Genomic DNA, 57671 nt, shown 5'->3' on the forward strand with positions numbered 1-57671 from the left:
ACCGCGGTGATCGTGCACGACGTCGGGGCCTCCACCCGCGACGCCGCGACCGAGGGCAACTCGGGTCGCAAGATGTGCATGGTCATGGCCGGCAAGGCCACGATGATCCGCCTCGCCTGGAAGCCGGTGCCGGCCCGGGCGGGCATCGCGCTGCTCCAGGCGGGAGCGCTCGTGCGCTCCGTGCTCGAGGCCGCCACCCGGCGCGAGCGCCGCGCGTGGACCGAGGTCTGGCAGCGTCGCCGCGACTGGCGGGTGGGCTACCCGGAGGCGGAGCGGACGCTCTTCGGCCGGGTCCCCGGCACCGGTGCGGCGACGGAGTCGACCCGATGATCCCGGGCGGCACCCGGACCCTCCGGGGTCGGATCCGCACGCGCCTGCGGGGGCTGCTCTCCCGCGAGAGCGCCGCGAGCAGGAGTCTCGTCGTCGAGGCGGAGCCCGCGTTCCGCACCCGCTACGCGAACCCCTACAACGCGCGCCTCTACACCGCGATGACCGCCGAGGGCGTGCTCGTGCGCGACCTGTCCTGGTTCCGGCTGCTGACCTCGAGGGTCGACATCGTGCACCTGCACTGGCCGGATCTCACGTTCCTCAGCGGGATCCGCCGCTACCGCGTCGTCGCACGGCTGGTCTTCTTCTTCGGGTTCCTCCGCGTCGCGCGGCTCCGCGGCACCCGGCTGATCTGGACGGCGCACAACGTCGTCTCGCACGAGGAGCGGGCGACTCCGTTCCTCCGCAACTGGTACCGGCGCCTGCTGACCGAGAACCTCGACGCGATCATCTGCCTCTCCCAGGAGGGCGTCGCGGCGATGCGGGTGTCGTACCCGGAGCTCGCGGAGGTGCCCGCCTTCGTCACTCCGCACGGCCACTACCGCGCCGACTACGACTTCTCGGCCGATCGCGCCGAGGCGCGCGCCGAGCTCGGCCTGGATCCCGATGCCCGCCTGGTGGTCTCGGTCGGGCAGATCCGGCCCTACAAGAACATCCCGACGCTGATCGAGCGGTTCCGCGAGCGCGAGGACGACGGCACGCTGCTGGCGGTCGCCGGCAACCCGGCGCGCGGACCGCTGCGCGGCGTGATCGAGGAGGCGGCCGGCGGCGACCCGCGCGTCCGCCTCGAGCTGGCGTTCCTGAGCGACGAGCGGATCGCGCTCTGGCTGCGCGCGAGCGACCTGGTCGTGCTGCCCTACTCGGCGATCCAGAACTCCGGATCCGCGATCCTGGCGGTCTCGGCCGACCGGCCGGTGCTCGTGCCCGACCTCGGATCGATGCACGAGCTGGCGGCGCTCGTGGGGCCCCAGTGGGTGCGCCTGTACAGCGGAGGATTCGACCGCTCGGTGCTCGACGAGGCGCTCGCCTGGCTCGACCAGCGCGAGGCCGAGGAGCGGGCCGACCTGTCGGCGCTCGAGTGGGACGCCATCGCGCGCTCGACGATCGAGGCGTACAGACTCGTTCTGGGGGTACCGCACCGGCGTGTCGATGCCCGGGAAGTGCAGATTCGTCACGCGGCGGAAACCTCGCGCCGCTAACTTAGGCAGCGAAGCCCCCTTCTCCTCCGCCCGATGCAGCAGCACCGGACGGCCGTCGGTCACCCCTGACCGGCGAGACGCTCCCGGCCGCCCGGCCGCCCCCGCCGCACAGAAACACAGGTCTCCGTGATCCGCAGTTCCACCCCGCTCCGACGCACCCCCTCCCGGCTGCGCCGGCTCCTGACCGCGACCGCGGTCACCGCCGTCCTGACCGCGGGCACGGTCGCGCTGACCGCGCCCGCCGCGCAGGCGGCGGACGCCGGCCGGTACGTCGTGACGGTCGACTCCGACGCCGTCTCGACGAGTCTGGTGCGCGCCCTGGGGATCCCGCTCGAGCACTCCTTCGAGGGAGGCGTCGCCGGATTCACCGCGACGCTCACGGCCCGTCAGCACGCGGTCCTCGCGGCCGACAGCCGCGTCCTCGCGCTCTCCCCCGCCGACCAGGTCGTCGAGGGGGCCGCCCAGGTGATGCCCTCCCACGTCCTGGCCAGCCAGGCCGACCTCGCGCCCGTGTCGGCCGGTGACGGTGTCACCGACTGGACCGGTCCCGCGGTGGCGGTCATCGACTCCGGGGTCAGCAACCACTCCGACTACAACCTGCAGAAGCAGGTCAATTGCTTCAGCACGGGGACCGGTGACGACGCGAACGGTCACGGCACCGGCGTCTCGGGCTACATGGCCGCTCTCGACAACGGCTACGGGACCGTGGGCATCGCGCCCGGCGCCCCGATCTACTCGGTCCGCGCTCTCGACGGCGACAACCGCGGCACCATCGCCACCCTGACCTGCGCGCTCGACTGGGTGTCGCAGAACGCGGCGACCTACGGCATCAAGGTCCTCAACATGTCCCTCGCGACCGCGGGCGCGGACGACGGCAACTGCGGCTACACCAACGGCGACGCCGTGCACCAGATCGTCTGCGACATCGTCGCGAAGGGCGTCACCGTCGTCGGCTCCGCCGGCAACGGCAGCACCGACCTCGCCACCTACATCCCCGCGTCCTACGACGAGGTCCTCGCCGTCACCAACATGTCCAACTACGACGGCAAGCCCGGCGGGCTCGCCGCGGTCCCCTGCCAGGGCGTGACCCTCAAGGACGACGCCTACGCCGACAAGAGCAACTGGGCCGTGTCGGACGCGGACCGCGCTCACACCATCGCCGCGCCGGGAGTGTGCCCCTACACGACCAAGAAGGGCAACGGCTACGCCTACATCCAGAGCGGCACGAGCATGGCGGCGGCCGCGACCTCGGGCGCAGTGCTCGACTGCCTCGTCCCCGGCGGCGCCTGCGTCGGCAAGACTCCGGCGCAGATCATCGCCCAGATCCGCGCGCAGGCCAAGGCCGCCGCTGACCGCGGTCGCACCTTCACGGGTGACCCGACCTCGCCGGTGACGGGCCGCTACTACGGCTACGAGCTGTCGACCGTGGCGACCGGAGCGACGACGCCGACGAGCACGCCCACCGCCACGGCGACGCCCACCGCGACCCCGACGGCGACGGCGACCCCGACGGCGACGGCGACCCCGAAGCCGACCGCGACGGCGACCGCGACCGCGACTCCGAAGCCGACCGCGACCGCCACCGCGACGCCGACCGTCGCTCCCACCACCGGAGCCGACACGACCAAGCCGCAGGCGAAGATCGTCTCGCCCGCCAGCCAGAGCATCATCAGCGGCACCACGACGCTCGTCGCCAACGCGAGCGACAACGTCGGCGTGACCGCGCTCGCCTTCTGGTCCGGCTCCTCGAAGCTCGGTGACGCGGTCAAGCAGGCCGACGGCTCCTGGTCGCTCACCGCGAACAGCAAGAACTGGCCGAACGCGACCTACACGGTCGTCGCGAAGGCCGTGGACGCCGCCGGCAACATCGGCAGCAGCGCCTCGATCACCCTGACCATCCGCAACTGACCGACGACACGACCGCGACACCGCACTGACAGCACAGCGCACAGCACCCCCACGCACGACAGCCACTCGCACCAGACGCACCGCCCGCCCGGAATGCAGTGACGCGTACGCCGGGGCCGCACCCTCACCGGTGCGGCCCCGGGCCGCCGATCGACTCGAGGTCCGCCTCGACGCCCTCCTGGCGCATCCCTCGCCCCCACGAGTTGATCGGAAGCCACAGCCATGTCCTCCACGCCCCCCTCCAGAACGACCCCGCACAGATCCCTCGGTGCGCTCCTCCTCGCCCTCGCGGTCCTCGTCGCGACGCTCGTCGCCGCTCCCGCCGCGACCGCTGCCGACGCCGACCGCTGGACCTCCCCCTCCGGCTCCGGCACCGCCTGCACACAGTCCGCGCCGTGCGCCCTGACGGTCGGCGTGCAGAACGCCCCCGCCGGCAGCACCGTCTACCTCACGAGCGGCACCTACCCGGAGCTGACGCTGCGCGGCGGGAAGGCCACCGCCGCCGACCCCCTGCTGGTCGTCCCCGCCCCCGGCACCTCGCCGATCCTGAGCCGCACCAAGAGCTACGCGCCCAACGTCGTGTGGTCCGAGATCACCGTGTCGCTCACGTTCTACCTCTACGGCGCGAACCAGACCGTCGAGTCCTCGCACTTCGACGGAGGCGGACTCTTCGTCCGCAGCGCCGGTGCGGTCGTCCGCGACTCGCTCTTCGAGAACGGCTCGTCCATCGACGGCATCCAGGTCGGCGGAGCCTCCGACGCGCTGATCGAGGGCAACACGGTCCGCAACTACGACCAGGACCGCAACAACGGCCTCCACGCCGACTGCATCCAGGTCTTCGAGAGCACCGGCATCACGATCCGGGGCAACAGGCTGGCCAACTGCTACAACGCGGGCATCATCTTCTCGCCCGGCGCGGGCGACGGCATGAGCGACATCACCGTCGAGTCCAACTTCGTGCAGAGCTGCGTCATCAAGACCGCGCAGTGCCGCGGAGGATCGGCCGCCGACTTCCGCGAGGTGACGGCCAGCGACCTGCTGATCCGCAACAACACCTTCGTCGACGGCTCGCTGCGCGTCGGCGGTGCGACCGACACGACCTTCGACCGCAACATCGTCGCCTACCTCGCCGCGTGCGACAGCCCGATGTCGAACACGATCGTCGCGGCGTGGAACACCAAGCTGTGCGCCGCTCCGATCCTGCTGAACACCCAGGGCAACGTGCAGGGCTCGCCGCGCTTCGTGGACGAGGACGGCGGAGACCTCCGCCTCGTCGACGGGAACGAGGCCGTCGTCGCCGGCTGGGGCTCGATGTCCCCCGCCGCGACCGACATCGACGGGCAGGCCTTCGCGACCAACATCGCGGGCGCCGACTCGGCCAAGGCGTCGGCGAACCCGACTCCTGCTCCGACGAGCACCGCCACGGCCACGCCGACCGCCACCCCGACGGCCGAGCCGACCGACGAGCCGAGCGCGACTCCCACGCCGACGCCGACCTCGACGACTCCCGTCCCGACGCCGACCGCCACCGGCCCGGCGAAGCCCGAGGCGCCGGAGGCCGACACGGTCGCTCCGACCGTCGCGATCACCTCACCGCTCGACGGCGCCGTGATCAAGGGCGTCACCACGGCGAGCGTCGACGCCACCGATGACACCGGTGTGACGGCCGTGGCGTTCTACGTGGGCACGCTGAAGGTCGGCAACGCCCTGAAGACCGGCGAGACGACCTGGTCGCTCACCGCGGGGACCGCCGGCATCGTCGGCACCTTCCCGCTGACCGCCCGCGCGACCGACGCGGCCGGCAACGTCACGAACAGCGCGCCCGTGACGGTCACGCTGATCAAGTAGTCCCCTCCGGCGACGGCCCGGCTCCTCCCCTCCGGAGGCGCCGGGCCGTCGTCGTTCCACGTCGGGGCCCCGAGGTCAAGGTCCGGCGCTCGGCGGTCGCGGTCCGTAGCGTCGGAGTCGTGCGGCCGAGGTCCGGGCGCACGGAGAGGCGACGATGAGCCAGAGCGAGAAGAACCAGCCCGAGCAGAACCAGCCCGTCATGGACGGCGCCGACGACGCGAGCAACGACGAGAAGCTGAGCGGCCTCATCGAGCAGGTCGACGAGGACCACGGCGCCGAGGGCGCGGGCGCCATGGCCGACGCCCTGCGCGACCGCGCCGACGAGACCGGCACCGAGATCACCGACGACGAGGCCTGACCCCGAGGCGGTCCGGCAGGGCCGCACGGGCGCGGTGGAGGAAGACGGCGGTCATCACCACGCGGGCGCGAGCGGGGGACGAGTCGAGCGGGCCGATGAGCGCCTCGATCCGATCGAGGCGGTCGTAGAGCGTCTGGCGTCCGATGCCGAGCGCTCGGGCCGTCGCCGTCTTGCTCCCCCAGTGCGACGCGTACGCCTCCAGGGTCGCGAGCTGGTCGTCGCGCAGGGTGCCGAGCACCTCCTCGATCAGGTCCTCGGCCTCGGCGTCGTCGCGCAGGGCGCTCGCGAACCGCGCCAGGCGGTGCTGCCGCGAGTCGACCACTCCGCCGCCGGAGGGCGCCCAGTCGCGCACTCCCCGCACCTCGGCCAGCTCCCGCTGGACCCGGCGCTGGTCGCCGAGCCCTCCGCCCACGCAGACCAGGGCCCCGGAGTCGCCGAGCGGCGCCGCGCGGTCCAGGAGCGCCGCGCGCCCCTCCTCCATCGCCCGCGCGTCCGTGAACGGGAGCAGTGCGAGCACCTCGGCGCCCACCACGCCGAGCACGGGGCCCGCGTCCGCGCCGACGCTGCCGAGCAGCTCGCGGAGGGAACGGAGCACGCGGTCGTCGTGCCCGGTGTCGGCCCAGACCCCGAGGTAGCGCTCCCGCGAGGAGGCGCCGAGCCGGCCGAGGAACGCGTCGATCTGCAGGTCGGCCGCCGCCTCCGCTCGCGAGTGCTCGGCCGTGGCCACCGCGAACAGCTGGGCCGTGAGGCGCTCGGCGACCGACGGCGGGCGGTGCCGGAGCAGCGCGACGGCCAGCACGTCCGGCGCGCGGTCGAGCGCGACGGCGACGGAGTGGAGATCGGCCGCGACGTGGGCGCGCAGGTGCAGCGTCCCGAGCAGCGAGTCGCCCGCCCGCAGCACGTTCGAGAAGGTGCCGGACGTCGGTCCGGTGTCCACTCCGCGCCCGGGAGCGGCCCGGGCGATCTCCTCGCCCGTCAGCGACACCAGCGAGGCGGAGGCGCCGGTCGCCGTCGAGACGACGCGGAGGAGCTCGTCGATCCCGGCGTCCGCGGCGGCCGCCTCGCTCAGGAGACCGGACACTCTGTCCGCCAGGCGGAGGCTCCGGAACTTCTGCTCGGTGAGATGGGTGTTGATGCTCTCGCACACCTGCACGAAGGGCACGCGCCGGGGCAGGGCGAGCACGGGCAGGCCGAGCTCGTCGGCGGCGGCGACGATCGGCACCGGCACCGCGGGCAGCCGCAGCGACAGCTCGACGGCGAGCGCACCGACCCCCGCCTCGACCAGGGACGCCACATAGCGGCGGCACTCCGCGGCGTCGTGGTCGGCCGAGAGGAGCGCGCCCTCCATCAGCAGCAGCTCGCCGCCCAGCAGGAGCGGGGCGATGTCGAGCTGCTCGCTCGCGTGGGCCCAGCGGATGAGCGCGCGGTCGGCCCGCGCGCCGCCCGCGACGACCACCGGCAGAGCGCTCGAGAAGACGGGATCGCTGAGCGCATCGGCGAGCAGGTAGGCCATACAGAACGTCCTCTCGCGTCACGGCGAATTTACACGGCCGGGTGCCCGGCGAAACGGCGCGGAACGAGAGTGGACCCGCACCCCGCCCTGCCCCACCTCACGTCCCTCCGAGAGGAACCGCCATGAGCACCGACGCCCTGCACGGCACCACCCACGACACCGAGGACGCGCTCACCCCGCTCCCCGACTCCCGCCGCACCGCCCGCCTCGACGGCCAGTTCTGGATCTGGGCGGGCGCCAACATCGCCCCCATCAACTGGGTGCTCGGCGCCCTCGGAGTGAACATGGGCCTCGGCCTGTGGGACACGATCACCGTCCTGGTCCTCGGCAACGTCGTCGGCATGGCCGTCTTCGGCTTCTTCGTGCTGCTCGGGCAGCGCACCGGCGCGACCGGCATGCTGATCGGCCGCTCCGTCTTCGGGCGCCGCGGCAACTACGCGCCCGCCGCCATCCAGGCGGTCGTCGTCATCGGCTGGTGCGCGATCAACACCTGGATCGTGCTCGACCTCGTGATCGCCCTGCTCGGCTCCGTCGGGATCGTCGATCCGGAGGAGGCGAACATCGGCTGGAAGATCGCCGTCGCCGCCGTGATCATGGCGATCCAGGTCGCGATCTCGTTCCTCGGCTACCGCGCGATCGCGGCCTTCGAGCGCTGGACCGTGCCGCCCACCCTCGTGGTGCTCGCGATCATGTCGATCGTCGCCTGGTTCTTCCTCGACATCGACTGGTCCTACGCCGGCCCCGCCGAGGGCGCCCTCACCGGAGGCGACCGCCTCGCCGCCATGTCGATCGTGATGACCGCCATCGGCATCGGCTGGGGCCTCACCTGGCTCGCCTACGCCGGCGACTACTCCCGCTTCGTCAGCCCGCGCTCCTCGAAGCGGAAGCTCTACCTCGCGAGCGTCCTCGGCCAGTTCATCCCCGTCGTCTGGCTGGGCGTGCTCGGCGCGACCCTCGCGACGAAGAACGGCTCGGTCGATCCCGGGCAGCTGATCGTCGAGAACTTCGGCGCGCTCGCGATCCCGGTGCTGCTGCTCGTGGTGCACGGCCCGATCGCCACGAACGTGCTCAACATCTACTCGTTCGGCATGGCCACGCAGGCCCTCGACATCCGGCTCGGCCGGCGTGCGCTCAGCCTGATCGTCGGCGTGCTCGCGTTCATCGCCGCGGTGTTCTTCGTCTTCCAGGACGACCTCGCGACCACCCTCGACGCCTGGCTCGTCGGGCTCGTCGGCTGGGTCGCTCCGTGGGGCGCGATCGTGCTGGTGCACTACACGGTCTTCGAGCCGCGGGTCCGCTCGTTCGGGCACCTCTTCGCCCCGGTCGGCTCGCCGCTGCTGCCCGACGTGCGCTGGCGCGCCCTGCTGTCGTTCGCGATCGGCGCGACGCTCACGTGGCTGTTCATGAACGGCTCCGTCCCCGCCCTGCAGGGCCCGGCCGCGACGGCCCTCGGCGGCATCGACGTGTCGTGGCTGGCGGGCGGCGTCTCGGCCGGACTCGCCTACCTCCTGCTCGGGCGCGGCGACGCCGCCGCCTGGGTCGCCCGCCGGGAGTCGGCCGCGCCTGCCGCGCAGCCCGAGCCCGTCCGCAGCTGACCGCGGCCCCGAGTCCGCCTCCGCCCCCAGCACCCCGCACCTCGCACCACGAACGGAACCGCCATGCCCCTCCTCATCACCGACGCCTCCGTCATCACCATGGACCCGGTCTCGGGCGCCGTGCCGATCACGGCGAGCATCCGCATCGTCGACGACGTCATCACCGCGATCGGCCCGGGGCTCTCGCCCGAGCCCGGCGACCAGGTCGTCGACGGCCGCGACCGCCTCGTCACCCCGGGGTTCGTCAACGCGCACACCCACTCGTGGGAGTACCTCTACAAGGGGCGCTACGACAACCTGCCCCTGGAGCTGTGGATGCTGCTCTCGTACCCGATCCTCGGGAACAGCCGCGTCGCTCCGGATCTGGTGAGGCTCCGCTCGTCGCTGTTCGCGCTGGAGTCGCTGAAGGCGGGGGTCACGACGCTCGTCGACGACGTGCTCGAGAACCCCGACCAGGATGCGCAGCAGCTCGCCGCGGTCTTCGACGCGTACGACGAGATCGGGATCCGCGCGAACATCTCGGGTCACGTGATCAGCAAGCCGTTCTACGAGACGATGCCGTTCGTCGAGGAGTACCTGCCCGCCGAGATCCTCGACTCGGTGCGGTCCGCGGCGCGGCCGACGACGGAGGGGTACCTCGCGTTCAGCCGCGAGGCGTTCGCCACCCAGCACGGGCGCGGAGGCGGGCGGCTGCGCTACATGGTCGCCCCGTCGGCCCCGCAGCGGTGCGGTCCGGAGCTGCTGACGGGGGCGACCGAGCTCGCGCTCGAGCACGACGCCGAGTGCCACATCCACGTCCTCGAGACGAAGACGCAGCTGGTGACGGGCGAGGAGTTCTACGGGTCGACCCTGGTGGAGTACATGGAGCGGATCGGCGCGCTCTCGACGAACACGACCTTCGCGCACGGGATCTGGCTGACCGACTCCGACATGGCGCGGGTGGCGGCCGCGGGCACCTCGATCTCGCACAACCCGATCTCGAACCTCAAGCTCGGCTCGGGCATCGCGCCGTGGCGGGCCCTGCACGACGCGGGGGTGAACCTGGGGCTCGGCACCGACGGCTGCTCGAGCAGCGACTCCCCGCGGATGCTCGACGTGGTGAAGGCGGCGGCGCTGCTGCACAAGGTGACCGACCCCGAGATCGCGACGTGGCCGACGGTCGCCGAGGTGCTCACCGCGGGGACGATCGGAGGCGCGCGCAGCGCGGTCCTCGACGGCGTCACCGGCAGCATCGAGGTGGGCAAGCAGGCCGACCTCGTGCTCTTCGACCTCGAGACCCTGAACTTCACCCCGCGCCAGCGCCTCGAGAACCAGCTGGTCTACTCCGAGAACGGCTCGTCGATCGACACGGTGATCGTGGCCGGCCGGATCGTCGTCGCCGGCGGGCGGTCGACGACGGTCGACGAGGCGGCGCTGCGGGCGGATCTGGCGGCGCAGCTCGGCGAGATCGTGGCGTGGCAGGACTCGCTCGACCGCACCAACGGGGTGCTGACGGAGCCGCTGCACAGGATGTACGCCGAGGCGATGCGGCGCGACGCGTCGATCGACCGCTTCAGCGGCCGCCGGCTGGTCTGAGCGGGGCTCCGGAGGCGAGACGGGCGGTCGGCGGCGGGATCGGGAGGGCCTGCGGCGCGGCGCGCCGGGCCGCAGCCCCGGCACAGGGGTCACCCGGGCGGAGGAACACTCATCGCGGAGGGCGGCCGGAGGCCCGCCCCTAGTGTCACTGCATGAGCGCCGGGGTCCCCTCCGGCCGCTGCCCAGGCGACCGCACACTCCCGCGACGTGCGGTCGTGAGAGGGTCGCGCCTCTGACCTCGACGCCCCGAAGGACGCCCCGTGCCGGTGACCGCCGCGAAGCCCCGCCAGCGCCCCCGCGCGCGGGCGGCCGCGGGTCCGGTCGGCACCGGGAGCGCTCACGTGCGAGCGCTCCCCGCGGGCAGAGCCCCCTCCAGCCCCCTCTCCCAGCCCTGAGTCCCCGCTCACCCTTCCCCGATTGGACCGCACGCCCATGACTCGAACTCTCAGCGCGACTCTCGCCGCCCTGCTGGTGGTGATCGCCGCCTTCTTCACGGCGGTCCCCAGCACGGCGGCCGCGAACCGCTACGCCGCCCCCACCGGCACCGGAACGGTCTGCACCTCGACCGCCCCCTGCTCCCTCGCCGTCGCCGTGCAGAACGCCGCGGCCGGCGACACCGTTCTGCTCACCTCGGGCACCTACCCGACGACCGACCTCAAGGGCGGCAAGGCGACCGTCGCCGCCCCCGTCACCGTCCAGCCCGCGCCCGGCGCTTCGCCCGTGCTCGGGACCACGAAGGTCTACACCCCCAACACCGTGTGGAACGACATCTTCTCGAGGACGCCCTTCTACACCTACGGCTCGGGCATCACGGTCAACCGGATGCACATCGACGGCTCCGGCATCTTCGTGCGCAGCGCGAACGTGGTGGTGCGCGACTCCCTCTTCGAGAACGGCTCGTCGATCGACGGCATCCAGGTCGGCGGCACCGACAACGGCCTGATCGAGAACAACGTCGTGCGCGACTTCGACCAGAACAAGAACAACGGCCTGCACGCCGACTGCATCCAGGTGTTCGAGAGCAACGACGTCACGCTCCGCGGCAACACGCTGAGCAACTGCTACAACGCGGGCATCATCTTCTCGCCGGGCGGCGGCGACGGGATGAGCCGGATCACCGTCGAGTCGAACTTCGTCTCGGGCTGCATCGTGGTCACGAACGACTGCCGCGGAGGCTCGTCCGCCGACTTCCGCGAGGCGTCGGCCGACGGCGTCTACATCCGCAACAACACGTTCGAGAGCGGAGCGCTCCGCGTCGGAGGCGCGAAGAACACGGTCTTCGACCGCAACATCGTCAGCTACCTCTCCTCGTGCACCAGCCCGATGACGAACACGATCGTCGAGGGCTGGAACTCGAAGCTCTGCGCACTCCCGGCGCTGATGAACCAGCAGGGCAACGTGCAGGGCGCGCCCGCCCTTCGCTCGCCCTCGACCGGCGACCTGCACGCTCTGAACGCCGCGCAGACGCAGATCGCGGGCTGGGGATCGACCACCGGCGCCCTGACCGACATCGACGGCCAGACCATGGGCGCTCTCACCGCCGGAGCCGACCAGGTCGGCGCCCTGAGCGCGCCGCCCGCGACGCCCACGGCGACCCCCACGCCCACGGCCACCGCCACCGCGACCCCGACGGCCACGCCGACCGCGACGCCCACGGCGACTCCGACCGCCACGCCCACCGCCACGGCCACGCCGACCGCGACACCGACTCCGACCGCCACCGCGGCTCCGGCCGACACGACGCGACCGACCGTCGCGGTCGTCTCGCCGGTCTCCGGAGCCTCCGTCTCGGGCACCATCACCCTGGTGGCCAGCGCCTCGGACGACGTCGCCGTGACCGGAGTCAGCTACTGGGTCGGCACGACGAAGCTCGGTGACGCGACCCGCGCGGCCGACGGGACCTGGCAGCTCACGGTGAACACCGCGGTCTTCGCCAAGGGCACGTACCCGGTGACCGCCAAGGCGGTCGACGCCGCCGGCAACGCGACCACGAGCGCGACCATCTCGCTGAAGCGCGTCTGATCCCGCGCGCACGACGGGCCCGCCATCCTCAGGGGTGGCGGGCCCGCGTCGTCTCAGTCGTCGAAGATCGCGCCGACCGGCTCGCGCTTCTCGGCCTGGAACCGGTCCTCGGCCCGGCCCAGCGCCCAGTACGCCGACAGCGAGAGCGCCGAGCGCTCGATCCCCCAGTCGCCCTGGAGGATGCCGCGCAGCTCCTTCATCGCGGTGCGCTCCCCGTGCGCGAAGACCTCGACGGCACCCTCCGGACGCGCCTCGGCGCGCACCGCCGCGACCAGGGCTCGACCCGCCTCCAGGGCCGCGCGGTGCAGCCAGCGGATCTCGACCCCGGCGGGGGCGGACAGCTCCACCTCGTCGGCCGCGCCGCCCACCTCGATCAGTGCCAGCCCGCGGGCCGCAGGGCCCATCGCCTCCAGTGCCGACGCGATCGCCGGGAGGGCGGAGTCGTCGCCGAGGAGGAGGTGCGCGACCGCCGGGTCCTCGCGCGGCGCCCACGCGCCACCGGGGGCCGACATCGCGAGCCGGTCGCCGGGCCGGGCGGCGGCGGCCCAGGGGCCGGCGACGCCCTCGTCGCCGTGGACGACGAAGTCGACGGCGATGCTCCGCTCGCCGACGGAGCGCACCGTGTAGGTGCGCCGCACCGGCAGGTCCTCGGGCGCGACGCTCGCGCGGAGGGCGTCGAGGTCGAACGGCGGCTCGAGCGGCGAGCCGGCCGGCGGGAGCAGGAGCTTGACGTAGCGATCGGTCACGGCGAGTCGCGCGGGATCCGCCTCCGCGAGGAAGCCGTCGACGCCCTCGCCCCCGAGGTGCACACGGACGAGGTGCTCGGCGAGCCGCTCCGTCCGCAGGACGGTGAGCACGTGCTGGCTGCGGGTCCGCCGCTCCCGGAGAGGCGGGCGCGGGGCGTCTGAGGCATCGGTCATCCCCTCAGCATGCCCGCCCTAGGCGGGAGCGAGCCGGATCAGCCGCGCCCCTCGAGGACGACGGACTCCAGCGTCCTCCGGAGCGCCTCGGAGCTGACCGGCTTGGTGAGGTGCGCCCTGACGCCCCTGACCGTCTCCGGAGGCAGCGAGGAGTACTCGAGGATCCCCGTCACGAGCACGAACGGGGGCGGGTCGGACGCCCCGGCGAGGGCCTCGAGGATCTGGACCCCCGTCCCCGACGGCAGGCGGTAGTCGGCGACCACGAGATCGAAGCGGTGCTCGGCGAGCGCGGCGAGCGCCTCCGGCACGTCCTCGGTCTCGTCGACGACCCAGTCGCTCCGGCGCAGCATGCGGCTCAGCACGAGCCGCGAGACGACGTCGTCGTCGACGACGAGCGCGCGCCCCGGCGTCACGACTCCTCCCCCCGGTCGACCATCGTGAAGATCTCGTCGAAGCGGGTGAGCCGGAAGACGCGCATCGCATCGTCGGAGGCGGGTCGCACCAGCACGAGCGACCTGCCGCTGAGCACTCGGTCGCGTCGCGCTCGCGCGAGCACGGCGAGTCCCGCGCTGTCGAGGAACGAGACGCCGGAGAGGTCGATCACCATCCGGGGGATCCCGGCCACCGGGGCGGCCAGCACCGTCTCGCGCACCCGCGGCGCCTCGCCGACGTCGAACCGCCCGGCCAGGGTCACTCTCACCGTGTCGTCGTCGCCGATCACCACGGCCATGTCGAGCTCCTCAGCCACGGGGTCCTCCGAGATCGAACGCCAGCTCGAGTTCGTTGCCGCTGCCCGTCCTGCGGTACGAGAGCTCGTCGACGAGGGAGCGGATGATCTTCACTCCGAACCCCCGCTCCTGCACCGCACCGGCCTCCGGGACCGGCACCGCGCCGAGGTCGAAGGCCGCGCCCCGATCGCTCACGCGCACCGTCAGCCGGTCCTCCTCGAGCACCAGATCGAGGTCGATGGTCGTCCCGGGGGGCGCGCCGGCGTGGTCGATGACATTGATGCACGCCTCGTGCACGGCGAGCTCGGCGCGGGCGAGGAGGGCCGCGGCCGCGGCCGGATCGAGCACCAGGGCCGCCTCGCGCAGCCACCCGCCCAGCGCACGGACCGCGAGCACGTCCGGCTCGAGCCGCAGCCGGGATTCGACGAGCACCGTCATCCCCGATCCTCCCTCCCGGCCAGGACGACCAGGGTCGTGTCGTCCGACGAGGGGCTGCCCTCGGCGAAGGCGGCGACCGTCGCGAAGACCTCCGCTCCCAGACTGGCAGGCCGCGAGCCGCGGCCGGACCGGCAGAGGTCGAGGAACCGGTCGTAGCCGAAGAGCCGGCCCGACGGGTCCTCCTGCTCGGCCAGCCCGTCGGAGCCCAGCACGAGCACCTCCCCGCGCGAGAGCTCGACGCACGCCACCTCGGGCACGAGACCCCGGACGACGCCCAGCGGCGGCACGGAGGGCGGCACGAACGACGCGTCGTCCCCGCCGATGCGCACGACGGGCGAGTGCCCGGCGTTGACGAGCCGGACGGTGCCGGTCGCCTCGTCGATCACGCCGACGACCAGGGTGATGAAGATCCCGATCTCGTCCAGGTGCTCGTAGAGCTCGTCCTCGATGCGGGAGAAGACGCCGATCACCGAGGAGTCGCGGCGCGCGAGGAAGGCGATGCGGCAGGCGGCGACGGCCCGCGTCATGAGCATGGCCGCGGGCAGCCCCTTGCCGGCGACGTCGCCGACGGCGAACCAGATCGCCCCCTCCGCCTCGCCGAACACGTAGAAGTCGCCTCCGGTCAGCGAGGCCGGCACGGTCCTCGCGAAGACCTCCACCGCACTCGAGCGCGGCGGCGCCTCGTCGATCACCGACTGCGCGAGGGCGGAGGCCAGCTGGTGCTCGCGCTCGACGGCCGCCTGGCGCACCTCGCGCTCGTGCAGCTCGGTGAAGGCGAGCATGACCCCGAGGGCCGAGACGATGGCCTCGATGAGCGGCACGTCCACGGTCGAGAACGGGCGCCCGGCGTCGCGGAAGAAGGCCGCGCGGCGGTCGCGGCCGCCGTCGGGGTCGAGGGTCCCGACGATCGCGGCCCCCGCCTCCGCCGTGCTCAGCTGCTCCCCCGTGGCGTCGGCGACCGCCGCGGCGGCGATCGCCGTGGCGGAGTCGACGGCGCGCTCGTCCCCGACCGACTGCAGGACCGCTCCCTCGTCGAGCAGGAGGACGGACCGCGCTCCCGTCAGCTCCAGCGCCTTCTCGAGGAGCAGCCGGACGGTCTGATCGCTCGCGACACCCTGCACGTTGATCTGCGCCAGAGCTCGCATCGCGAAGACGCGGTCCTGGGTGGCGATCAGCTCGTCGGTCAGCCTCCGCTGCGTCGACTCGAGGTCGGACATCCGCGCCCGCACCCGGCCGAGGGCCGCGAGAGCGGGGCTCGAGGCCGCCGCGTCCCGCGCGAGGAGGTCGAGGTCCGAGACGACGGCGGGAGCCGCGGGAGCGCCGGCACGGAGCGGGACGGGCTCGCTCACGGCGTCTCGGCCCCCTCCTGCTCGGCGATCCGGAACACCCCCGCGAGGTCCGTGATCTCGAGGATGACCCTGACCGGGTCGGACAGGGCGGTCAGCACGACGGCGCCGCCCCGGGCCGCCGCCGCCTTGTGCAGTCGCACGAGCTCGGCCAGCGCCGTGGAGTCGACGAACGCCACCTGCGACAGGTCGAGCCCGAGCTCCGGCCTCTCGTCGGTGATCAGCGGCTCGACGGTGCGGCGGAACGTCGCCGCCTCGTGGGCGTCGAACCGGCCCACCAGGTGCACGGTGCTGCGGGAGGGATCGGTCTCGGTGCGGATGATCATGGCTGTGCCCCCGGGTCGGTGTCGATGGTGGTGTCGCTCGGCCGTCTGCGCCCGGGCTCGCCGCGGGCGTAGGTCCCCCGCAGGTCGTTCGCGCGGATGCGCAGCAGGTCGAGCAGGAAGCGCGCGCTGACGCGGAGGGCGTGCACGGTCGAGCCCGGGGCGTCGATCCACTCGACCGGCACCTCCTCGACCCGGTAGCCGCACCGGCCCGCGAGGTAGAGCACCTCGAGATCGAACGAGAAGCCGTCGACGACCTGGAGCTCGAAGAGGCGCCGCGCCGACTCCGCCGTGAAGAGCTTGAAGCCGCACTGGGTGTCCGCGACGGTGATGCCGAAGCCGCGGGCCACCACCAGGTGCAGCACCCTGCTGAGCACCCGCCGGGCGAGGCTCTTGCCGCTGACCGAGGCGCCGGTCGCCGCCCGCGACCCGACGACGACATCGGCGCCGTCGTCGATCCGGGCCTTCAGCCGGTCGAACTGCTCGATGGGCGTCGACTGGTCGGCGTCGGCGAAGAGCACGAGCTCTCCGCGGGCCGCCAGCACGCCCCGGCGGACCGCGTCGCCCTTGCCGGCGTTCACGGGTGCGCGGAGGAGGCGCAGATTGGGGAAGCGCAGGTCCGCGACGAGGCTCGGGGTGGCGTCGGTGGATCCGTCGTCCGCGATGATCAGCTCCCACGGCTCGCCGCGACCGCTCATGTGCGTCGCGATCGCGCCGATCGTGGGGAGGATCCGCCACTCCTCGTTGTAGGCGGGGACCACGACCGAGACGCGCGGTGCCTCCGCGAGCGGCGTGGTCACCCACGCGCGGTACGAGCGGTAGACCGATGAGTCCTCCGTCACGGGAGCACCTCCTCGAGCGAGGTGCGCCGAGAGCGCGCGACGACGGCCCTGACGGCCAGGACGAGCACGAGGACGCTCATCGCGACCGCCTGCATCGCGATGAGCGCCGTCATGTCGCGGTGCTCGATCACCAGGAGCACCGTCTGCAGCACGGCGGCGCCCAGCAGCAGCCACGACTCGGTGGTCCGCGACTGCGAGAGCCGGTAGCTGGCGACGAGATTGGCCACGGCGAACAGCGTCGTCGCGCCGGCGTAGCCCGCGAGGGGCAGGGAGAGACCGGAGTAGTCGGGCCCCAGCACGACGCCGAGCACCGGTCCGCCGACCCAGAGCGCCCCCAGTGAGCAGGCGGCTCCGATGCCGACGACGACACCGACGCCCGCGCGGAGCACGGCCGCCGAGTCGCGGCCGGCGGCCTGGCGTCGTGCGGCCTCGGGGAACACGACGGTCGCGACCGACCAGGTCAGGAAGAAGACGGCCCGCCCGACCAGGGCGACCGCCGCGTAGATGCCCGCGTCCGTCGGGTCGAGCACCGCCTTGGCGATGAAGACGTCGCTGTTGTTCGCGATGATCTGGCCCACGAGCAGGATCGAGACGAGGGCGGCGTAGGCGCGCACCTCGCCTCGTCCGATGGACCCCGCCACCGGTCCGCCGCGGGGCCGCGCGACGGCCGCCACCACGGCGCAGGTGACGACGAACGACGCCGAGAGCGCGATCGTCGCCCCCATCACTCCGTATCCGGCCGAGACGAAGAGGACGCCGGATCCCACCCGCACCACCATCTCGATCACGAAGGAGAGCGCGAGCGGGGCGAAGAGCGAGCGCGCCTGGAGGACGCCGCGCCCCACGGCCTGCACGAGCCAGAACGGGACTCCGGCACCGAGCACGACGAACGGCCAGGGCGAGGCCGTCCGGAACAGCGTCGACCAGAACTCGGCGCCGAACGCGAGCACGGCGCCGGCGCCGAGGCCCGAGACGAGCGCGATCCGCCGCAGCCGACGGGCGAGCCGATCGGAGTCGCCGGAGTGGCCGAGCTCGTCGGCCCGCGCCACGAACCGCGCGGCGACGAGCTGGAGGCACAGCGCGATCGAGGTCAGGCTGAACAGGAAGGTGACCATGAGGTTCGCGTCCGCGAACTCCGCCGGAGTGAGCACCCTGCCGAGGAAGAGGTTGAGCGCGTAGTTGCCCGCGTTCGCGAGGAGCATCGCGGCCGAGAGCGCCGAGGCTCCGCGGAGCAGCCGGCGCGCGGGCGCGTTCACCGATGCCTCCGCCGCGCGATGATCCGCTCGAGGTGGGCGACGTGCCACTGCACGACCTCGGACATCGGGATCCCGGTCGCGGCGTCGAGGTTCCGCCTCCCCAGGGCGTCCCGGAGGTCGGAGTCCTCGAGCACCTCGGCGAGCGCGTCGGCGAGGCTCGCGGGATCGCCGGGCTCGAAGTAGACCCCGCGGAAGCCCTCCTCCTCGATGATGTCGACGAGGTCGCCGATCCTCGGCAGCACGGCGGCCCGCCCGTACTCCCCGGCCTGGTGGAGCACGCCGGAGCTGCCGGTCGTCGAGGTGTAGGGGAACGCGACGACGCTCGCCGAGAGGAACAGCGGGCCGATCTCCTCCTCGGCGATGTAGCCGGGCAGCTCGAGTCCCGGGACGGACGCGTAGCGCTCGGCCACCGCGCTCATGTAGCCCGCGGAGTTCGGCGAGTCGGTGCCGGCGATCACCAGCCGGATGTCGTCGACGCCCCGCTCGAGCAGCAGCTCGTAGGCCGCGACGAGCACGTCGACCGTCTTGTAGGTGCCCCACTTGCCGAAGGCGAGGATCCTCCGCGGTCCGGGCGGCGGGGCGGAGGAGGGCAGCGGCACGTCCTCGAAGCTCCCGTGCGGGGCGAGGATCGCGTTCTGCGCGCCGTAGCTCGCGCGCACGAAGTCGACGTAGCGCGGGATGGTCAGCGCGACCAGGTCCGCTCGGAGCAGGGCCCGCGTGAGCACCCGGCCGGCGAGGGTCATCAGTCGCGCGGTGGACTTCGAGCCCGCGAAGCCCGCGTCCTCCATGTCGACGTTGTCGGCGAGGTTGTGCAGGACCACGAGCGTCGGCACGCGGAGCGCCGTCAGCACGGCCGGGACGAGGAGCCCGAGCGCCCCGGGGACGCGCCGGTCGCCGAAGGTCGCGAACTGCAGGTTCAGGACGACCGCGTCGGGGCGCGTCCGGAGGACCTCCCGCGGCACGCTCACGAGGTTCGCCGGGGAGTTGAAGCGCCAGCACGGGCGCACCACGGTCTTCTCGAGTGGGTCGGGCTCGCCGGCGTCGGTGACGTCGCAGTACACGATCACCTCGGCGACCTCCTCGAGGCGCGAGAGGTGCTTGACCAGGTGGTGGCCGAACTCGTTCAGGCTGTTGCGGCCGGGCGGCATCGCCGTCACGACGCCGAGCCGCAGCCCGCCGGGACGCGGCGCGGATCGCCCGTCTCCCGTCGCAGATCGCCCTGTGCGCATGCCCGTGCCCTCGGCCTCGACCGAGCGGCCGTCGATGGGGCCGCGGCCGTCCGGCACCGCGTACGTCGACGATCCAGGAATCCGGAGGCGGCGGTCTCGCGATGTGACGCCGAGCATAGACCCGCCCTCACCGCCGGTTCCAGGGTCGTCCGGCCCGAGCGTTGACCGCGGCCCCCGCGTCCTGCACTATGGCGACACCGACCAGCCCTCGGCGGAGTCGGAGCACGGACCGGAGCGGGACGGTGGCTATGCACAGGGTCTGGTCGATCGCCCTGGAGACCCGGTCGCGCCCCGTCGCCGCCGCCTTCGCCGGTCTGCTGGCGCTCCTCGCGGTCGACGCGGTGACGCTCGCCGTGCTCCCCTCCGACTCCGCGGCCTACTGGTGGTTCGTCAGCGTCTACCTCGGCGTCGAGGCCGCAGCGGCCCTCCTGATCGCCCTGCGGGTCGTGAGGGTGCGCCGCGAACGGCTCGCCTGGGCGCTCCTCTCCCTCGCCTTCGTCTGGCTGATGGCCGCGGACGCCGTGGAGTCGATCTCGGCCGGCCCCGGCGGCACGCAGCCCAACAGTCTCGTCTCGCAGATCCTCTACGGCGGGTTCGCGGTCTGCATGTTCGTCGGGCTCGGGCTCCTCGTGCGCGCTCGGGTCGCGCGCGTCTCGGCATCGGTCTGGCTCGACGGGACCATCGCCGCGCTGGGTCTGTTCGCCGTCTCGACGTCGTTCACGCTCACCCACGGCGAGACGCTGTCGGGGCCGGAGATCATCGAGCTGCTCTACCCCGCGATCCCGCTGCTGTTCGTCGCCCTTCTGATCGGAGCACTGACGGCGCTCGACCGGCGACCGAGCCCCGCCTGGTACCTCCTGGTGGCGGCGGCCCTCGTGATGACGGTCTCGAACGTCGTCACGAACCCGGAGATGGCCTCGGGGACCTACGCCTTCGGGAACCCGTACGACGTGATGTGGCCGCTCGCCGCCGTCCTCGTCGCCGCTGCCGCGTGGGTGTCGCCGACGCCTCCTCCGCCGGGCGACTCCCGTGTGGGCGGGCTGGTCTTCTTCCCCGCGGGCTTCTCGGTCGCCGCGCTCGTCGTCCTCCTCGTCGACGACGGAGCGGCGAGGGGAGCCTCCTCCCTGTTCGCCGCCGGCACCCTCGCCGCGAGCACGCTCCGCCTGCTGCTCACCGTCGCCGACGCCGAGCGGCTGCGGCACCGCCAGGTGCAGCTGAACCGCAGCCTCGCCCAGGCGCGCGACGAGGCCGTCGCGGCGGCGTCGGCGAGGAGCGTCTTCGTGGCCACCATGAGCCACGAGATCAGGACACCGCTGAACGCGGTGCTCGGGATGAACGAGCTGCTGCTCGGGACGCGGCTCGACGCGGTGCAGCGCGAGTACGCCGAGAGGGCGGCGTCGAGCGGATCGCTCCTGCTCGACCTCATCACCGACATCCTCGACTTCTCGAAGATCGAGGCCGGCGCACTCGAGATCGAGCGCCGCGCCTTCGATCTGCGCCGTCTCGTCGCCGGCAGCGCGACCGTGCTCCTGCACGCGGCCGAGAGCAAGGGGCTGCCGATCGACGTGCGGATCGACGACGACTGCCCGCCATGGGTGCTCGGCGACGCGACCCGCCTCCGGCAGGTGCTGGTCAACCTCCTCGGCAACGCCGTCAAGTTCACCGACGCCGGAGGCGTCGTCCTCCGCGTGCGGCAGGCGGGGCCGGGCGTCACGGCCTTCGAGATCACCGACACGGGGACCGGCATCGCGGAGGACCAGCTCGACCGGCTGTTCGAGCCCTTCGCACAGGCGGACGAGTCGATCACCCGGACCCACGGCGGGACAGGGCTGGGGCTGACGATCTGCCGGTCGCTGGTCGAGCTGATGGGCGGCCGGATCACGGTGGAGAGCACTCTCGGGTCGGGCTCCCGATTCCGGTTCGAGCTCCCCCTCGCTCCCGCGACCGCTCCGGAGCACACCTCCGCCGACCGAGCGGCGCGCTCGGACGCCGGCGCTCCCGCGACGACGGCTCTGCGGGTCCTCGTCGTCGAGGACAACGCGGCGCTCCGCCTGCTCTCGACCCGGCTGGTCGCCGCCCTCGGGCACGACGTGGAGAGCGTCGTCGACGGGGCGGAGGCCGTGGCGGCGGCCGCGCGCACGTCGTACGACGTGGTCCTGATGGACGTGCACATGCCGGTCCTCGACGGGCTCGAGGCCACGCGCCGGATCAGGGCCGCCGCCGGACCCCAGCCCCGCATCGTCGGCCTGACCGCCGGCACCTCCGCCCGCGACCGCGACGACTGCGCCGAGGCCGGCATGGACGACTTCGTCGCCAAGCCCTTCACCTCCGAGGACCTGCGTCGGGCGTTCGCGGCTCTCGACGGACTCGAGCCCGCGGGCGAGGCCGCCGCCCGCGCCTTCAGCAGGCTCGACGAGCTGGGCGAGGACGCGCGGGCGGAGGTGCTCCAGGCCTTCGTGGAGCAGTCGACGCACGACCGCGCCAGGCTCGTCCGGGCCCTGGCCGGAGGCGACGCGACGACCCTCCGCTTCATCGCCCACCGGCTGCGCGGCGCGAGCCTCGCTCTCGGAGCGGACGAGCTGGCCGAGGCGTGCCGTCCGATCGAGACGGCCGCGCCGGACGCGGTCCTCGATCCGGCTCTGCACCGCCGCCTGCTCGAGGCGCTCGACTCCGCTCTGGAACGGATCGCGGAGGAGGACCGTGCCCGGCCGTGAGCGGGCGCCCGGGGCCACCGGTCCCTCCACCCGCACCATCAGCCTCGTCGCCGGCGCGGTCTTCTACGCCGGCTCCCTCGTCATCTTCCGCGAGGTCCTCACGGCGATCCCGTCGGTCCTGAACGGCGACGCGGTCATCGCCGGCGACGAGCTGGTCCCCTTCTTCAACTGGCGCAGCCAGCTGCTCGATCAGGCGGCCGGGCAGTTCAACGAGCTGGTGAACGGCTACGAGTTCCGCGTCCGCTACGCCTTCCTCACCACGTGGCTGCGCTACTACACCGTGCTGCCCTTCGCGATCCTGCTGGTGATCCCGACGCTCTTCTGGGTGGCGTACCTGGCCGTCGCGCGCTTCATGGACAGGGTCTTCACGAGCCTGTCGTCGCAGGCGATCCACCTGGCGACGTTCTTCCCGGTCGCGCTGATCTACCTGATCATGGTGTACGCCAAGATCACCCACTTCTACACGCTGATCCTCGGGCTCGTCCTGATGACGCTGTCGGCCCTGTGGATGCTGCACGCGCTGCTGTTCGCCGGCGAGCGGTGGAAGCGCTGGATGGTCGCGTCGAGCCTCGCCACCCTGCTGAACCCGGCGATCCACTACCTGATCCTCTTCAGCCTCTTCTTCGCGCTGACCGTGGTGACCCTCCTGATCGGCGAGATCGGCCGCTGGGTGCGGACGGGGGGAACGGCCGCCGTGCGGCGCCTCCCCCACCGCGTGGCCACGCTGGCGCTCGAGCGGGGCCGGCTGCGGCGCCTGCGCGCCTGGTTCGGCCGCCTCCCCGCGACCACGACGGGCCGCTCGGTGCTCGCACTCGCGATGTACGCGCTGGTCACCCTGATCCCGTACGCCCTGTTCGTGAAGTACGTGGCGCTGGCCGGAGTGACCAACCTCTCCGACACGGTCCCCGGCGACTTCTACTTCATCCAGGACGCCTCGGTGTCGTGGCTGCACGAGCTGTCGTGGGACCTCGCGGGCATCACCGACAAGATCCTCTTCGGCGACTACCTGGCCAAGGTGCCGCGGTACCCCGATGCGCTCTACACGGTGCTCCTGTTCGTGCCGCTCGCCGTGCCGGGCGTGCGGCGCCGCCTCTTCCCGACCCGCGCCCACCGCCAGCTGCTCGGAGTGATCACGGTCGCGATCGCCTTCGCCCTCTGGGCGACGATCGGGTACGGCGAGCCGCTGTGGTTCCCGACGTTCCACCGCACCCTCGCCGCGCTGGCGATCACCGCGAACGAGAGCCACTCGAGCATCGGGAACCTCGTGGTGACCGGCGCGGCGACGGTCGTGCAGATCCTGCGCTTCCCGCACCGGTTCCAGCTGATCCTCTTCATGCTGGCGCCGCTCGTGATGTCGCTGACCCTCGCGCTGCTGATCGACGTCGTCGGCGCGCGCTGGGGCCGACCGGCCGCGGCTCGCACCGGAGGACCCCGACGCCGGCCGGTGCGACGGGCCCCCGCGACCGGCGCCCGGGTCGCCCGGTCGCGCGCCCGCAGCGTCGTGCTCGCGAAGCTCCTCGCCACCGCGTGCATCGGCGCCGTGTTCTTCACCCCGTTCTGGTCGAACGACCCGTACCGCACCGTCTTCGGATCCGGCAGCATGGCCGGCTTCCTCGCCCCGTTCCCCCTGAACGACCTCAAGGCCCTCAAGCACGAGCTCAACTCCCTGCCCGAGGGCAGGACCGTCGTGCTGCCCCCGACCGAGACGGCGAAGCTGGTCGCCGACGAGAACGGCGTCGACCACAAGTTCATCGACAAGTTCTTCATCTACTACCTCGACAAGCCGAGCTACTACTACGGGCTCACCGGCGACGTGAAGAACAAGTTCGCGTTCTTCCTGATCCTCCGCGGCCTCTACTACCAGCAGGACTGGTGGATCAACGAGGCCCGCAACATCGGCATCCAGTACATCGTCGTGAACCGGCGCATCCACTCCAACAACGGCGTCGGTGCGGAGTACCTGCCGGACGTCGAGAGCTACGTCGAGCCCGCGCTGGCACGCCTCACCGACTCCGTCGCCCTCCGCTTCGAGAACAGCAGCTACGCCCTCTACGAGATCACGGACCAGCCGAAGGCCGATCGCGAGACGCTGCTGGTCGACTCGAGCTGGAAGAGCTACCTCGACCTGGTCTTCAGCCGCCGCGATCTGAGCCGCTGCTACCGGTTCGAGTACACCCCCTACTTCGACCCGGCCTCCGTCGAGCCGGGCGAGACCGTGCACCTCCTGACCGACGACGAGCAGACGTCGGCGCTCGACCTCTACCTCCTCGAGCATCCGGAGGCGGTCTCGGGGCCGGATACGCGGATGTTCGCGTTCAACCCCGACGTCGTGGCCTCGAACTACTACCTCTCGCCGATGTTCCGGTCGTTCCTGCTCTTCTCGACGACCAAGTGGAACCGGACCGAGATGATCACGCCGGGGGTCTTCGGGACGCTCAGGGGCTCCTTCATCGGCGTCCCGCGGGCGACGGAGTTCAGCGTCTCGGTGACGGTCGCCGAGCCCGGGAGGTACCGCGTCCTGATGCGCACGGCCGACACCGTCAACGCGCTCCGCATCACCTCGCCGTCGCTCGGCTACGACCGGACCGTCGAGCTGCGCTCGCCGCCCGAGAACGTCCAGCTCTTCCCCGCGGAGACCGTCTACGACACCGACCGCGTCGCCGTCGACGCCTCGAGCCTGTCGGTCGCCGATCTCGAGCGCGCCATCCCCGACGAGCTGGTCGCGGTGAACTCCGGCTACAGCTTCCAGGACCTCGGAGTCGTCGACGCCGACGCCGGCACCCACACCTTCTCGATCGACAAGTCCGACAGCAACCCGATGCTCTTCGAGGGCATGATGCTGGTGCCCGAGGACGTCTACCGGAGCCTGTCCCTGCCGGCCGGGGTCGAGACGATCACCGACCCCGACACCCTCGAGTGCTCCGAGCGCACGGCGAGCACCGGCACGATCGACGGGTACGTCGACCCCGCCGCCAATCCGGCGAACGCGAACCTCACCCAGGACGAGCTCCTGAGCCTCGCGGCCGCCGACGTCCAGGATCTCGAGCCGCCCGAGGGGGGCGTGGTCGGATCGAGCTGGACCGGCCTGGCTCTGACCCTCCTGCTGCTGATCGTCAGCGGACTCGTCGTGCGCTGGCGATCGCGACTGCATCCGCTCGACGACGAGGACCCGACCGGACCCTCCCCGCGCCCCCCGACGAAGGAGCCCCCGACATGACCTCGACCCCCCGCAGGATCGTGTTCCTCGGAACCCACGGTCAGCACAACATCGGCGACGAGCTGCTGCTCGAGACGTTCCTGACCCGCCTGGGCAGCGAGCACCGCTACGTGGTCAACAGCTACGACCCCGACGGCACCCGGCGGCAGCTCGGCGACCGCTTCGACGTCGAGGTCATCGACACCGCACGCGATCGCATCCTCCTCCTGCGGCGCCTGCTCACCTGCGATCTGCTGTGCTTCGGAGGCGGCAGCATCGTGAAGGAGCTCTACGCCTCGACCGGCCGGCACCGCCACTCGACCCTCCTGATGCTCCTGGGCGTGGTCACCTTCGCGCACCTCGTCGCGCGCAGGCCGATCGCGATGCTGCACATCGGAGTCGGTCCGCTCCGGACGCGGCTCGGACGACGGCTCGCCCGGACGATCCTCAAGCAGGTCGACGAGCTCACCGTGCGCGACGGGCTCTCGCTCGAGACCTGCCGGAGGATCGGGGTCGACGCCGCCCGCGTGCCCGACGCCGTGTTCTCGCACGACCGCGCCGACCTGCTCCCGGGAACGCCGCCGGACGCGGTGCGGGGCGAGCGGCTCCGCATCGCCCTGAACCTCAACATCGACATCGAGGCGCCCGAGCGCTGGGAGCCCTTCCTCGACGCTCTCGCGGCCGCCCTCCTCGCGGTCGGGGCCCAGCGGCCGATCGAGCTGCACGCTCTGCCGATGCAGATCGGCTTCAAGGCCCGCGACGACGCCGAGGTGCTCGACGCGTTCGCCGCCCGCGTGCCCGATCTGCCGTTCGTGCGGCACCGGCCCGGCGACGCCGCCGCCGTGGCGCGGATCCTCGAGGACTGCGACGCGCTCGTCGGCGAGCGGCTGCACGCGGTCGTCCTCGCCTCCGTGCTCGGGGTGCCGTCGTACGTGCTGGCGTACGACGTGAAGGTCCGCGAGCTCGTCTCGATCCTCGGGCTCGACGAGTGGAGCGTGGACATCAACCGGCCGTTCGACCCCGGAGTGCTGAGCGAGAGGCTCGTCGCCCTGCTCGACCGGCGCGCTGCGGTGTCGGAGTCGGTCGCGGCCCGCGCCGACGAGCTCCGCGGCGAGACCCTCGCCGCCTTCACCGCGGCGCGAGCCTGGATCGACTCCGCCGGCGGGACCGCGTGAGGCCGCCCGCCTCCGGAGCAGCCCTTCCCGACAGCTGTGGGAGTACCGAGACGCATTCGTTGTCTTCCGGCCGCCGCGGCGCGTCCGCCATCCGCCAGTATCAGCACGTGGGGGCGCATCGCCCCCGTCTCATGGGGAAGCCGGGCCGCGACGAGCGCCCGGAGGAAGCAGGACTCGTGCGTACAGCGCGACGGCGCCGCAGCGCCACCGTCATCACCACCGCCGCACTGCTGGGGGCGCTCGCGTTCCCGTCAGCCGCGATCGCGACCGAGCTCACCGGAGCCTCCGTCGCCGAACCGACCGCGACCGCGGAGCCGACCGCGACCGCGGAACCGACCGCGACTCCGACCGCGACTCCGACCGCGACTCCGACGCCGAGCGCTCCGGAGCCGACGACGGAGCCCACCGCGACGCCCGCACCCGCCGCACCCGCCGCCGCGGCCCCCGTCCTCTCGCTGCCGCGGACCGCCTTCGAGGCCGGATCCCCGCGGCTGGAGGACTTCGACGCCTCGAGCTGGGGCGACGGCATCGACGCCGCTGCCACCGGTTTCGCCCCCGGCACGGTCGTCGTCGTCACCCTGATGGACGGCCCCGCGGTCGAGGCCCGGACCACCGTCGTCGCCTCGGCGACCGGCGAGGCGATCCTCACCGACTGGCTGCCGGCGTTCGCCGACGGCCCGTCGGCCGGCACCTCCGTCTACCCGCACCTCCCCCGGACGGGCGAGCAGATCACGGTCGTCGCCGACGGCCTCGACGCCGACGGCGCTCCGATCGTCTCGAACGCTGTCCCGCTGACGATCACGCAGCCGGACGCCTCGATCGACTTCCTCTTCGCCGAGGACGGCTCGCCGTTCGCCGCGGGCGCCGAGGTCAGGGTCTCGCTCTTCCGCGTCTACGGAACGGTCGCCGCTGTCCGCGGCTTCGACCGCGACGAGACCGTCGAGCTGACCCTCACCGCGCCCGACGGCAGCGTCTCGGCGCTCCCCGCCGACTTCGCGCAGCCGCTCTACGGCGAGACCTCCGGGCCCCTGGACGAGAGCACCATGGCGGACCAGCTCGGCACCTTCACCGTGACGGCGGTCGGCACCACGAGCGGTCGCTCCGTGTCCTCGTCGCTGGTCCAGGTCGGCGACCAGCCGGGCATGCTCATCTGGCCCCGCGGCGCCGCGTTCGAGGCGCCTCCCGCCGACGGCCAGCCCACCAGCGGAGGAGCGGTCTGGGGCTTCGGTGCCGGCGAGTCCGTCGCCGTGAGCGTCTACTCGACCGACGGGGTGCGCCAGCGCCTCGCCGACGGCGGCACCCGCCTCCGCTACAGCGCCGACGCCGTCGGCTGGAGCACGATCGCGATCGGCGCGTACCCGCTCGCCGACCCGCGCGCCGAGGTCTACTGCGTCGTCGCGCTCGGCGAGTCGACCGGTCGCACGGCCAGCACCTCGTACGACTACTCGCTGACCGAGGAGGACCAGATCGCGAAGAGCGCCGACTGCACGGCGGCCGAGGCGGCCGCTCACGGTGGCACGACGAGCGGTGGCACGACGGGAGCCGGCACGAAGCCCGTCCTCGCCACGACCGGCGTCTCGCCCGGTGAGCCGCTCGCCCTGGCCGCCGTCGGCGTCCTCGGCGGTCTCGCGCTGCTGCTCACCCGCCGTCGCCGCGCGTAGCGGAGGCGGAGGGGCCCGCGACCGACCGGCGCGGGCCCCTTTCGGGATCTCGCCTGCTGAGGCGAGCATGCGACATAATGCGCCTATGAGCAAGAAGATTGACGCGGCTCACCGCGCGCTGGTAAAGGCACTCGACAAGCACGCCTCCCTCGTCACCGACAAGGAGTCGAGCCAGCGCAAGGTCGAGCGGGCGGCCGCCGAGCTGCGCAGCGCCGCGAAGGCGTACTCCGCGCTCGTCTCGGCCCGCACGGGCACGGCGAGCCCCCTCGCCGACATCGCGGACCCGCGGCTCGACCCGCCGACGATCGCCTCGCTCCGCGCCGAGCGCGACGCGATCGCGACGAGGCTCGCGCGCCACGAGGCCGCCGAGGCGCAGTCGCTCGCCGGCTGACCCCTCCGAGTCGCTCTGTTACGGGCGTGTTTCGTGCGCCGTCGCGCGGCTGCGTAGCGTGGTCTCCGGGATCCGCGCAGTCGCGGCGTCGTGCGACCGAGGCCGGTCGCAGCGCCGGCGGTGACCGAGTACCGCCCGGGCGACGCACGGATCCTCTCCACGGAAGGATCCACCACAGCATGTCCCTGCGCAGCACCCTCCTCGCGACCACCGCGATCACCGCCTCCGCTCTCCTCCTCGCCGGCTGCTCGTCCGCCGCGTCGGGCGACGACGACGCCGTCCGCATCGGCGTCGTCGGCGCGAGCGACCCGTACTGGGCCACCTACGAGAAGGCCGCGGAGGACGAGGGGATCGACGTCGAGATCGTCGACTTCACCGACTACAACCAGCCCAACCCGGCGCTGACCGAGGGCGAGATCGACCTCAACCAGTTCCAGCACCTGGTCTACCTCTCGCAGTACAACACCTCGGCCGACGCCGACCTCGTGCCGATCGGCGCGACCGCGATCTACCCGCTCGGGCTCTACTCCACGCAGTACGACAGCGTCGACGACATCCCCGAGGGCGCGACGGTCGCCGTGCCCGACGACGCGAGCAACCAGGCGCGCGGGCTCCTCGTGCTCCAGTCCGCCGGCCTCATCGAGCTGAAGGACGGCGGCAGCATCCTCTCCAGCGTCGACGACGTCGACACCTCGTCGTCGAAGGTCGAGGTCACCGCGCTCGACGCCGCGCTGACCGCGACCTCGCTGCCCGACGTGGCCGCCGCGATCGTGAACAACGACTACCTCGAGGGCGCCGGCCTCGCCGCCTCCGACGCGATCGCCGAGGACGACCCGAGCGACCCCAACGCGATCCCCTACGTCAACGTCTTCGCGGCGCGCTCCGAGGACGCCGACAACGAGACCTACGGGAAGCTCGTCGAGATCTACCAGAACACGCAGGCGGTGCTCGACGGCGTCTCGGAGCAGTCCGGCGGCACCGCGATCTTCGTGAAGACGCCCGCCGAGGAGCTGCAGTCCACGCTCGAGACCGTCGAGAAGGACACCGCCTCGCAGGCCGGCTGACCCTCCCTCCCCCGCGCGACCAGGAAAGAGAGCAGCGCTGTGACGCTCATCAGGCTCACCGATGTGAGCAAGACCTATCCGCCGACGTCGCGCGGGGGCGCGAGCGCCGTGGCCGTGGACGGCGTCAGCCTCGAGATCGAGGCGGGCGACGTCTACGGCGTCATCGGCTACTCGGGCGCCGGCAAGAGCACGCTCGCGCGGCTCATCAACGCCCTCGAGCCCGCGACGAGCGGGAGCATCGAGATCGACGGGCGCGAGATCGTCGGACTCCCCGAGCGGGAGCTGCGGCGCCTCCGCCTCGGGATCGGCATGATCTTCCAGCAGTTCAACCTGTTCGGCTCGAAGACGGTGTGGCAGAACGTCGCCTACCCGCTGCAGGTCGCCGGCACGCCGCGAGCCGAGCTGCGCGCGCGGGTCGACGAGATGCTCCGCTTCGTCGGACTCTCGGAGAAGGCGCGCAGCCACCCCGAGCAGCTCTCGGGCGGGCAGAAGCAGCGCGTCGGCATCGCCCGCGCCCTCGCCGCCTCGCCGCGCATCCTCCTCGCCGACGAGGCCACCAGCGCCCTCGACCCCGACACCACGGGCGAGGTCCTGGCGCTCCTGCGGCGCATCAACGAGGAGCTCGGCGTCACCATCGTCGTGATCACGCACGAGATGGACGTCGTGCAGCAGCTCGCGACGAAGGTCGCCGTGATGGAGGCGGGGCGCGTCGTCGAGCGCGGCCCCGTCTTCGACGTCTTCTCGGCCCCGCAGCAGCCGGTGACCCGGCGCTTCGTCTCGACCGTCGTCCGCTCGGTCCCCTCCGCGGCGGAGGCGGCGGTGCTGCGCGAGCGCCACCGCGGCCGCCTGGTCACCCTGTCGTTCTCGGACGACTCCGCCTCGCAGGGCGAGGTCTTCGCCGAGATCGCCCGGGCCGGCGTGCCGCTCGAGCTCGTCTACGGAGGCATCACCGACGTCCGCGGGCGCGCCTTCGGCCACCTCACCGTCGCCCTCGACGCCCCCGACGACACCGTCGACCCCCTGCTGGCCCGCCTCGGCGGCCGCATCACCCTCACGGAGGTGCCCGCATGGACGCGCTGATCCCCCTGCTGGCCCGCCTCGGCGGCCGCATCACCCTCACGGAGGTGCCCGCATGGACGCGCTGATCCCCCTGCTGCCCAAGCTCGGCGAGGCCACCGGCCAGACGCTCTACATCGTTGCGCTCAGCCTCCTGTTCGGCGGGCTCGGCGGGCTCGTGATCGGGCTGGGCCTCGCGCTCACCCGCGGCGGAGCGCTCTTCGCGAACCGGTTCGTCCACGGCCTGCTGAACGTGATCGTCAACGTCTTCCGGCCGATCCCGTTCATCATCTTCATCGCCGCCGCGCAGCCCCTCGCGCGACTCGTGGTCGGCTCGGGCATCGGCACCGACGCAATCGTGTTCACGCTGTCGCTGGCCGCGGCCTTCGGCATCGGGCGGATCGTCGAGCAGAACCTGCTGACGGTCGGCCCCGGCGTGATCGAGGCCGCGCGCTCGGTCGGCGCGAGCCGCCTCCGGATCGTGCGCACCGTGCTGCTGCCCGAGGCGCTCGGGCCGCTGATCCTCGGCTACACCTTCGTCTTCGTCGCGATCGTCGACATGTCGGCGGTCGCCGGGTACATCGGAGCGGGCGGTCTCGGCACCTTCGCGATCCAGTACGGCTACCGGCAGTTCGAGCCGGTGGTCACCTGGGCGGCCGTGCTCGTCATCATCGTGATCGTGCAGGTCGTGCAGCTGCTCGGCAACGTGCTGGCCCGCCGCGTGCTGCGGCGCTGACCCAGAGAAGAGGCCGGACGCCACGGGTCCTCCCATGGCGTCCGGCCTCTCTTCCGGCGTCAGTAGCGGGGCTTGCGCTCCGGACGGTCCGACGAGCGCGACGGGCCCGAGGGGCGGCCGCCGCGGTCGCCGCCGGCGCGGCTCGGACGACGGTCGGGCTTCAGCTCGATCAGCTGACCGCTGATGCGGGTGCCGGCGAGACGGTCGAGCACGTCCTGCGACAGGTCGGCCGGCAGCTCGACGATCGAGAAGTCCGGACGGATGTCGATGTGCCCGAAGTCGCCGCGGTTGAGCCCGCCCTCGTTCGCGAGCGCGCCCACGATCTGGCGGGGCTCGACGCGCTGACGGCGGCCGACCTCGATGCGGTACGACGCCAGGTTGCTGTTCGACGAGCGCTGACGGCGCTCGGGGCGCTCGCCCCGGTCGTCGCCGCGGTCCGAGCGGCTGTCGCTGCGGCCGTCGCGCTCGCGACGGGCGAAGCGCGGGTCGTCGGGCGAGAGCAGCAGCGGCTCCTCGCCCTGCGCGACGATCGCCAGCGCGGCGGCGACGTCCGACTCGACCACGTCGTGGTGCTCGACGTAGTGGCCGATGATGTCGCGGAACCGGTCGAGCCGCTCGCGATCGGCGAGCGCCTCCGTGATCGCGTCGTCGAAGCGCGAGAGGCGGGTGACGTTGACGTCCTCGACGCTCGGCATCCGCATCTCGGTGAGGGGCTGGCGGGTCGCCTTCTCGATCGCGACGAGGAGGCGGCGCTCGCGCGGCGTGACGAAGCTGATCGCGGCTCCGCTGCGGCCGGCACGACCGGTGCGGCCGATGCGGTGCACGTACGACTCGGTGTCGATCGGGATGTCGTAGTTGACGACGTGGCTGATCCGCTCGACGTCGAGACCGCGGGCGGCGACATCCGTCGCGACCAGGATGTCGAGCTTGCCCGACTTCAGCTGCTCGACCGTGCGCTCGCGCTGGGCCTGCTGCACGTCTCCGCTGATCGCGGCGGCGGTGTACCCGCGGGCGCGCAGCTTCTCGGCCAGCGACTCCGTCTCGCTCTTGGTGCGGACGAACACGATCATGCCCTCGAAGTTCTCGACCTCGAGGATGCGGGTGAGGGCGTCGACCTTCTGCGGGTACGACACCATCAGGTAGCGCTGGGTGGTGTTGACGGAGGTCGTGGTCTTGTTCTTGACCGTGATCTCCTCGGGCTCCTTGAGGTACTTGCCCGAGATGCGGCGGATCTGAGCGGGCATCGTCGCCGAGAACAGCGCGATCTGCTTCTCGATCGGGGTGTCGGCGAGGATCGTCTCGACGTCCTCCGCGAAGCCCATCTTGAGCATCTCGTCGGCCTCGTCGAGCACCAGGAACTTGAGCTGCGAGAGGTCGAGCGTGCCCTTCTCGAGGTGGTCCATGATGCGGCCGGGCGTGCCGACGACGACGTGGACGCCGCGGCGGAGCGCGGAGAGCTGCGTGCCGTAGCCCTGACCGCCGTAGACGGGGAGCACGTGGACGCCGCGGAGGCCGGACGCGTAGCGCTCGAACGCCTCGCAGACCTGCAGTGCGAGCTCACGCGTGGGCGCGAGGACGAGGGCCTGCGGGGTCTTCTGCGAGAGGTCGAGCCGCGACAGGATCGGCAGCGCGAACGCGGCGGTCTTGCCGGTGCCGGTCTGCGCGACGCCGAGGACGTCGCGGCCGGAGAGGAGGGAGGGGATCGTCGCGGCCTGGATCGCCGAGGGGGTCTCGTAGCCGACCTCCTTGAGCGCCTTGAGCACGGGGTCGCTCAGGCCGAGGTCGGTGAAGGTCAGCGAGGGGGCGGAATCGGCCTCGGGAGTGGTCGCTGCCTCCGGAGCGGTGTCGCTCTCGGGGGCGGAAGAAGGTGTATCGGTGGTCGCCATAGTGCAACGGTAGGCCGTCGGGCGGCCTCCGACCGCAGAAACAGGGCCGCAGAGGCGGATTGGGGCCCCGGCGTCAGTAGAACTCGACGGTGTCGACGCGATTCATCAGCGGCTCGCCGTCGAGGAACCGGGTCGCGTTGCGGGCGAACAGCTCGGCGATCAGGCGGTCCTCGGCGGCGTTGAGGGCGGCGGTGTGGGGGCTGATCAGCACGTTCGGATGCGTCCACAGCGGGCTCGCGTCGGCGAGCGGCTCCTCCGCGACCACGTCGAGAGCGGCGTAGCCGACGCGTCCGTCGTCGAGGGCGGCGATCAGCGCCTCCTCGTCGATCACCGTGCCGCGGCCGACGCTGACGAGCGTCGCACCCGGCTTCAGCGCCGCGAGGAAGTCGGCGCCGACCAGCTTCTCGGTCGCGCTGGTGCCGGGGAGCGTCACCACGACTCCGTCGATCCGCCCGGCCACGTCGGCGATCGCCGAGGGCGCGACGATCTCGTCGACGTGCTCGACCGACTCCTCGTGGCGGCTCGTGCCGAGGACCCGGGCGCCGAACTGCGCGAGCAGGCGGGCGGTCTCGCGGCCGATGCTGCCGAGGCCCACGACGAGGATCGTCTGCTGCGAGAGCAGCCCCATCGTCCAGCGCGACCCCCACACGCGCTCGCTCTGGAGCGCCTGCAGCCGGGGCAGCGTCTTGGCGCCGGCGAGCAGGCCGAAGAGCGAGAACTCCGCGAGGGGCGCGGCGTGCACGCCGGCCGAGGTCGAGAACGCGATGCGCTCGAGCTGCTCGGAGTCGAGCCCCGCCGCCTTGACCTGGGCGCCGCCGCCCGCGGGCATGGTCTGCACCCAGCGCAGCCCGGGGTTGGCCTCGACGGCACGGGCGAGCGCCGACGGAGTCTCGTCGGGCACCCCGTAGAGCACCTCGGCCGAGTCGATCAGCGCCTCGAAGGCGGCCTGCTGCTCGGGCGTGCGCTCGAACGCGGGGTCGCCCTGGTGATCGCCGGGGTGGCGCATCGGCGCGAGGAGGCTCTGGTCGGCGACGAAGTCGATCCGCGGTTCGAGCTCGACCACGCGGGCGATCAGCTCGTCGCTGATCGGGGTGGCGGCGACGACGCGGAGGCGTTCCTGGGTCACGGTGGTCTCCCTCGAGGCGGGCGGAGTCGGACGCGGACGCCCCTGGCCAGGCGCCACGATACCGACCGAGTCCGACAGCGAGGTCCGCACTGCTTCATGGACGCCTCATCGGAAGCACATAGCGTCCCCGGTCAGCATCGGTCCCGACAGACACCACGACGGACGAGGAGCACCACGATGACCCGCATTCCCGAGCCCCAGCGCACCCCCGACGGACCCGTCTACGAGGGCCGCCGCCTCGATCACCCCGACGAGGAGGTCGTCGACCAGGGCCTGCTCTTCGACGTCGGCACCCTCTTCAGCCGCCGCCGCGTGCTCTCGCTGATCGGAGTCGGCGCGGCCTCCGTCGGACTGGCCGCGTGCTCGACGGTGGGCGGCACCAGCGCGACGGCCTCCGCGACGGCGTCTCCCACCGCGTCTGCCACTGCCTCCGCGACCGCCACCGCCACCGCCTCGCCGACGGCGACCGCCGCGGCGACCGCCGCGGGCGCCGAGATCCCCGACGAGACCGCCGGCCCCTACCCCGGCGACGGGTCGAACGGCGTCGACGTGCTCGAGAACTCGGGGATCGTCCGCAGCGACATCCGCTCGAGCATCGACAGCGCGGCGACGGCCGAGGGCGTCCCGATGACGCTGACCCTCACCCTCCTCGACCTGGCGAACGGAGGCGTGCCGTTCGCGGGCGTCGCCGTGTACGTCTGGCACTGCGACGCGGGCGGGAACTACTCGATGTACTCCAGCGGCATCGAGGACGAGACGTACCTCCGCGGTGTCCAGGTCGCCGACGCGAACGGCACCGTGACCTTCACCTCGGTGATCCCCGCCTGCTACTCGGGGCGCTGGCCGCACATCCACTTCGAGGTCTACCCCGGGCTCGACTCGATCACCGACGCGTCGAACGCGATCGCGACCTCGCAGGTCGCCCTGCAGCAGGAGGCGTGCAGTGCGGTCTACGCGCTCGACGCGTACAGCGGCTCGGCGAAGAACCTCGCCTCGACCAGCCTCGACTCCGACAACGTCTTCGGCGACGACGGCGGCGTGCTGCAGCTCGCGACGATGAGCGGGGACACGACGTCGGGCTACGCCGTCTCACTGACGGTGCCGGTCGACACCGCCACCGCCCCCACCGCGGGCAGCGCGCCGGCGAGCCGCTGAGCTCAGTCGGCCGGCTGGTCGGGCAGGGCCGCCGTCCCCGTCGTCCGCAGACGCTCCTTGACGAGGTCGGGGAACAGCGGGCGGCCGTAGAAGTAGCCCTGCGCGCGCTCGGCCCGGAGGCTCGTCAGCAGCGCGTGGGCCGACGGCGTCTCGACGCCCTCGACGATCGTGTGCATGTCGAGGTCCGAGACGAGGTTGATGATCGAGCGGAGGATCGTGGCGTGCCGCGGGTTCTCCTCGTCCGAGAGGAACACCCTGTCGATCTTGACGATGCTGAGCGGCACGGTCAGCAGGGCCGCCGCGGCCGCGTGCTCCTGCCCGTAGTCGTCGAGCGCGATGGCGATGCCGTCGGCGGTGAGCATCCGCACCCGGTCGATCACGGCCTCGTCGACGTCGCCGATCGACCCCTCCGTGAGCTCGAGGCACAGCTCGATGCCCTGCTCCGAGGTGCGGTGCGACCGGATCCGGTCGACGACCTCGTCGTGCATCAGCTGCTCGGCCTCGATGTTGACGCTGAGGAAGGCGACGCTGTCGTCGATCGCCCGGAACTCGGCCATGCAGGCGACGGCCTGGTCGACGATCTGGATCGTCAGCCGGTCGAGGATCCCGAGCGACCGGGCGATGTCGACGAGGGTGAGCGGGCTGAGCGGCGTGCCGTCGGGGCGCGTGTGACGGGCCAGCGCCTCGAAGCCGATGATCCGCCGCTCGGCGACGTCGATGACCGGCTGGAACGCGACCCTGACGGTCCCGTCCAGCACGGCGGTGTGGACCTCGGCGAGCAGGTCGGCTCCGTCGGGGGCCGCGCCCTTGCGGCCCTTCTTCGACTCGTACATCCGCGCGTCCGCCTCCTGCATGACCCCGTCGAAGCTGCCGCCGTCGACGACGACAGGAGTGCCGATGCTGATCCGGGGGTGGAGGGTCGCGCCGCCGACTATAACGGGGCGCTCGACGGCGCGTGCGATCCGGAGCGCGACGGCTCCGGCGGTGGCCGAGTCGAGGAGCACGGCGAACTCGTCGCCGCCGATGCGCGCGACCACGTCGTCGCTGCGCACGCTCTCGCGGATCCGGCGCCCGACCTCCTCGAGCACGACGTTGCCCGCCGAGTGGCCGTGGGTGTCGTTGACGGACTTGAAGTCGTCGAGGTCCATGAAGAGCATCGCGCGGTGGGAGGGGTCGGTGATCGCGCCGAACTCCTCGTAGAGTCCGCGCAGGTTCGTGAGCCCGGTGAGCGAGTCGGTCGTCGCCTGGTCGCGCAGCGTGCGAGTCGTGCGGCGGTCGTAGAGGGCCTGGGTCGCGATGTGCGCGAGAGCGAGCAGGGTCCGGTGCTCGAGGGCCGAGAAGCCGTCCGAGTCGGGACGGCGGGTCAGCACCACGTGACGGACGCCGAGCCCCGGCGCGGTCACGGGCGCCGAGAGCTCGAAGGGGCGTCCCGGCTGCTCGGCGATGCGGGTGCTCGCCGAGGGGATCGCCGTGCGCGCCGCGCGCTCGAGCGTCTCGAAGATCGCCGCCTGGTCGCCCCAGGGCAGCGCCAGCGACGCCTCGATCAGCCCGTTGAGCTTGCGCTCGACCCGGCTGCGGCGCAGATTCTGGCTGATGACGGCGATGACGAGCGCGACGAGTCCGAGCGTGTTGGCCGAGCGGATGTCGAGGCCGTCGGCGATCTCGATCCGCTGCACTCCCGACGACAGGTGCGCGCCGTACGCGAGCACCACCAGCGCCACGTTGAGGCCCAGCACGAGCGCGACCCGGTCGGCGCGCAGGGCGGGGCGGGGGACATCGGGGATGTCGGCGAGCGAGAGCCACGCCTGCAGGTACTCGAACCCGATCGAGAGCGCGCCGTAGGCGAGCACCGCCGGCACCGCCGCGACGACGGGCCACCAGCCGGTCTGCGGGAACAGCGAGAGCACCAGCAGGAACGCGCCGCCCGAGAGCGAGGCGAGGCCGGTCCAGTACAGAACGGACAGCCACGGCCTCCGCGCGAGCACCTGGAAGAGCGTGAGGGCGAGGAGCCAGAGCAGGAGCGCCTCGACCGCGGGCACGTCCTGCGCGAGGAACGCGAGCACCGAGACGCCGACGCCGAAGGTGACCGTGCCGATCCCGGAGGCGAGCTCCAGGCGGAACGAGGCGGTGATCCACATCGCGACGAGCAGCACGAGGAACGGGAGCCAGCGGCCCGGCAGCGCCGATGCGTGCGGGACCAGCAGGGCGAGGGCGAGGACGAGACCGCCGATACCGACCGAGAGGCGGAGGGTCTTGACGGCGGCGGCCGAGGCGGCGCGCTCGGGCAGGGAGACTCCCGAGGCGGAGGTGCCCGCAGATTCGTCGCTCACGCGGCCCCCCGTCGCCTCCGCGGTCCGGAGGTCGCGCTTACTCTCGCAGATCTGCGGAAGCGGGAGGCGCCGCGCACTATCCCCCGTTTGAGGGATAACAGGGCAGGAGCGGCGTCGTGTGCCCGGCAACGCGGTGCCGACGTGGCGCGGGCGCCGCTGCGCACAGTGTCGAGACCCGAGGGCGTGGGCGGGGTCGGTCTGCCGATCGCGTCTGCTGACGCCGGTGGATCTCGACACGCCCGCTCCGCGGGCTACTCGATCAGCAGGCCGGTGGGCGAGCAGTCCGGCGCGCGAGCAGACCGGCTGGCAGGCCGGCAGGCGGCAGCAGGCGGCAGGCGGGCGAGTAGGCAGGACCGCAGGCGGGCAGGCAGGCAGGTGGGAGCCAGGCAGGCAGGCGGGAGCCAGGCAGACAGGCAGAGCCAGGCAGACAGGCAGAGCCGGCAGGCAGGCAGGCAGGCAGGCAGGCAGGCAGGCAGGCGAGCCTGCGGGCGGGCAGGCAGGCAGGCAGGCAGGCAGGCGAGCCTGCGGGCGGGCAGGCAGGCAGGCAGGCAGGCGAGCCTGCGGGCGGGCAGGCGGGCAGGCGAGCCATCGGGTGAGCAGGCCGGCGAACGGGCGAGCAGGCGGGCAGGTGAGCCGGCCGGTAGCTGGACAGCAGGGCGGGCAGGCAGGCAGCAGGCAGCAGGCAGCAGGCAGCAGGCAGCAGGCAGCAGGCGGGCGTACGCGGAGGGGGCGGCGAGAGGCCCGCTGGTCGAGTAGCCCCGCAGGGGCGTATCGAGACCGACCTGCCGGCGGACGCGGTCGGGTCGCTGACCGGCGGGAGGGCCGGCAGCGGGTGGGTCAGAACGGGGGTGGGTCGTCGGTGAAGCGCGGGGGTGGTGCGGGTGGCCTGCCGGGGAGGGCGGGTGGTCGGGTGGTGACGTGGCGTCCGGTGGGGGTGGTCCAGTCGGTGGTGCCGTCGGGGTGGAGGCGGTAGGTCCAGCGGTCGCCGTGGCGGACGTGGTGGTGAGCCGTGCAGAGGGAGGCCAGGTTCTCGAGGGATGTCTCGCCTCCGTGGCGCCATTCGATCGTGTGATCGGCTTCGCTGGTGGAGGCTCGGCGGGTGCAGCCGGGGAAGCGGCAGGTCTGATCGCGCAGCTGCAGGGCGAGGCGCATCTGCGGGGGCGGGACGCGGTGGGTGCGGCCTACCGAGACGACGGCGCCGGTGTGGGGGTCGGTGAGGACTCGGGTGAAGGTGGCGGCGACTCCGGCGAGTTCGCGGGCGATGGTGGCGGGGATCGCTCCGTAGCCGTCGAGATCGGCGGGAGCGTCGTCTGCTCCGGACGCGGTGCTCGCGGGGAGCGTCAGGCGCACTTCGGCGCGGATTCCGGGGACGAACGTCGGAGGGGTGTCCTGCGGGCTGCTGACGGGGGTGGTGCCGGCGATGTCCCCGTCGCAGAGGAGATCGGTGAAGGCGTCGGCGCGCAGCTGGGCGAGAGTCCGTTCATCGCCCGAGGCCCGGGAGTCACCCGCGGGGCCGGCGCCGTCGCGGAGGGAGTGCGCGATGCGATCGAGGCGGTTGTAGACGCCGACCGCGGCCGCAGCGGGGAGGAGGGCGGAGAGCGTGGCCATCCCGTCGATCTCGGGGGTGAGCCACACGCCGCGGTCCTGCACGGCGCGGTGGTGTCGTTCGGCGAGGGGCTCGGTGTGGAGTTGATCGCGGAGCCGGTCGACGGCGCGTCGCAGCTGCGTCGGGGTCTTGGACAGGGCGAGGTCGGCGGCGCGCTCGTCGAATTCGGCGCGGGACTCCTTCGGAAGTGTCGCGGCGGCGGAGCAGATCACCTCGCCGGCCCGCCAGCGGATCCTGGCCGTCGCGAGCAGGGCTCGGGTGCGGGGCAGGTCCTCGACCAGCAGGTGCGCTCTCTCGAGGTCGCGGGACAGCTCCCGCTCGGACACTCCGGCGCCGGTGGCGAGTTCGGCGCGGAGGGAGCGTTCGACGAGGTCGCTCGACTCGCGACTCGACAGGCCGCCGCGGGCGAACGCGAGCGGGACCGTGAGCCCTCGCCGATAGACGTCGTACAGCTTCTCGGCGGACGCGAGCAGATCGAGGGAGGCGTTGCGGGCGAGACGGCCGACCTCGTCGGCGCCCTCGCGGACGCGGTCGAGGATCGCCTCCGCGGGTCGTGTCTCAGCTGCAACTGCCATACGGATATTGAATCAGGGACCACCGACACCCGGGCCCGGACAGCGCCCGAACGAGACAACTCACGCCCAGAAGAAGCCTGTGGAGGAGCACTACCCGCGCGACGTCGTCGTCGAGGCGCACCTCCGCCCCGCGCTCAGCCGATCGTCCTGCCGGCGCTCGACATCGTCGCCGTCGTGTAGCCGGCCTTGGTCCCGGTCACCTTCACCGTGACGCTCTTTCCCCTGTCGGCGGCGACCGGGGTGTACGTCGCGGCCGTCGCTCCGCTGATCGCGGTGCCCGCGCGGAACCACTGGTAGGTCAGCGCCACCGGCGCCGGCCCCCACGTGCCGGGAGCGGCGGTCAGCTTCGAGCCGACCTTCGCCGTGCCCGAGATCGTGGGAGTGGGCGCGGTCAGCGTGCCCTTCGCGATCGTCTTCGCGGCGCTCGACTTCACGACCGCGGTGTAGCCGGTCTTCGAGCCCGTCACGGAGACCGAGATCGACGCTCCCGCGTCGCCCGCGACCGGTGTGTAGGTCGCGGCCGTGGCTCCCGAGATCACGGTCGTCCCGCGCTTCCACTGGTAGGCGTAGGTCACGGGGGCGGGGCCCCACGCTCCCGGAACCGCGGTCAGCGTCCGCCCGACCGCGGCCGTGCCGGTGAGGGTGGGGGTCGCGCTCGTCAGGGTGCCGACGGCCACCGTCTCGGTGGTCCCCTTCGACTTCGTCGCGGGCGAGTACCCGGGCTTGGTCGAGGTGACCGAGACGGTGATCGTCGCACCGGCGTCCGACCCGGTGAGCACGTACGTCGGCTTGGTCGCGCCGACGATGTAGGTGCCGGCGTTGCGCTTCCACTGGTACGTGAGCGTCGTTCCCGCGTCCCAGGTGCCCGGAGTCGCGGTGAGCGTCGAGCCGACCTTGAGCGTCCCCGAGATCGTCGGCGTGGGCATCAGCGTCTGCAGCCCCGGCGTGACGGTCGAGGCGGCGCTGGTCCTGGTGACCGGGGCGAGGCCCGACTTCGATCCGGTGACCGAGACCGTGAGGCTCGTGCTCGCGTCGGCGGCGACGAGCGTGTAGGCCGCCGCGGTCGCTCCGGCGATCGCGACGCCGCCGCGCTTCCACTGGTAGGCGAGCGCGACGGGCGCGGGCGCCCAGGTGCCGGCACTCGCGGTGACGGTCCTGCCGACCTGGACGGTGCCCGTGATCGTCGGAGTCGGACCGGTGATCGCGCTGGTCGACCCGCCGGTGATCGTCGCCGTCGCCGCGCTCGTCCTGGTCGCCGTCGAGTAGCCGGGCTTGGTGCTGGTGACCGTGACGGTCAGCGTGGCGCCGGCGTCGGCCGAGGTGAGGAGGTAGGTGCTCGCGGTGGCACCGGTGATCGCGGTGCTGCCGTTCCTCGTCCACTGGTAGGCGAGGGTCGTCCCCGGATCCCAGACGCCCGGGGAGGCGGTCAGCGTGGAGCCGACGGTGGTGCTGCCCGAGACGGTCGGGGTGGGCGTGAGGGTCTGGGCGGGGGCGGGGACGACGACCGGGGCGCTCTCGCGCTGGACGGATCCGTAGCCGGACCTGCTTCCCGAGACGATCGCGGTGAGGGAGGCTCCGCGATCCGCCGCCACGATCGTGTAGGTCGGCCCTGAGGCGATGTACTCGCCGTTGCGCTCCCACGAGTAGTTGAAGTAGTCGGGCGCGGGGGTCCAGGTGCCGGTCTTCGCGGTGAGGGTCTGGCCGACCGCGACGGTGCCGACGATGGTCGGAGCAGGCGCCGCGGTGTACTGGAGGTACGGGATCGCGAGGGGCGCGCTGTCCACCGTCCGGTCGGCGTAGCCGGTCCTGCGTCCGGTGACCGAGACGGAGACGGTGCTCCCCGCCTCGTCGGTGGACGGCGTGTAGGTCTGCGCGGTGGCACCCGGGACCGGGTATCCGTTGCCGTCCTTCCACTGGTAGCTCAGGGTCACGGGCGAGGGTCCCCAGGTCCCCGGGTTCGCGGTGAGGGTCTTGCCGACTCCGGCGTCACCGCTGATGGTCGGCGTCGACGCGGTGAGGGTCCCGACGTTCGCGACCGTGAGGACGTAGTCGCCCTTGGTCCAGCTGTACCCGCCCACCTGAATGAAGTAGGTCCTGCCCGCTGTCGCGGTGAAGCTGGTCTTCGCGTTCGCCTTCGAGTAGTCCTGGTGCGAGATCGCGGGCTCGACCGGCGCGCAGCCGATCGGGCGCGTAGGAGCGGATCCGTCCGACTCCCAGATCACGCCCAACGGGCTGAAGTAGCTGTCCCGCAGGTCGACCAGCACGGATCCGGTCTTCGTGGCGGTGAACCGGTGCCAGATGGAGCCCATCAGGACGTGATCGCCATCGCAGCTCTCGTAGGGCTCGTACCAGTTGGAGTCGACCTTGAGCGTCGAACCGGAGACCGTGGTGGGAAGTGCGGACAGGGCGACCGCGTCCGCAGGAGTGGTGCCGGCGACCGGCGCGCTCGCCGAGATCCGAAGAGTCGCCTGTTCTCCGGGCTGGACCGGCTCCTCGCTGTAGTACGTGTCGCTGACCTGGAAGACGTAGGTCTTCCCAGCCTCGGCCTGGAGGTAGTTCTCCTCTCGGAACTCCGATTCCGCACAGCTGATCCTGACGAGCTGGTCGACGGGCGCCGTCTCGTACGCAGCGACGATCGAGTAGTGCCCGTCGACGCCTCCGCTGAAGGTCAGGGTCTGTCGAGCCGTGGACGTGTAGGAGAACCAGACGGAGCTGACCGCGGGCGTGAAGTACTCGGTGATGTCGTCGTCGGTCGTCCGGCACTCCCCCGACTCCCCCTCCTCGAAGGTCGCTCCGTAGTACGGGCTGCGGCTGTAGTACGGCAGCGAGGAGACGACGGTCGCGTTCGCGAGGTCGTCGTTGGCCGGCGGCACGACCGCGGCGAGCGCCTCCGGAGCCGCCGAGCGGCTCTGCGCGGCGGAGCCGGGCGGCGCCCAGTCGTCGGGGTGCGCGACTCCGCCCACCTCGATCGGGTGCGCCGGGTCGGCCGCCGGCGCGGCGGCGGCCGCGGCGGTCGGGACGAGGGCCGCGCCCAGCGTCAGAGTGGCGGTCAGGGCGAGCGAGAGGAGGCGCTTACGCAGCATCGGGTGGTCTCCGGGTGAGAGCAGGTGGGGCGCCGACCGCTTCGGAAACCTCGGTCGTGTCGTGGCCCTCATCGTGGTCACGCACACAGGACTTTCCAAGGTCCAGTTCGGGGGTGGGTCGCGTCGGAGTTCCGACTACGCAGCCCGGTGCCGTGCCGGGCTCTCCCGCCGAGGGGGCCGGTTCTCGCCGAGGCGCCGCGCCGACGGCCGTGTCTCGCGGAGGAGCGGTTCCCTCCGCGCAGCGAAGACGCGGCGCTCTGCTGCAGTCGTTCCACCTACCGCCGACGGGCACCGGAGGCCGCCGTCGGCGGCCGCTACGGGCGCAGAGGCAGGCGGGCCGTGAGCAGGGCGCCGCCCAGAGCGGCGGACGGGAGCAGCTCGAGCGAGCCTCCGTAGACCGCGACCTGCCGCGACAGGCGCTCGAGGCCCGACCAGCGGGAGCCGGGGGCGACACCGCGGCCGTCGTCGTCGAGACCCAGCAGGACGCCGTCCGTCTCGACGGCCACGCTCAGCCGCACCGCCCGGGCGCCGCCGTGCTTCAGCGCGTTGGTGAGCGCCTCCTCGACGAGCCGCACGAGCAGCACCCGCTGATCCAGCGGTATGCCGCGCGACTCCTGCGCGGGATAGCGCTCGTCGACGTCCAGCTCGACGGCGATCTCGGGCGGGAGGCGCGCGAAGAGGTCGCGGACGGCGGGGACGAGTCCGTGCTCGACGTCGACGGGGTACAGCGCGTTGCCGGCGGCGCGGACCTCGGTCTCGCGCAGCTCGTCGAGGCGCGCCGCCACCCGTTCGAGCCGCTCCCGGTCGGGAGGTGCCGCGGCGGCCCGCAGCTCGGCGACGAGCACGACGAGCGCGCCCTGGAGGCTGCCGTGCAGGCGCTGGGCGATGTCGCGGCGCACGCGCAGCTCCTCCTGCTGGAGCGCCTGGACGGCCTCGACGGCCTGGAGCACGACGCGGGCGTGCGCGCGCTCCTTCTCGCGGACGCGGCGCGCCGCCCGCACCAGCAGGAACCCGAAGCCCGTGATCAGCGCGAGGACCACGGCGCCGGCCGCGACCTCGACGATCAGAGCGTCGAGCGCCGTCGCCGGGTAGATCCCGGCCAGCACCTGCAGTGCGCAGCGCACGGCGGCGACACCCGTAGAGATCAGCGCCGTCCACAGCAGCCGCCCCCGCCTCCGGAACCGCTCGGGGCGCACGAGGGCGAGCAGCGCGATCGCGAGGCCGAAGGAGGAGCCGTTCACGATCACGCGGACGACCACGTCGATCACCGGCCCGCCCTCGACTCCGCGCACGGTCTGCGACATCATCCCGAGCGCGATGACGGCCTGCAGAGCGGCGAGCACCGACAGCACCCCGCCGAGCAGGGCGACGACGCCGAGGACGATCCGGGTGTCCTCGGCCGCATCGGAGGCGGCGGGCCGCGCGACGCTGCGCGTCATCCGGTGTGCTCGAGGAACTGCAGGGTCGCCTCGACCCTGGGATTGCGGGCCCCGTCCGAGCGCACGCCCAGCGCCGCGTAGAGGGCGTTCACGTGGTTGTCGACCGAGCGGACGGCGATGCCGAGCTGCTCGGCGATCGCCGCGTTGGTGAGCCCGGAGGCGAGGCCGCTCAGCACCTCGTACTGCCGGCGGCTGAGGCCGGCGACGGGCGAGTTGCGGCGCGCCGTGCGGGCGGCGACGAGTGCGGGGTCGAGGACGGTGCGTCCGTCGGCGGTCGCCCGGATCGCCGTGAGCAGCGCCGCCGTCGAGAGCGACGACGTCTTCGAGAGATAGCTCCACCCGCGCGCCTCCGCCCGGTCCAGCCGCAGGAAGCGGTGCATCGCGTCGACCGCCGAGAGCAGCACGATCGCGAGATCGGGCGCGGAGGCGCGCAGCTCGCGTCCCAGCTCGATCCCGTCGCCGTCGCCCAGCTCGATGTCGATGATCGCGACGTCGAGCTCGGCCGGCCGCACCCGCTCGCGGGCCTCGGCCACCGAGGACGCCTCGACGACGCTGCGCACGCCCGGAACCGACCGGAGCAGCGAGGTCAGCATCTGCCGGTAGAGAGGCTGGTCGTCGATGACGGCCAGCCTCAGATCTTTAACGCCCCCCATGGATGTCACACGCACATCTTCGCCCATTGTCGGATAGCGGAGAGGACACGGTGATCGGGACGTCACACGGGTACGAGCGCCCCCGTGATCATCAACCCGACGACGGCGGCGGCGAGGGCCGCCGCCCACATCCCGAGGCCGTAGCCGAGCCCGGCCGCCCACCGGCCCTCGAGCAGCATCCGGGCAGCGTCCACGCTCGCGGTGCTGAAGGTCGTGAAGCCGCCGAGCAGTCCCGTGCCGAGCAGCGCCCGCCACTGCGCGTCCACCCCGCCCGAGAGCGCGAGCCCGGTGACGACTCCGAGCAGGAGCGACCCGACGACGTTGATGATCGCCGTCCCCACCGGCCAGCGCACCCGGATCAGCGAGCGCGCGACGCCGTCGACGACGAGGCGGGCCGCGGCGCCGACTCCCCCGGCCAGCGCGACGCCGACGAAGAGGAGGACGCCCGTCACGACGCGACTCCCCTGCGCCGCCCGGCCACGACGATGCCGAGCACGGCCGCCGCCGTCCCGACCACGAGCGTCACGGCCGCGTAGAGGGCCGACTCCGCGACGCGCCCCGCCTCGAGCAGCTCGACGGTGTCGAGCGAGAAGGTGCTGTAGGTGGTGAAACCGCCCAGCACGCCCGTCCCGAGCAGGAGGCGGAGCGTCCGCCGCCCGCCGTCGTCGGGACCGCGGCGCACGAGCGACTCGAGCAGCAGCCCCAGGAGGAAGGCCCCGCTGAGGTTCACCGCGATCGTGGCGACGGGCAGGTCGCCGAGCGGCGGGAGGAGGAGGGAGACGCCGTAGCGTCCGGCCGTCCCGACCGCGCCTCCCGCGGCGACCACGAGGATCGCGCGCGGTCGCAGGTGCAGCGGCGTCACTCCGCCAGGTCCCAGGGCGCCCGCCGCGGCGAGTCGCGCAGCGGCACGACCATGACCGGGCGGTGCTGCCGGTGGGCGAGATGCACGGCCACGCTCCCGCTGAGGAACTCGGCGATGCTCGCGAGCACACCGGAGTCGCGGGTGCCGACGACGATCATCCGGGCGTCGGTCTCCTCGGCGACGGCGGTGAGCGCGAGCGCGGGCTCGCCCTCGGCGATCCGCAGCGTCCAGGCCACATCGATGTCGGCGAGCGCCGCCTCGACCGCCTCGCGGAGGGACGGGGGGACGACCGGCCCGCCGCCCTCGCGCGGGACGAGCCCGATCGGGATGCCGCCGGTCATCGGATCGACGTACTCGCCCACGAGGTACGGATCGGGCGCCACCGAGAGCAGCAGCAGGGGTGCGCCGAGGCCCGCGGCGAAGCGGGCGGCGGTGCGGACGACCTCGGGGCGCTGGCCGTCGACGACGCCGACGAGCACGGGTCCGGAGGGGAGCGGATCGGTCATGGCGTGTCCTTCCCGGAGGCGTTCATCCTCCCACCGCCGCCCGCCGGTGTCTCGGAGCCGGCTGACGGATTCCTCCGTGACCGTTTCGTGATCTTCAGGTGCCGAGCTAGACTCGCTCCTCGCCGGGCCCCGACCCGCAACCCCTTGCCGACGACCCCCGGTCGTCCACCCCCTGTCGCCCAGCCGAGGAGAGCACACGCGTGTCGAACCCTGACATTCCCGTCCCAGCGGAGTGTCACGACACCTCCTCCCCCGCCGCGCCGGCGCCGCTCACCCGGCGTGAGGCGCGCGCCGCCGAGGCGCGGGTCGCCGAAGCGCGCGCCGCCGAAAGCCCGCGCGGCCGCGCGCCCCGCCCCGTCGCCGCCCCGACGCAGCGGACCGCCGCCGGCGCCCGCGCGCTCGCACGGGCTGAGCCGCCGGACCCTCGGCGTCGCCACCTTCTCGATCGTCGGCGGACTCTTCGCGACGGCCGCGATCCCCGCCTACGGCGCGCGCAGCACGACCGGCGCCGCGACCGGGACCGCCCGCGTCGACCTGCAGAACCTCACCGTCTCGTCGGAGGCGGCCGGCCAGACCGCCGTGCGCGACGCCTTCGCCGCCCCCACTCAGGCGCAGCTCGACGAGGCCAGCCGCCAGGCGGCCGTGCTCTCCAGCTCCGACGGAGGCGCGTTCACGACCGTGCAGACCCGCGCGGTCGGCGACGACTACCCGTGGCCGTACGAGACCATCGACGACGACGGCGGCGGACTCTCCCCGCTGGGCTACTACTACCGCGAGTGCGTCGACTTCGTGGCCTGGCGCCTCAACCGCGACGCCGGCGCCACCTCGTCTCCGTGGAAGTACACCTGGGGGAACATCACTCCGATGGGCGGCAGCGCCTGGGAGTGGCCCGACAACTGGGCCGCCAAGGGCTGGGCGACGAGCAGCGTGCCCATCGTGGGCTGCGTGGCCTGGTGGACGTACAACCACGTCTCGTACGTGCAGAAGGTGAACGACGACGGCACCGTGCTCCTCGAGGAGTACAACTACGGCGGCAAGCACAGCTACGTCACCCGCACGTTCCCGACGGCGCAGGTGCCGCTCTTCCTGTACCCGCCGGCGATCTGACGCGTTCCGGGGCCCTCGACACCGTGACCGAGCCGGCTCCGCCGCGCGCCTCCCGGAGGCGCGGAGTGCTCATCGGGCTCACGATCGCCCTCGCCGTGACCGCCCTCGTGGACCTGGGACTCGTCGTCCTCGACCCCTCCTCCGCGCGGGCCGCGGCGCACGAGGTCCTGCTCACCAACGACACCGCCGCACCGATCGACTGGTCGTGCTCCTGGTCCGACATCCAGCTGTCGCCCGGCGCGACGGCGCCGATCCGGATCCTCGATCACCCCGATCAGGACTTCGCGTGCGTGACCGGCCCCGACATCGGCCAGGACGTCACGTGCGCGAGCGCGATGTCCCTGACAGCCGGGCGGCACCTCACCGTCACGGAGTGGCTCCGCACGTTCCGCTGCCCCTGAGCCGTTCCGGTCGGCCCCCGCATGGGTAGTGGTGCCCATGGAGGCGCCTCCTCCGCGCCCCTACAGTGAGCGCACACGGCAGCAGCAGGTTTCCCGCCCCCTCGAAGAGGGTGATTCCGGCATGCCCGAAACCTCCTGTTCCCGGCTGAGAAAGGCGACCCGCCATGTCGACCCTGCGCTCCTCCGTCCCTCGATACCTCCTCCGGCCGTGGATCGCACTGGTGGCGGCTCTGGTCGTCGTCGCGACGCTCTTCACGGCGCCTCCGGCCTACGCGGCCGACCTGCTCGAGGTGGAACCGAACAACACGACCGCAAGGGCTCAGACGCTGCCGCTCGGAACAGACCTCTCGGGCACCTTCGGAGCGAATGACTGCGACTACAACGACTGCGACGTCTACAAGCTGTCCGCACCCGGTCAAGGACGCCTCACGCTCGATCTTCGCTTCTCCGATCTTCTCGGCACGAATGGAGAACTCGACCTCTTCGTCCTCGATGCCGCTGGCACGACCATCTACAGCCAGGACATCTCCAGTGCCGACTACGACGGCAGCGCCCTCGGCGCATTGGCGATGTACGTAGATGCCGGCGTCTTCTACGTCTGGGTTTCCACTCCCGCGGGAGGGATCTGGAGGGACGAGACGTACACGTTGCGGGCCGATGTGACCCCGGGTGTCGTCGAGACGGAGAAGAACAATACGACGGCGAGGGCCGACGTGATCTCGCTGGCGACGACGATCGCCGGCTCGACCTTCGATAATGACTGCGATTACGACGACTGCGACTATTTCCGTCTGCAGATGAGCGACGCGTCGAAGTTGAGCATCGACCTCCGCTACTCCTGCCAGCTGGGTACCGGGGAGCTCTGGCGCGTCTCGAGCTTCGACAACACAGGTCGGACGCTGACGCAGACCAACCTCCGCGGCGCCGACTGTGACGGTGCTGCGCTGGGCGCCGTGCCGATCATCGCACCAGCGGGCAACGTCTACATCCTCGTTCAAGACGGTGAGGGTGCGATCACCCGTGGCCAGGAGTACAAGCTCACCGTCACCCGCACCGACACCCCCACCCCGACCGCCACTCCCACGTCCACTCCCACCCCCACCCCCACTCCCACTCCCACGCCCACGCCCACGCCCACGCTTACCCCCACGCCCACCCCCACTCCCACTCCCACCCCCGACGTCGACGTGACGCGCCTCGCGGGCGCCGACCGGCAGGGCACCGCCGTCGAGATCTCGAAGGCGACGTTCGCGCCCGGCGTGCCCGTCACCTACGTCGCGACCGGCTCCAAGTTCCCCGACGCGCTCGCCGCCGCTCCCGCCGCCGCCACCCAGGGCGGGCCGCTGCTCCTCGTCGACCGCGACTCCATGAGCCCCGCGGTCCGCGCCGAGCTGACCCGCCTCACCCCCGGCAGGATCGTCGTCGTCGGATCCTCGGCGAGCATCAGCGAGGCGCTCCTCGCCGACCTGCGAAACTACGTCCCCTCCGGTGACGTCGTCCGCATCGGAGGCGTCGACCGCTACGACACGGCGAACCTGATCGTCGACTACGCCTTCCCCTCCGGCGCGAGCACGGCCTGGGTCGCGACGGGCGAGAAGTTCCCCGACGCCCTCAGCGCCAGCGCCGCCGCGGGGGCCGTCGACGCCCCGGTGATCCTCGTCAACGGCGGACTCTCCTCCGCCACCGAGCAGACCCGCCGGCTGGTCACCGACCTGGGCGCCACGTCGCTCACGATCGCCGGAAGCGCGCTCTCGGTCAGCGACGGCATCGAGGACTCCCTCCCCGTCCCCTCCAGCCGGATCGGCGGGACCGACCGCTACGACACCTCCGAGAAGCTGAACAAAGCCGCCTTCAGCGGGGCCTCGACGGTCTACTTCGCCACCGGCGAGAACTTCCCCGACGCCCTCGCCGGCGCCACCGCCGCGGGCTACACCGGGAGCCCGCTGTTCGCCGTCCGCCCCGACTGCGTCCCCCGCGCCGTCCTCGACGACCTGACCGCCCTCGGAGCCGAGAAGGTCGTCCTCCTCGGCGGGCCGGGGACCCTCTCCGAGAACGTCGCACGGCTGCAGGCCTGCAGCTGAGCGGTCGCGGACTCCCTCACCCGGGACCGTCCCGGGTGGCGGGAGTCCGCGCCGCCTACCCTGAGGGGATGAGACCCGCCCTCGTCCCGGCCGCCGGGATCTCGCTCTCGGCACTGCTGCTGTTCGGTCTGCGCCTGCCGCTCGCGGGCTACCTGGTGCTCGCGGCCAGCCTCCTGCTGGCGCTCGTCATCGACCGCACGCTCGCCGTCGACCTCTCGCTGATCGCCGCGGGGCTCGTGATCGTCAGCACGATCTCGGTCGAGGCGAACCTCGACTACCCGAACATGGCGCTGATGGGCGCCGTGCTCTCGGCGGCGGTGGCCGTGCCGTGGGCGATCGACCACTACGGCACCCAGCGGAGGATCATCCGCTTCCCGCTGCGCACCGGTCAGCGCTGGACGACGCTCGAGAAGTCGTATCTGCCGGCCGTCGTCGTGCTCGGCTGGATCCTGCTGCCGTTCTACTTCATCCGCTCGGGCGCCTACCTCAACTGGCCCGCGATCCAGGCGCCCGACGAGATCGCCCGCCTGTTCGTCGGGGTCGGGTTCGTCGGCATCTGGGACGAGCTGTTCTTCATCTGCGTCGTCTTCGCGGTGCTGCGCCGCCACCTCCCGATGTGGCAGGCGAACATCCTGCAGGCGGTGGTCTTCGTCTCGTTCCTGTGGGAGCTCGGCTACCGCGAGTGGGCGCCGGCGTTCACGATCCCGTTCGCGCTGCTGCAGGGGTACATCTTCTCGAAGACGAAGTCGCTGACCTACGTGATCTGCGTGCACCTGCTGTTCGATCTCGTCGTGTTCCTGGCACTCGTGCACGCCCACAACCGCGACTGGCTGCGCTGGTTCGTGTACTGATCCCGTCAGCGGCCGAGGAGCCCCGCGAGCGTCTCGAAGGCCGGTTCGCGCGGGTCGATCAGCTCGAAGTGGCCGACTCCGGCGAGCTCGTGCAGCGTCGCCGACGCGTGCCGCTGCGCGTAGCGGCGGCTGTACTCGACCGGCACCTGCGCGTCGCGGTCGCCGTGCACGAGCGACACCGGCATCGGCGGCGCGGGGAGCTGCGCGGGATCCGCCTCCGGGAGCCGCGCGCCGGCGAGCAGCGCGCCGACCGCGTCGTCGCTGAGGCGGGAGTCGGACGCGGCCTGCAGATCGAGCACGCCGGCGAGCGAGACGACTGCCGAGACGTGCGGCGACGGATGCACCGCCTGCGACCACACCGCGAGGTGCCCGCCCGCGGAGTGACCCACGAGGACCGCCCGCTCCGCGCCGAGCCGCGGGATCGCGTCGAGGACCGCGACGACGTCGTCGGAGGTGCCGGGCCAGCCGCCGCCCGCATCGCCGATCCGGCGGTACTCGGGCAGCAGGACGTCGAACCCGCGGTCGGCGAGCGCCGCGGCGAGCGGACGCGCGTGGACGCGGTCGTAGCGGGCGCGCCAGAAGCCGCCGTGCACGAGCACGACGAGCGGACCGCCCGCGCGGTACACGTCGGCGATCTGCTCGGGCGCCGGGCCGTAGCGCAGCACCTCGTCGGGCTCGCGGGCGGCGAGCTCGAGGACGCTCACGCGTCGCGCCATGCGAGCCCTCCCTCCGCCGTCGCCGCGGCCGGGGCTCGCTAGCCGCGCACCCAGCGGTCGATCGGGAACGCGCCGAGCAGCGGCTCCGGCGACCATCCGGCCAGCGGGGCGTAGGAGTCGGTCCGGATGCCGGTGGCGTGCGCGTGCGCGGCGTCGAAGTCGTCGAACATCGCGTACTCCGACGCCGTGCGGCCGGTGCCCTCGAAGTAGTCCTGGTACTTGAACGGCGGCTCGGCGCTCGAGGCGATCAGGCCGACGGGGATCCCGAGCGCCTCGCCGATCACGATGGCGTGCAGCGACGAGCCCACGACCACCTCGCTCGAGGCGATGCGCTCGAGCACCTCCCAGAGGGGGCGCCGCGGATCGACGAAGTCGGGGTGCGAGCGGAAGCGGCCCAGCTCGTTGAGGTTCGGCACCACGGCGAGCGCGTGGCGCTTGGTCGCCGCGCTCGTCCGGAGCCGGGGGAACAGCGTCGGGAGCAGCAGGGCGGGATCGCCGTAGATCGCGGGCGCCTCGATGCCCTTGTTCTCGCGGAGCCACTCGCGGGTGCGGGGGCCCCGGACGGCCCGGACGTCGAGCCGCGTGAAGTCGTGCAGCGCGAGCGCCACCTTCCCGTTCACGCCCGTGCCCCAGACGATGTCGCCGTCGTGGGCCTTGTGCATGACGGAGCCGACGGCCATGACGGTCCCGCTGCCGGGCCGGCGGAGCGCGGGGCCGACGCCGCGCTCCTTCAGGATCCCCTGGACGACGACCGGGCCGAGCAGATCGCCGAAGTTCTTCACGCGCGGCCCGACCTGGAAGCGCCGGAGCACGGGGAGCTTGTTGCGACGCGGATTCCAGCTGTAGACCGGGACGGAGCGGAGGCGGGGCATAGGGCTTCCTGACGACGGCGACGACCTCGAGGCGAGGAGCGAGGTGGACGGGGGCGAGCCGCACCGAGGAGAGCTCTCGGAGAGGCTACCGCGAAGACCGGACGCCCTCCGCGAGATGACTCTCCGGTACGCCCGCCTCGGCGTGTCGCGTACCGGAGAGGCCTCTCGCGGGGAGGGTCACGACTCGAACCAGCCCCGGGGGTGGTGGTCGGCCGTCAGCGGGGTGCGCGGGTGCTTCGGGCGGGCCCAGCGCACCGCGTTCGCCAGCACCCGCTTGATGTCGGGGTGGTGGTAGACGGGGTAGTCCTGGTCGCCGGGCGAGAAGTAGAACACCTTCCCGAGACCGCGCGTGTAGGTGACTCCCGAGCGGAACACCTCGCCGCCGGTGAACGTCGAGAGGAACACCGTCTCCTCCGGCACCGGGATGTCGAAGTACTCGCCGTACATCTCCTGCTCGGGGATGACGATCGGGCTCGGTACGCCCTCGGCGATCGGATGCGTCGGCGCGATCGTCCAGACCAGTTCGCGGTCGTGGTCGTTCCGCCACTTGAGCGAGCACGTCGTGCCCATCAGCGCCTGGAAGATCTTGGAGTAGTGGGCGGAGTGCAGGATCAGGATGCCCATCCCCTCCTGCACGTGCCGCAGCACGCGCTGCACGACCTCGTCCGACACCTCGCCGTGCGCGATGTGCCCCCACCACAGCAGGACGTCGGTGCGCGCGAGCGCCTCCTCGGTCAGGCCGTGCTCGGGCTCGGGGAGCGTCGCGGTGCGCACCGAGACGTCGTCGCCGAGCGACTCGGTCAGGCCGTCGGCGATCACGCGGTGGATGCCGTCGGGGTAGTGCCGCATCACGGTCTCGTCGCCGCGCGTCTCGTGGCGGAACTCGTTCCAGACCAGGACCTCGAGGGGCTCGCTCATGCGACCTCCACCTCCTTCTTCTCGGCGGCGGAGCGGTAGATCGCGTCGACGACCCGGCTGCGGTGCAGCGCGTACTCGCCGTAGTGGCCGGAGTAGCGCGGGCCGCCCGCGGGCGCGTCGGCACCGGAAGCGATCGCGGCGAGGAACTCGGCGATCACCGAGCGGTGGTGCCCGGCGGGCACCTTCACGTCGGGGCGGGAGGTGGTGGGCGCGCCGGCGACCTCGGAGTAGAGCGTGATGGTCCCCTCCGTCGCGTAGTCGGCGACGTGGAGGCGCGCGCCGCCGGCGGAGCCGAGCAGCTCGACCTCGATGTCCTCGTAGACCTGGGAGTAGCTGGCCCAGGAGGCGTCGAGCTGGAGGCTGCGGCCGTTGTCGAGGCGCAGGAGTGCGCTGGAGAAGTCCTCGACCTCGAAGGCGTGGGTGCCGGTGGCGGCGACGCCGTGCGGGCGCCCGCCTCGGCCCGAGCGGCCGATCTCGCCGTAGGCGACGGCCGAGACGCTGGTGACGCGCGGCTCGTCGAGCAGGTGCAGGGCGATGTCGAGGACGTGCGAGCCCAGGTCGATCAGCGGTCCGCCGCCGGCGAGCTCCTTGCTGGTGAACCAGGAGCCGATGCCGGGGATGCCGGTGCGCCGCTGCCAGCTCGCCCGGGCGTGGTAGACGTCGCCGAGCGGGGCGTCGTCGAGGTAGTCGCGGAGGAACGCGACGTCCGCGCGGCGGCGGTGGTTGTAGGCGATCTCGAGGACGCGGTCGTTCGCGCGCGCCGCCTCCACCATCTCGGCGGCGAGATCGGCGGTCGTCGCGAGGGGCTTCTCGCAGAAGACGTGCTTGCCGGTGGTGAGCGCGGCCACGGCGATGGGGTGGTGGAGGTGGTTGGGCACGCCGATCGAGACGACGTCGAGGTCGTCGCGGGCGACCAGGTCCTCCCAGTCGGCGTAGAGGTCGGGGACGCCGCGGGTCGCGCCGAGCTCGCGCAGGCGCTCCTCCTCCTGGCCGGCGAGGGCGACGACGCGCGCGCCGGGGAGGGCCTGGAAGGCGTCGAGGTGGGTGGTGCCGGCGAAGCCGAGTCCGACGACTCCGACGCGCAGCTCGCGTGTGTTCTCAGTCATGCGTCCGAGCCTAGTCGAATTGATTCGAGTCCTCGATAAACGACGCCGACCTGACGGCCGCGCTCGCCGGCACCCCCGCCCTCAGCGGGCGTCGGCCCCCTTCAGGGCCCCGCGCGTCTGCCGCTCGGTCGCCAGCGCGCTCGCCGCGCGCTGCGCGGCGCTGAAGCCCGAGGTGATCGCGGTCTCGGTGTAGAGCGTGCCGAGGTAGTCCCCCGCGAGGAAGACCCGGTCCGTCGGCCGGGTCAGGGCGGCCTGCAGCCTGCCGCGCCCGGGGAAGCAGTACGGGGCACCCGTCTCCCAGCGCTGGACGTGCGCCTCCTCGACGATCCCGCCGAAGCCGGGCAGGACCTCGTCGAGGTCGCGGGTGTAGATGTCGAGGATCTCCTCGTCGCTGCGGTGGAGGAGGTCGCGCGCCAGACTCGCCGGCGAGAAGACCATCAGGCTGCCGCCGGGCTGGCGCGAGCTCTCGGATCCGCGCGCGATGTTGCCCATGTTGAGGGCGACGTTGAACGAGCGCTTGGGCGTCGCGATGCCGTACGCGGCGTCCCAGGGCTGCGCCGTCGTCTCGTTCGTGAGGAACGCGGCGCTGACGTAGGGCCCGTAGACGATCTTCGAGAGCGCCTCCCGGGTCTCGGCCGGGAGGTCGACCGCCACCGCGTGCGTGACGGTCGCCGGCGTCGCGAGGACGACGGTGCGGGCCCGCACCTCGTGGTCGACGCCGTCCTGGCGGTAGCGGACGACGACGTGGTCCTTCTCGTGCACGACCTCCTGCACGCTCGCCCCGAGCTCGATGCGATCGCGGAGGGAGGCCGCGATGTTCTCGGTGAGGGTGGAGGGCCCGCCCGCGATGTGCTGGTCGAGCCCTTCGCCCACGTTCCAGACGAGGCTGAAGTAGCCGATGCCGGCGCCGGCCGACAGCTCCTCCGGATCCGCGGCCGAGCGGGTCACGGTGGGACGGAAGAGCGCCTCCGCGTCCTCGGGCAGGTCGCCGATGTAGTCGGCGAAGGACCGGTCGTTCTCGAAGTCGTAGATGCGCTGCTGGCGCGACTCCCCCGTCTCGCCGGGACGGCGCTTCACCACCTTCGCGTACCGGAAGACGTCGAGGCTCACCTTGGCCCCGGCGGTCATCAGCGCGGCGCGCGAGGACATCGGCATCGGAATGCGGAAGGGGTACGTCTGCAGCTTGCCCTTGAGCAGGAGCTTCCCGTTCATCGCGATCCCGGCGAGCGAGCCGGGCACCGTCACCGCGCGCGTCCCGGTCTCCTGCAGCAGCTCGCGGGTGGAGCTGTTCGCCCCGGCGAAGACGTGGCCGCCCCAGTTGAGGAAGTACTGCCCGCGCTTCTCCGAGCGGATGCGGCCGCCGACGCGGTCCCCCGACTCGAGCACCACGGTGTCCCAGTGGCGCAGCCGCCACGCCGCCGACAGACCGGCCAGGCCGGCTCCCACGATCACTGCATCCTTCACAGAGCGTCTCCCTTTCGAGGTCGTCCGCCGCCCGTCGTGTGCCGCGTGGCCCTGATCCTAGGATGTGATCACAGATCAGACAAGAGCCCGCAGTGGAGTCGCCGCTCGGCCTCGCGGCATCCGACGCCTCCTCGGCGCGGAACCGTACTCTGTGACCCGTGACCCTCCCCAAGCTCGCCGAACCGACCCTCCTGGCCGACCAGGTGTACGCGACCCTGCAGGCGGCGATCTTCAGCGGAGAGCTGCCCGCCGGCGCCCGCCTGCGCATCCGGGACCTCGCCGAGCAGGTCGGCACCAGCGTGATGCCGGTGCGCGAGGCGATCCGCCGCCTCGAGGAGGCGGGCCTCGCCGAGAGCGAGGCGCACAAGGGAGCGGTCGTCAAAGGGCTCAGCCTCGAGGAGCTGCTGCACGTCTACGGGGCGCGCCGGGCGCTCGAGATCGAGGCCGCGCGACTCGGGTCCCTGAGGGTCGGGGAGGCCGAGTGCGACCGGATGCAGGCGGAGTGGGAGCAGATGCGCACCGCGATCGCCGAGCACCGCGAGCTCGCGGTGCTCGATCACGACGAGGCACTGCTGTCGATCCTGTACGAGGCGTCCGGCAACCCGGTGCTCGTGCAGCTCATCCGCAACCTGTGGCAGCGGTGCCGCGCCTACAAGATCGTGGGCGCCCGCGGCTGGCTCGACCGCCCGGAGGACGACACCCTGTGGCGCTACCAGGAGGCGATCATCGCCGCGGCCCGGGAGCACGACGCGGAGCGGGCCGGTGAGCTGACGCGCGAGTCGCTCGTCAATGCGACGGGCCGGATCGAGGCGCTCCTCGCCGAGCAGAGGGCGGTCCCGGCGGAGTGAGCGGGCGGTCCGCTCCTGCACTCGGATCGCTTGTGAGATCTGTGATCACACCGTAGGGTCCTGACCACACCTCCGTTGATGCACGGGCGTCCGTGCAGAGAGATCTGCGTCATGACCGCTTTCACGCTCGCTCCAGCCGCCTCTGCGACCTCCGAGGGGAGGGACTTCCTCCCGCCCTACGGCCACTACGTCGACGGGGCCTTCGTCGACGGATCGGCGGCCGACCGCCTCCCGGTCGTCGACCCCGCCACGGCGGAGACGATCGCGGAGGTGCCCGCCGGCACCGCCGCCGACGTCGATCGCGCCGTGGCCGCCGCCCGCCGCGCCCAGCGCGAGTGGGGCAGGACCACGCCGCGCTCCCGCTCCGAGGTGCTGCACCGCATCGCCGACGTGATCGAGGACAACCGCGCCGCCTTCGCCGCGCTGGAGTCGCTCAACACCGGCAAGCCGGCGGCCGTCGCCGACGACGACATCGACAGCGCGATCGACACCTTCCGCTTCATGGCGGGGGCGGCGCGCACGCTGACGTCGCTGGCGGGCGGGCAGTACGTCACCGGCAACACGTCGCTCATCCTGCGCGAGCCGGTCGGAGTGGTCGGCGTCGTCACGCCGTGGAACTACCCGCTGCTCATGGCGGCGTGGAAGATCGCCCCCATCCTCGCCGGA

48 protein-coding genes (2 of these 48 only partly in view) are annotated in these 57671 nt (G+C 72.5%); 23 read left to right on the top strand and 25 right to left on the bottom strand.

All coding sequences use genetic code 11. The features are described from left to right. The 5 genes from GSU68_RS16445 to GSU68_RS16465 form a co-directional block, all read left to right on the top strand. Positions 1-330: the 3' portion of a glycosyltransferase family 2 protein gene (locus tag GSU68_RS16445; protein WP_159909727.1), read on the top strand. Its footprint begins 687 nt before the window's first position; 330 of the gene's 1017 nt are visible here — the last part of the coding sequence; its start codon lies off the left edge, out of view; it ends in the stop codon at positions 328-330. Next, positions 327-1526: a glycosyltransferase gene (locus GSU68_RS16450; RefSeq protein ID WP_159909728.1), complete on the top strand. Its 1200-nt coding sequence runs from the start codon at positions 327-329 to the stop codon at positions 1524-1526. The genes GSU68_RS16445 and GSU68_RS16450 overlap by 4 nt, the downstream gene beginning before the upstream one ends. A gap of 126 nt (positions 1527-1652) precedes the next feature. Further along, a complete protein-coding gene (locus GSU68_RS16455; RefSeq protein WP_159909729.1) occupies positions 1653-3434 on the top strand; it encodes an Ig-like domain-containing protein in 1782 nt (593 codons plus the stop codon). Between the two features lie 222 nt (positions 3435-3656). Then, a complete protein-coding gene (locus GSU68_RS16460) occupies positions 3657-5282 on the top strand; it encodes a right-handed parallel beta-helix repeat-containing protein (protein WP_159909730.1) in 1626 nt (541 codons plus the stop codon). A gap of 154 nt (positions 5283-5436) precedes the next feature. Continuing rightward, complete coding sequence (locus GSU68_RS16465) at positions 5437-5640, top strand: hypothetical protein (protein WP_159909731.1); 204 nt, start codon at positions 5437-5439, stop codon at positions 5638-5640. On the opposite strand, the gene GSU68_RS16470 is transcribed toward GSU68_RS16465, so the two are convergent. Beyond that, positions 5621-7153 carry a PucR family transcriptional regulator gene (locus tag GSU68_RS16470; protein ID WP_159909732.1) on the bottom strand — a complete coding sequence of 511 codons (1533 nt, stop codon included), beginning with the start codon at positions 7151-7153 and terminating at the stop codon, positions 5621-5623. The two genes, GSU68_RS16465 and GSU68_RS16470, sit on opposite strands and share 20 nt — an antisense overlap. 122 nt (positions 7154-7275) lie before the next feature. Between GSU68_RS16470 and GSU68_RS16475 the strand changes: the two genes are divergently transcribed. The 3 genes from GSU68_RS16475 to GSU68_RS16485 all read left to right on the top strand — a co-directional run bounded on the left by GSU68_RS16475 (position 7276) and on the right by GSU68_RS16485 (position 12345). Further along, entirely contained in the window at positions 7276-8748 is a 1473-nt protein-coding gene (locus GSU68_RS16475) for a cytosine permease (RefSeq protein WP_159909733.1), read from the top strand. Between the two features lie 63 nt (positions 8749-8811). Further along, positions 8812-10323, top strand: a complete 1512-nt coding sequence (locus GSU68_RS16480; RefSeq protein ID WP_159909734.1) for an amidohydrolase — start codon at positions 8812-8814, stop codon at positions 10321-10323. 432 nt (positions 10324-10755) lie between these two features. Further along, positions 10756-12345, top strand: coding sequence for an Ig-like domain-containing protein (locus GSU68_RS16485; protein WP_159909735.1), 1590 nt, complete (start codon positions 10756-10758; stop codon positions 12343-12345). A gap of 53 nt (positions 12346-12398) precedes the next feature. Here GSU68_RS16485 and GSU68_RS16490 read toward each other — a convergent pair whose 3' ends face one another. From GSU68_RS16490 to GSU68_RS16530, 9 genes are read right to left on the bottom strand one after another with little or no spacing between them, the layout of a single operon-like run. Next, positions 12399-13265 carry a siderophore-interacting protein gene (locus tag GSU68_RS16490; RefSeq protein ID WP_159909736.1) on the bottom strand — a complete coding sequence of 289 codons (867 nt, stop codon included), beginning with the start codon at positions 13263-13265 and terminating at the stop codon, positions 12399-12401. Between the two features lie 38 nt (positions 13266-13303). After that, positions 13304-13678 (bottom strand): response regulator, encoded by a 375-nt coding sequence (locus GSU68_RS16495; protein WP_159909737.1) that lies wholly within the window; start codon positions 13676-13678, stop codon positions 13304-13306. After that, positions 13675-14013 carry an STAS domain-containing protein gene (locus GSU68_RS16500; RefSeq protein ID WP_159909738.1) on the bottom strand — a complete coding sequence of 113 codons (339 nt, stop codon included), beginning with the start codon at positions 14011-14013 and terminating at the stop codon, positions 13675-13677. The genes GSU68_RS16495 and GSU68_RS16500 overlap by 4 nt, the downstream gene beginning before the upstream one ends. After that, complete coding sequence (locus GSU68_RS16505) at positions 14006-14431, bottom strand: ATP-binding protein (protein ID WP_159909739.1); 426 nt, start codon at positions 14429-14431, stop codon at positions 14006-14008. Before GSU68_RS16505 ends, GSU68_RS16500 begins: the two co-directional genes overlap by 8 nt. Next, positions 14428-15780: a PP2C family protein-serine/threonine phosphatase gene (locus GSU68_RS16510; protein WP_159909740.1), complete on the bottom strand. Its 1353-nt coding sequence runs from the start codon at positions 15778-15780 to the stop codon at positions 14428-14430. Before GSU68_RS16510 ends, GSU68_RS16505 begins: the two co-directional genes overlap by 4 nt. Further along, entirely contained in the window at positions 15777-16103 is a 327-nt protein-coding gene (locus GSU68_RS16515; protein ID WP_159909741.1) for an STAS domain-containing protein, read from the bottom strand. Before GSU68_RS16515 ends, GSU68_RS16510 begins: the two co-directional genes overlap by 4 nt. Continuing rightward, positions 16100-16942, bottom strand: coding sequence for a dolichyl-phosphate beta-glucosyltransferase (locus GSU68_RS16520; protein WP_208544598.1), 843 nt, complete (start codon positions 16940-16942; stop codon positions 16100-16102). The genes GSU68_RS16515 and GSU68_RS16520 overlap by 4 nt, the downstream gene beginning before the upstream one ends. Then, positions 16939-18198, bottom strand: coding sequence for an oligosaccharide flippase family protein (locus GSU68_RS16525; protein WP_159909742.1), 1260 nt, complete (start codon positions 18196-18198; stop codon positions 16939-16941). The genes GSU68_RS16520 and GSU68_RS16525 overlap by 4 nt, the downstream gene beginning before the upstream one ends. Then, positions 18195-19484, bottom strand: a complete 1290-nt coding sequence (locus GSU68_RS16530; protein WP_208544599.1) for a glycosyltransferase — start codon at positions 19482-19484, stop codon at positions 18195-18197. Before GSU68_RS16530 ends, GSU68_RS16525 begins: the two co-directional genes overlap by 4 nt. 191 nt (positions 19485-19675) lie before the next feature. On the opposite strand from GSU68_RS16530, the gene GSU68_RS16535 reads away from it, so the two are divergent. The 8 genes from GSU68_RS16535 (at position 19676) to GSU68_RS16570 (ending at position 31420) form a co-directional block, all read left to right on the top strand. After that, a complete protein-coding gene (locus tag GSU68_RS16535) occupies positions 19676-22141 on the top strand; it encodes an ATP-binding protein (RefSeq protein WP_244259512.1) in 2466 nt (821 codons plus the stop codon). After that, entirely contained in the window at positions 22128-25358 is a 3231-nt protein-coding gene (locus tag GSU68_RS16540) for a hypothetical protein (protein ID WP_159909744.1), read from the top strand. The genes GSU68_RS16535 and GSU68_RS16540 overlap by 14 nt, the downstream gene beginning before the upstream one ends. Then, positions 25355-26512: a polysaccharide pyruvyl transferase family protein gene (locus GSU68_RS16545; protein WP_159909745.1), complete on the top strand. Its 1158-nt coding sequence runs from the start codon at positions 25355-25357 to the stop codon at positions 26510-26512. The genes GSU68_RS16540 and GSU68_RS16545 overlap by 4 nt, the downstream gene beginning before the upstream one ends. 176 nt (positions 26513-26688) lie before the next feature. Beyond that, entirely contained in the window at positions 26689-28173 is a 1485-nt protein-coding gene (locus GSU68_RS19735; protein WP_208544600.1) for a hypothetical protein, read from the top strand. Between the two features lie 85 nt (positions 28174-28258). Then, positions 28259-28564 carry a hypothetical protein gene (locus GSU68_RS16555; RefSeq protein ID WP_159909746.1) on the top strand — a complete coding sequence of 102 codons (306 nt, stop codon included), beginning with the start codon at positions 28259-28261 and terminating at the stop codon, positions 28562-28564. A gap of 179 nt (positions 28565-28743) precedes the next feature. Continuing rightward, a complete protein-coding gene (locus GSU68_RS16560) occupies positions 28744-29628 on the top strand; it encodes a MetQ/NlpA family ABC transporter substrate-binding protein (RefSeq protein ID WP_159909747.1) in 885 nt (294 codons plus the stop codon). Positions 29629-29667: 39 nt separating this feature from the next. Then, positions 29668-30708 (top strand): methionine ABC transporter ATP-binding protein, encoded by a 1041-nt coding sequence (locus GSU68_RS16565; protein WP_159909748.1) that lies wholly within the window; start codon positions 29668-29670, stop codon positions 30706-30708. Positions 30709-30760: 52 nt separating this feature from the next. Continuing rightward, complete coding sequence (locus tag GSU68_RS16570) at positions 30761-31420, top strand: methionine ABC transporter permease (RefSeq protein WP_159909749.1); 660 nt, start codon at positions 30761-30763, stop codon at positions 31418-31420. Positions 31421-31479: 59 nt separating this feature from the next. Here the strand turns inward: GSU68_RS16570 and GSU68_RS16575 are convergent, their stop codons facing one another. Further along, positions 31480-33306, bottom strand: coding sequence for a DEAD/DEAH box helicase (locus tag GSU68_RS16575; RefSeq protein WP_159909750.1), 1827 nt, complete (start codon positions 33304-33306; stop codon positions 31480-31482). A 73-nt stretch (positions 33307-33379) separates the two neighbouring features. Then, a complete protein-coding gene (locus GSU68_RS16580; protein WP_208544601.1) occupies positions 33380-34432 on the bottom strand; it encodes a D-2-hydroxyacid dehydrogenase in 1053 nt (350 codons plus the stop codon). A gap of 177 nt (positions 34433-34609) precedes the next feature. On the opposite strand from GSU68_RS16580, the gene GSU68_RS16585 reads away from it, so the two are divergent. Beyond that, positions 34610-35587, top strand: a complete 978-nt coding sequence (locus GSU68_RS16585) for a 3,4-dioxygenase subunit beta (RefSeq protein WP_159909751.1) — start codon at positions 34610-34612, stop codon at positions 35585-35587. A gap of 2 nt (positions 35588-35589) precedes the next feature. Here GSU68_RS16585 and GSU68_RS16590 read toward each other — a convergent pair whose 3' ends face one another. From GSU68_RS16590 to GSU68_RS16625, 8 genes are all read right to left on the bottom strand, one after another. Continuing rightward, positions 35590-37917 (bottom strand): EAL domain-containing protein, encoded by a 2328-nt coding sequence (locus GSU68_RS16590; RefSeq protein ID WP_159909752.1) that lies wholly within the window; start codon positions 37915-37917, stop codon positions 35590-35592. 837 nt (positions 37918-38754) lie between these two features. Continuing rightward, the gene (locus GSU68_RS16595) at positions 38755-40098 is read right to left on the bottom strand and encodes an HNH endonuclease signature motif containing protein (RefSeq protein WP_159909753.1); all 1344 of its coding nucleotides are present in this window, start codon (positions 40096-40098) and stop codon (positions 38755-38757) included. A 134-nt stretch (positions 40099-40232) separates the two neighbouring features. Continuing rightward, positions 40233-43181 (bottom strand): hypothetical protein, encoded by a 2949-nt coding sequence (locus GSU68_RS16600; RefSeq protein ID WP_159909754.1) that lies wholly within the window; start codon positions 43179-43181, stop codon positions 40233-40235. A gap of 314 nt (positions 43182-43495) precedes the next feature. Continuing rightward, the gene (locus tag GSU68_RS16605) at positions 43496-44620 is read right to left on the bottom strand and encodes a hypothetical protein (protein WP_159909755.1); all 1125 of its coding nucleotides are present in this window, start codon (positions 44618-44620) and stop codon (positions 43496-43498) included. Further along, positions 44617-45273: a response regulator transcription factor gene (locus GSU68_RS16610; protein ID WP_159910357.1), complete on the bottom strand. Its 657-nt coding sequence runs from the start codon at positions 45271-45273 to the stop codon at positions 44617-44619. The genes GSU68_RS16605 and GSU68_RS16610 overlap by 4 nt, the downstream gene beginning before the upstream one ends. A 62-nt stretch (positions 45274-45335) precedes the next feature. Continuing rightward, a complete protein-coding gene (locus GSU68_RS16615; RefSeq protein WP_159909756.1) occupies positions 45336-45725 on the bottom strand; it encodes a CrcB family protein in 390 nt (129 codons plus the stop codon). Next, the gene (gene crcB / locus GSU68_RS16620; RefSeq protein ID WP_244259318.1) at positions 45722-46135 is read right to left on the bottom strand and encodes a fluoride efflux transporter CrcB; all 414 of its coding nucleotides are present in this window, start codon (positions 46133-46135) and stop codon (positions 45722-45724) included. Before crcB ends, GSU68_RS16615 begins: the two co-directional genes overlap by 4 nt. Next, positions 46132-46641, bottom strand: coding sequence for a universal stress protein (locus GSU68_RS16625; RefSeq protein WP_159909757.1), 510 nt, complete (start codon positions 46639-46641; stop codon positions 46132-46134). The genes crcB and GSU68_RS16625 overlap by 4 nt, the downstream gene beginning before the upstream one ends. Before the next feature lie 279 nt (positions 46642-46920). Here GSU68_RS16625 and GSU68_RS16630 point away from each other — a divergent pair, with 279 nt between their 5' ends. From GSU68_RS16630 to GSU68_RS16645, 4 genes are all read left to right on the top strand, one after another. After that, a complete protein-coding gene (locus tag GSU68_RS16630; protein ID WP_159909758.1) occupies positions 46921-47748 on the top strand; it encodes a CHAP domain-containing protein in 828 nt (275 codons plus the stop codon). 65 nt (positions 47749-47813) lie between these two features. Next, the gene (locus tag GSU68_RS16635; RefSeq protein ID WP_159909759.1) at positions 47814-48149 is read left to right on the top strand and encodes a hypothetical protein; all 336 of its coding nucleotides are present in this window, start codon (positions 47814-47816) and stop codon (positions 48147-48149) included. 164 nt (positions 48150-48313) lie between these two features. Next, positions 48314-50230 carry a cell wall-binding repeat-containing protein gene (locus tag GSU68_RS16640; RefSeq protein ID WP_159909760.1) on the top strand — a complete coding sequence of 639 codons (1917 nt, stop codon included), beginning with the start codon at positions 48314-48316 and terminating at the stop codon, positions 50228-50230. A 68-nt stretch (positions 50231-50298) separates the two neighbouring features. After that, positions 50299-51081: a CPBP family intramembrane glutamic endopeptidase gene (locus GSU68_RS16645; protein WP_159909761.1), complete on the top strand. Its 783-nt coding sequence runs from the start codon at positions 50299-50301 to the stop codon at positions 51079-51081. Positions 51082-51086: 5 nt separating this feature from the next. On the opposite strand, the gene GSU68_RS16650 is transcribed toward GSU68_RS16645, so the two are convergent. The 5 genes from GSU68_RS16650 to GSU68_RS16670 form a co-directional block, all read right to left on the bottom strand. After that, a complete protein-coding gene (locus GSU68_RS16650) occupies positions 51087-51797 on the bottom strand; it encodes an alpha/beta fold hydrolase (RefSeq protein WP_159909762.1) in 711 nt (236 codons plus the stop codon). 38 nt (positions 51798-51835) lie between these two features. Further along, positions 51836-52669 carry a polysaccharide pyruvyl transferase family protein gene (locus GSU68_RS16655; protein ID WP_159909763.1) on the bottom strand — a complete coding sequence of 278 codons (834 nt, stop codon included), beginning with the start codon at positions 52667-52669 and terminating at the stop codon, positions 51836-51838. A 177-nt stretch (positions 52670-52846) separates the two neighbouring features. After that, positions 52847-53587, bottom strand: a complete 741-nt coding sequence (locus tag GSU68_RS16660) for a ThuA domain-containing protein (protein WP_159909764.1) — start codon at positions 53585-53587, stop codon at positions 52847-52849. After that, a complete protein-coding gene (locus GSU68_RS16665) occupies positions 53584-54693 on the bottom strand; it encodes a Gfo/Idh/MocA family oxidoreductase (RefSeq protein WP_159909765.1) in 1110 nt (369 codons plus the stop codon). Before GSU68_RS16665 ends, GSU68_RS16660 begins: the two co-directional genes overlap by 4 nt. A gap of 81 nt (positions 54694-54774) precedes the next feature. After that, positions 54775-56157, bottom strand: coding sequence for an NAD(P)/FAD-dependent oxidoreductase (locus GSU68_RS16670; protein WP_159909766.1), 1383 nt, complete (start codon positions 56155-56157; stop codon positions 54775-54777). 158 nt (positions 56158-56315) lie between these two features. Between GSU68_RS16670 and GSU68_RS16675 the strand changes: the two genes are divergently transcribed. Together GSU68_RS16675 and GSU68_RS16680 are read left to right on the top strand one after the other, a co-directional pair. Further along, positions 56316-57005: a GntR family transcriptional regulator gene (locus GSU68_RS16675; RefSeq protein WP_159909767.1), complete on the top strand. Its 690-nt coding sequence runs from the start codon at positions 56316-56318 to the stop codon at positions 57003-57005. A gap of 111 nt (positions 57006-57116) precedes the next feature. After that, positions 57117-57671, top strand: the beginning of a protein-coding gene (locus GSU68_RS16680; protein ID WP_159909768.1) for an aminobutyraldehyde dehydrogenase. The gene runs 933 nt beyond the window's last position; only the first 555 of its 1488 coding nucleotides appear in the window; it begins with the start codon at positions 57117-57119; its stop codon lies beyond the right edge, outside the window.

Origin of the sequence: Rathayibacter sp. VKM Ac-2759 (assembly GCF_009834225.1) — a bacterium.
In the GTDB taxonomy this organism is placed as follows: Bacteria; Actinomycetota; Actinomycetes; order Actinomycetales; family Microbacteriaceae; genus Rathayibacter.

Coding starts and splice junctions, on each gene's coding strand:
- GSU68_RS16625 (WP_159909757.1), bottom strand. CDS start 46,641: ATGACCGATCCGCTCCCCTCCGGACCCGTGCTCGTCGGCGTCGTCGAC.
- GSU68_RS16450 (WP_159909728.1), top strand. CDS start 327: ATGATCCCGGGCGGCACCCGGACCCTCCGGGGTCGGATCCGCACGCGC.
- GSU68_RS16600 (WP_159909754.1), bottom strand. CDS start 43,181: ATGCTGCGTAAGCGCCTCCTCTCGCTCGCCCTGACCGCCACTCTGACG.
- GSU68_RS16610 (WP_159910357.1), bottom strand. CDS start 45,273: ATGGGGGGCGTTAAAGATCTGAGGCTGGCCGTCATCGACGACCAGCCT.
- GSU68_RS16485 (WP_159909735.1), top strand. CDS start 10,756: ATGACTCGAACTCTCAGCGCGACTCTCGCCGCCCTGCTGGTGGTGATC.
- GSU68_RS16490 (WP_159909736.1), bottom strand. CDS start 13,265: ATGACCGATGCCTCAGACGCCCCGCGCCCGCCTCTCCGGGAGCGGCGG.
- GSU68_RS16465 (WP_159909731.1), top strand. CDS start 5,437: ATGAGCCAGAGCGAGAAGAACCAGCCCGAGCAGAACCAGCCCGTCATG.
- GSU68_RS16660 (WP_159909764.1), bottom strand. CDS start 53,587: ATGAGCGAGCCCCTCGAGGTCCTGGTCTGGAACGAGTTCCGCCACGAG.
- GSU68_RS16640 (WP_159909760.1), top strand. CDS start 48,314: ATGTCGACCCTGCGCTCCTCCGTCCCTCGATACCTCCTCCGGCCGTGG.
- GSU68_RS16595 (WP_159909753.1), bottom strand. CDS start 40,098: ATGGCAGTTGCAGCTGAGACACGACCCGCGGAGGCGATCCTCGACCGC.
- GSU68_RS16555 (WP_159909746.1), top strand. CDS start 28,259: ATGAGCAAGAAGATTGACGCGGCTCACCGCGCGCTGGTAAAGGCACTC.
- GSU68_RS16655 (WP_159909763.1), bottom strand. CDS start 52,669: ATGCCCCGCCTCCGCTCCGTCCCGGTCTACAGCTGGAATCCGCGTCGC.
- GSU68_RS16545 (WP_159909745.1), top strand. CDS start 25,355: ATGACCTCGACCCCCCGCAGGATCGTGTTCCTCGGAACCCACGGTCAG.
- GSU68_RS16665 (WP_159909765.1), bottom strand. CDS start 54,693: ATGACTGAGAACACACGCGAGCTGCGCGTCGGAGTCGTCGGACTCGGC.
- GSU68_RS16535 (WP_244259512.1), top strand. CDS start 19,676: ATGCACAGGGTCTGGTCGATCGCCCTGGAGACCCGGTCGCGCCCCGTC.
- GSU68_RS16560 (WP_159909747.1), top strand. CDS start 28,744: ATGTCCCTGCGCAGCACCCTCCTCGCGACCACCGCGATCACCGCCTCC.
- GSU68_RS16470 (WP_159909732.1), bottom strand. CDS start 7,153: ATGGCCTACCTGCTCGCCGATGCGCTCAGCGATCCCGTCTTCTCGAGC.
- GSU68_RS16650 (WP_159909762.1), bottom strand. CDS start 51,797: ATGGCGCGACGCGTGAGCGTCCTCGAGCTCGCCGCCCGCGAGCCCGAC.
- GSU68_RS16575 (WP_159909750.1), bottom strand. CDS start 33,306: ATGGCGACCACCGATACACCTTCTTCCGCCCCCGAGAGCGACACCGCT.
- GSU68_RS16475 (WP_159909733.1), top strand. CDS start 7,276: ATGAGCACCGACGCCCTGCACGGCACCACCCACGACACCGAGGACGCG.
- GSU68_RS16460 (WP_159909730.1), top strand. CDS start 3,657: ATGTCCTCCACGCCCCCCTCCAGAACGACCCCGCACAGATCCCTCGGT.
- GSU68_RS16515 (WP_159909741.1), bottom strand. CDS start 16,103: ATGATCATCCGCACCGAGACCGATCCCTCCCGCAGCACCGTGCACCTG.
- GSU68_RS16605 (WP_159909755.1), bottom strand. CDS start 44,620: ATGACGCGCAGCGTCGCGCGGCCCGCCGCCTCCGATGCGGCCGAGGAC.
- GSU68_RS16645 (WP_159909761.1), top strand. CDS start 50,299: ATGAGACCCGCCCTCGTCCCGGCCGCCGGGATCTCGCTCTCGGCACTG.
- GSU68_RS16505 (WP_159909739.1), bottom strand. CDS start 14,431: ATGACGGTGCTCGTCGAATCCCGGCTGCGGCTCGAGCCGGACGTGCTC.
- GSU68_RS16570 (WP_159909749.1), top strand. CDS start 30,761: ATGGACGCGCTGATCCCCCTGCTGCCCAAGCTCGGCGAGGCCACCGGC.
- GSU68_RS16585 (WP_159909751.1), top strand. CDS start 34,610: ATGACCCGCATTCCCGAGCCCCAGCGCACCCCCGACGGACCCGTCTAC.
- GSU68_RS16480 (WP_159909734.1), top strand. CDS start 8,812: ATGCCCCTCCTCATCACCGACGCCTCCGTCATCACCATGGACCCGGTC.